This is a genomic window from Exiguobacterium sp., assembly GCF_020832205.1.
In the GTDB taxonomy this organism is placed as follows: domain Bacteria; phylum Bacillota; class Bacilli; order Exiguobacteriales; family Exiguobacteriaceae; genus Exiguobacterium.
This window is the reverse complement of sequence record NZ_JAFIFD010000013.1, coordinates 113,816-171,486: the sequence shown is the minus strand read 5'-3', so window position 1 is coordinate 171,486 and position 57,671 is coordinate 113,816. Positions and strand designations below refer to the sequence as shown.

At 54.1% G+C, this 57,671-nt stretch carries 52 protein-coding genes and 2 riboswitches (2 of these 54 running past the window's edge); of the genes, 36 read left to right on the top strand and 16 right to left on the bottom strand.

Going from position 1 to position 57,671, the window contains the following annotated elements:
• The 6 genes from pcrA to clpB form a co-directional block, all read left to right on the top strand.
• A protein-coding gene (pcrA, locus tag JJU47_RS03030; protein ID WP_228616071.1) for a DNA helicase PcrA crosses the window boundary here: on the top strand, nt 1-1,306 show its 3' portion. 911 nt of this gene lie to the left of the window's left edge; 1,306 of the gene's 2,217 nt are visible here — the last part of the coding sequence; the start codon falls outside the window, past its left edge; it ends in the stop codon at nt 1,304-1,306.
• Nucleotides 1,307-1,315: 9 nt separating this feature from the next.
• On the top strand, nt 1,316-3,310 hold the full coding sequence (gene ligA, locus JJU47_RS03025) for an NAD-dependent DNA ligase LigA (protein WP_228616069.1): 1,995 nt from the start codon (nt 1,316-1,318) through the stop codon (nt 3,308-3,310).
• 282 nt (nt 3,311-3,592) lie between these two features.
• Nucleotides 3,593-5,488, top strand: a complete 1,896-nt coding sequence (locus JJU47_RS03020) for a DUF7507 domain-containing protein (protein ID WP_228616067.1) — start codon at nt 3,593-3,595, stop codon at nt 5,486-5,488.
• A gap of 144 nt (nt 5,489-5,632) precedes the next feature.
• Entirely contained in the window at nt 5,633-6,811 is a 1,179-nt protein-coding gene (locus JJU47_RS03015; protein ID WP_228616064.1) for a CamS family sex pheromone protein, read from the top strand.
• Nucleotides 6,812-6,949: 138 nt separating this feature from the next.
• On the top strand, nt 6,950-7,816 hold the full coding sequence (locus JJU47_RS03010; protein WP_228616062.1) for a DnaJ C-terminal domain-containing protein: 867 nt from the start codon (nt 6,950-6,952) through the stop codon (nt 7,814-7,816).
• Nucleotides 7,817-7,834: 18 nt separating this feature from the next.
• A complete protein-coding gene (clpB, locus tag JJU47_RS03005; protein WP_228616060.1) occupies nt 7,835-10,426 on the top strand; it encodes an ATP-dependent chaperone ClpB in 2,592 nt (863 codons plus the stop codon).
• 37 nt (nt 10,427-10,463) lie between these two features.
• Here clpB and JJU47_RS03000 read toward each other — a convergent pair whose 3' ends face one another.
• The 3 genes from JJU47_RS03000 to hemG all read right to left on the bottom strand — a co-directional run bounded on the left by JJU47_RS03000 (nt 10,464) and on the right by hemG (nt 13,298).
• On the bottom strand, nt 10,464-10,781 hold the full coding sequence (locus JJU47_RS03000) for a hypothetical protein (protein ID WP_228616058.1): 318 nt from the start codon (nt 10,779-10,781) through the stop codon (nt 10,464-10,466).
• 88 nt (nt 10,782-10,869) lie between these two features.
• Nucleotides 10,870-11,937 carry a TIGR04053 family radical SAM/SPASM domain-containing protein gene (locus JJU47_RS02995; RefSeq protein ID WP_228616056.1) on the bottom strand — a complete coding sequence of 356 codons (1,068 nt, stop codon included), beginning with the start codon at nt 11,935-11,937 and terminating at the stop codon, nt 10,870-10,872.
• A complete protein-coding gene (hemG, locus tag JJU47_RS02990; RefSeq protein WP_228616054.1) occupies nt 11,934-13,298 on the bottom strand; it encodes a protoporphyrinogen oxidase in 1,365 nt (454 codons plus the stop codon). Before hemG ends, JJU47_RS02995 begins: the two co-directional genes overlap by 4 nt.
• 111 nt (nt 13,299-13,409) lie before the next feature.
• Between hemG and JJU47_RS02985 the strand changes: the two genes are divergently transcribed.
• Entirely contained in the window at nt 13,410-13,574 is a 165-nt protein-coding gene (locus tag JJU47_RS02985) for a hypothetical protein (protein ID WP_228616052.1), read from the top strand.
• 59 nt (nt 13,575-13,633) lie between these two features.
• A complete protein-coding gene (gene glsA / locus JJU47_RS02980) occupies nt 13,634-14,575 on the top strand; it encodes a glutaminase A (RefSeq protein WP_228616050.1) in 942 nt (313 codons plus the stop codon).
• Here the strand turns inward: glsA and JJU47_RS02975 are convergent.
• Nucleotides 14,572-15,345 (bottom strand): CHAD domain-containing protein, encoded by a 774-nt coding sequence (locus JJU47_RS02975; protein ID WP_228616049.1) that lies wholly within the window; start codon nt 15,343-15,345, stop codon nt 14,572-14,574. The genes glsA and JJU47_RS02975 overlap by 4 nt on opposite strands.
• Before the next feature lie 38 nt (nt 15,346-15,383).
• On the opposite strand from JJU47_RS02975, the gene JJU47_RS02970 reads away from it, so the two are divergent.
• The 4 genes from JJU47_RS02970 to JJU47_RS02955 all read left to right on the top strand — a co-directional run bounded on the left by JJU47_RS02970 (nt 15,384) and on the right by JJU47_RS02955 (nt 20,063).
• On the top strand, nt 15,384-16,748 hold the full coding sequence (locus JJU47_RS02970) for an MATE family efflux transporter (RefSeq protein WP_228616048.1): 1,365 nt from the start codon (nt 15,384-15,386) through the stop codon (nt 16,746-16,748).
• 152 nt (nt 16,749-16,900) lie between these two features.
• On the top strand, nt 16,901-18,046 hold the full coding sequence (gene nagA / locus JJU47_RS02965; protein WP_228616047.1) for an N-acetylglucosamine-6-phosphate deacetylase: 1,146 nt from the start codon (nt 16,901-16,903) through the stop codon (nt 18,044-18,046).
• Nucleotides 18,043-18,807 (top strand): glucosamine-6-phosphate deaminase, encoded by a 765-nt coding sequence (gene nagB / locus JJU47_RS02960; protein ID WP_228616046.1) that lies wholly within the window; start codon nt 18,043-18,045, stop codon nt 18,805-18,807. Before nagA ends, nagB begins: the two co-directional genes overlap by 4 nt.
• 152 nt (nt 18,808-18,959) lie before the next feature.
• Nucleotides 18,960-20,063, top strand: coding sequence for an LCP family protein (locus tag JJU47_RS02955; RefSeq protein WP_228616045.1), 1,104 nt, complete (start codon nt 18,960-18,962; stop codon nt 20,061-20,063).
• Between the two features lie 36 nt (nt 20,064-20,099).
• Here JJU47_RS02955 and JJU47_RS02950 read toward each other — a convergent pair whose 3' ends face one another.
• Nucleotides 20,100-20,828 (bottom strand): GntR family transcriptional regulator, encoded by a 729-nt coding sequence (locus JJU47_RS02950; RefSeq protein WP_228616044.1) that lies wholly within the window; start codon nt 20,826-20,828, stop codon nt 20,100-20,102.
• 93 nt (nt 20,829-20,921) lie between these two features.
• Here JJU47_RS02950 and JJU47_RS02945 point away from each other — a divergent pair, with 93 nt between their 5' ends.
• The 10 genes from JJU47_RS02945 (at nt 20,922) to lysA (ending at nt 30,745) form a co-directional block, all read left to right on the top strand.
• Nucleotides 20,922-22,082, top strand: coding sequence for an alanine--tRNA ligase-related protein (locus tag JJU47_RS02945; RefSeq protein ID WP_228616043.1), 1,161 nt, complete (start codon nt 20,922-20,924; stop codon nt 22,080-22,082).
• Nucleotides 22,076-22,504 (top strand): GNAT family N-acetyltransferase, encoded by a 429-nt coding sequence (locus JJU47_RS02940; protein WP_228616042.1) that lies wholly within the window; start codon nt 22,076-22,078, stop codon nt 22,502-22,504. The genes JJU47_RS02945 and JJU47_RS02940 overlap by 7 nt, the downstream gene beginning before the upstream one ends.
• 76 nt (nt 22,505-22,580) lie before the next feature.
• Nucleotides 22,581-22,761, top strand: a riboswitch (Lysine riboswitch).
• A gap of 114 nt (nt 22,762-22,875) precedes the next feature.
• Nucleotides 22,876-24,075 (top strand): aspartate kinase, encoded by a 1,200-nt coding sequence (locus tag JJU47_RS02935; protein WP_409629952.1) that lies wholly within the window; start codon nt 22,876-22,878, stop codon nt 24,073-24,075.
• Nucleotides 24,076-24,087: 12 nt separating this feature from the next.
• A complete protein-coding gene (locus JJU47_RS02930) occupies nt 24,088-25,083 on the top strand; it encodes an aspartate-semialdehyde dehydrogenase (protein ID WP_228616041.1) in 996 nt (331 codons plus the stop codon).
• 13 nt (nt 25,084-25,096) lie between these two features.
• On the top strand, nt 25,097-25,978 hold the full coding sequence (gene dapA, locus JJU47_RS02925; protein ID WP_228616040.1) for a 4-hydroxy-tetrahydrodipicolinate synthase: 882 nt from the start codon (nt 25,097-25,099) through the stop codon (nt 25,976-25,978).
• On the top strand, nt 25,975-26,724 hold the full coding sequence (gene dapB, locus JJU47_RS02920) for a 4-hydroxy-tetrahydrodipicolinate reductase (RefSeq protein ID WP_228616039.1): 750 nt from the start codon (nt 25,975-25,977) through the stop codon (nt 26,722-26,724). Before dapA ends, dapB begins: the two co-directional genes overlap by 4 nt.
• Nucleotides 26,702-27,409 carry a 2,3,4,5-tetrahydropyridine-2,6-dicarboxylate N-acetyltransferase gene (dapD, locus tag JJU47_RS02915; protein WP_228616038.1) on the top strand — a complete coding sequence of 236 codons (708 nt, stop codon included), beginning with the start codon at nt 26,702-26,704 and terminating at the stop codon, nt 27,407-27,409. Before dapB ends, dapD begins: the two co-directional genes overlap by 23 nt.
• 46 nt (nt 27,410-27,455) lie before the next feature.
• Nucleotides 27,456-28,382 (top strand): branched-chain amino acid transaminase, encoded by a 927-nt coding sequence (locus JJU47_RS02910; protein WP_228616037.1) that lies wholly within the window; start codon nt 27,456-27,458, stop codon nt 28,380-28,382.
• 12 nt (nt 28,383-28,394) lie between these two features.
• Nucleotides 28,395-29,483, top strand: coding sequence for an alanine racemase (alr, locus tag JJU47_RS02905; RefSeq protein ID WP_228616036.1), 1,089 nt, complete (start codon nt 28,395-28,397; stop codon nt 29,481-29,483).
• Nucleotides 29,453-30,745 (top strand): diaminopimelate decarboxylase, encoded by a 1,293-nt coding sequence (lysA, locus tag JJU47_RS02900; RefSeq protein ID WP_228616035.1) that lies wholly within the window; start codon nt 29,453-29,455, stop codon nt 30,743-30,745. The genes alr and lysA overlap by 31 nt, the downstream gene beginning before the upstream one ends.
• Before the next feature lie 78 nt (nt 30,746-30,823).
• On the opposite strand, the gene JJU47_RS02895 is transcribed toward lysA, so the two are convergent.
• Nucleotides 30,824-31,438 (bottom strand): hypothetical protein, encoded by a 615-nt coding sequence (locus tag JJU47_RS02895; protein WP_228616034.1) that lies wholly within the window; start codon nt 31,436-31,438, stop codon nt 30,824-30,826.
• A 188-nt stretch (nt 31,439-31,626) separates the two neighbouring features.
• Between JJU47_RS02895 and JJU47_RS02890 the strand changes: the two genes are divergently transcribed.
• Nucleotides 31,627-32,175 (top strand): nitroreductase family protein, encoded by a 549-nt coding sequence (locus JJU47_RS02890; protein WP_228616033.1) that lies wholly within the window; start codon nt 31,627-31,629, stop codon nt 32,173-32,175.
• Between the two features lie 113 nt (nt 32,176-32,288).
• Here JJU47_RS02890 and JJU47_RS02885 read toward each other — a convergent pair whose 3' ends face one another.
• Both JJU47_RS02885 and JJU47_RS02880 read right to left on the bottom strand, forming a co-directional pair.
• Nucleotides 32,289-32,468 (bottom strand): hypothetical protein, encoded by a 180-nt coding sequence (locus JJU47_RS02885; RefSeq protein ID WP_228616032.1) that lies wholly within the window; start codon nt 32,466-32,468, stop codon nt 32,289-32,291.
• Nucleotides 32,469-32,577: 109 nt separating this feature from the next.
• Nucleotides 32,578-33,114 carry a gamma carbonic anhydrase family protein gene (locus JJU47_RS02880; protein ID WP_228616031.1) on the bottom strand — a complete coding sequence of 179 codons (537 nt, stop codon included), beginning with the start codon at nt 33,112-33,114 and terminating at the stop codon, nt 32,578-32,580.
• A 122-nt stretch (nt 33,115-33,236) separates the two neighbouring features.
• Here JJU47_RS02880 and ade point away from each other — a divergent pair, with 122 nt between their 5' ends.
• The 3 genes from ade (at nt 33,237) to JJU47_RS02865 (ending at nt 37,288) form a co-directional block, all read left to right on the top strand.
• On the top strand, nt 33,237-34,946 hold the full coding sequence (gene ade / locus JJU47_RS02875; RefSeq protein ID WP_228616030.1) for an adenine deaminase: 1,710 nt from the start codon (nt 33,237-33,239) through the stop codon (nt 34,944-34,946).
• 117 nt (nt 34,947-35,063) lie between these two features.
• Nucleotides 35,064-35,342: a hypothetical protein gene (locus JJU47_RS02870; RefSeq protein ID WP_228616029.1), complete on the top strand. Its 279-nt coding sequence runs from the start codon at nt 35,064-35,066 to the stop codon at nt 35,340-35,342.
• A 65-nt stretch (nt 35,343-35,407) separates the two neighbouring features.
• Nucleotides 35,408-35,582, top strand: a riboswitch (Lysine riboswitch).
• Nucleotides 35,583-35,695: 113 nt separating this feature from the next.
• Nucleotides 35,696-37,288, top strand: coding sequence for a Na+/H+ antiporter NhaC family protein (locus JJU47_RS02865; RefSeq protein WP_228616028.1), 1,593 nt, complete (start codon nt 35,696-35,698; stop codon nt 37,286-37,288).
• A 186-nt stretch (nt 37,289-37,474) separates the two neighbouring features.
• Here the strand turns inward: JJU47_RS02865 and JJU47_RS02860 are convergent, their stop codons facing one another.
• Complete coding sequence (locus JJU47_RS02860) at nt 37,475-39,103, bottom strand: peptide ABC transporter substrate-binding protein (RefSeq protein WP_228616027.1); 1,629 nt, start codon at nt 39,101-39,103, stop codon at nt 37,475-37,477.
• A gap of 225 nt (nt 39,104-39,328) precedes the next feature.
• On the opposite strand from JJU47_RS02860, the gene JJU47_RS02855 reads away from it, so the two are divergent.
• Nucleotides 39,329-40,732: a basic amino acid/polyamine antiporter gene (locus JJU47_RS02855; RefSeq protein WP_228616026.1), complete on the top strand. Its 1,404-nt coding sequence runs from the start codon at nt 39,329-39,331 to the stop codon at nt 40,730-40,732.
• A 25-nt stretch (nt 40,733-40,757) separates the two neighbouring features.
• Here JJU47_RS02855 and JJU47_RS02850 read toward each other — a convergent pair whose 3' ends face one another.
• Nucleotides 40,758-42,812 carry a sensor domain-containing protein gene (locus JJU47_RS02850; protein WP_228616025.1) on the bottom strand — a complete coding sequence of 685 codons (2,055 nt, stop codon included), beginning with the start codon at nt 42,810-42,812 and terminating at the stop codon, nt 40,758-40,760.
• Between the two features lie 159 nt (nt 42,813-42,971).
• Here JJU47_RS02850 and JJU47_RS02845 point away from each other — a divergent pair, with 159 nt between their 5' ends.
• From JJU47_RS02845 to JJU47_RS02835, 3 genes are all read left to right on the top strand, one after another.
• The gene (locus JJU47_RS02845; protein ID WP_228616024.1) at nt 42,972-44,174 is read left to right on the top strand and encodes an ornithine--oxo-acid transaminase; all 1,203 of its coding nucleotides are present in this window, start codon (nt 42,972-42,974) and stop codon (nt 44,172-44,174) included.
• 89 nt (nt 44,175-44,263) lie between these two features.
• Nucleotides 44,264-44,668, top strand: a complete 405-nt coding sequence (gene crcB / locus JJU47_RS02840; RefSeq protein WP_228616023.1) for a fluoride efflux transporter CrcB — start codon at nt 44,264-44,266, stop codon at nt 44,666-44,668.
• On the top strand, nt 44,668-45,012 hold the full coding sequence (locus JJU47_RS02835; RefSeq protein WP_228616022.1) for a fluoride efflux transporter FluC: 345 nt from the start codon (nt 44,668-44,670) through the stop codon (nt 45,010-45,012). Before crcB ends, JJU47_RS02835 begins: the two co-directional genes overlap by 1 nt.
• A 35-nt stretch (nt 45,013-45,047) precedes the next feature.
• On the opposite strand, the gene yhfH is transcribed toward JJU47_RS02835, so the two are convergent.
• Entirely contained in the window at nt 45,048-45,206 is a 159-nt protein-coding gene (gene yhfH, locus JJU47_RS02830; protein WP_228616021.1) for a protein YhfH, read from the bottom strand.
• Nucleotides 45,207-45,355: 149 nt separating this feature from the next.
• Here yhfH and JJU47_RS02825 point away from each other — a divergent pair, with 149 nt between their 5' ends.
• Nucleotides 45,356-45,724 carry an ArsR/SmtB family transcription factor gene (locus tag JJU47_RS02825; protein ID WP_409629977.1) on the top strand — a complete coding sequence of 123 codons (369 nt, stop codon included), beginning with the start codon at nt 45,356-45,358 and terminating at the stop codon, nt 45,722-45,724.
• A 102-nt stretch (nt 45,725-45,826) separates the two neighbouring features.
• Entirely contained in the window at nt 45,827-47,884 is a 2,058-nt protein-coding gene (locus JJU47_RS02820) for a heavy metal translocating P-type ATPase (protein WP_228616020.1), read from the top strand.
• Nucleotides 47,885-47,897: 13 nt separating this feature from the next.
• Here JJU47_RS02820 and JJU47_RS02815 read toward each other — a convergent pair whose 3' ends face one another.
• Nucleotides 47,898-48,518 (bottom strand): hypothetical protein, encoded by a 621-nt coding sequence (locus tag JJU47_RS02815; protein ID WP_228616019.1) that lies wholly within the window; start codon nt 48,516-48,518, stop codon nt 47,898-47,900.
• 171 nt (nt 48,519-48,689) lie between these two features.
• Here JJU47_RS02815 and JJU47_RS02810 point away from each other — a divergent pair, with 171 nt between their 5' ends.
• Nucleotides 48,690-50,765 (top strand): alpha-amylase family protein, encoded by a 2,076-nt coding sequence (locus tag JJU47_RS02810; RefSeq protein ID WP_228616018.1) that lies wholly within the window; start codon nt 48,690-48,692, stop codon nt 50,763-50,765.
• 35 nt (nt 50,766-50,800) lie between these two features.
• Here JJU47_RS02810 and JJU47_RS02805 read toward each other — a convergent pair whose 3' ends face one another.
• From JJU47_RS02805 to JJU47_RS02795, 3 genes are all read right to left on the bottom strand, one after another.
• Entirely contained in the window at nt 50,801-53,404 is a 2,604-nt protein-coding gene (locus tag JJU47_RS02805; protein WP_228616017.1) for a putative bifunctional diguanylate cyclase/phosphodiesterase, read from the bottom strand.
• Between the two features lie 99 nt (nt 53,405-53,503).
• Nucleotides 53,504-54,370: a YitT family protein gene (locus tag JJU47_RS02800; RefSeq protein ID WP_228616016.1), complete on the bottom strand. Its 867-nt coding sequence runs from the start codon at nt 54,368-54,370 to the stop codon at nt 53,504-53,506.
• Between the two features lie 87 nt (nt 54,371-54,457).
• Nucleotides 54,458-54,865: a YkvA family protein gene (locus tag JJU47_RS02795; protein WP_228616015.1), complete on the bottom strand. Its 408-nt coding sequence runs from the start codon at nt 54,863-54,865 to the stop codon at nt 54,458-54,460.
• Between the two features lie 114 nt (nt 54,866-54,979).
• Between JJU47_RS02795 and JJU47_RS02790 the strand changes: the two genes are divergently transcribed.
• Complete coding sequence (locus tag JJU47_RS02790; RefSeq protein WP_228616014.1) at nt 54,980-56,218, top strand: aminopeptidase; 1,239 nt, start codon at nt 54,980-54,982, stop codon at nt 56,216-56,218.
• A 111-nt stretch (nt 56,219-56,329) separates the two neighbouring features.
• Complete coding sequence (locus JJU47_RS02785; RefSeq protein WP_228616013.1) at nt 56,330-56,635, top strand: hypothetical protein; 306 nt, start codon at nt 56,330-56,332, stop codon at nt 56,633-56,635.
• Nucleotides 56,636-56,668: 33 nt separating this feature from the next.
• Here JJU47_RS02785 and JJU47_RS02780 read toward each other — a convergent pair whose 3' ends face one another.
• Entirely contained in the window at nt 56,669-57,439 is a 771-nt protein-coding gene (locus tag JJU47_RS02780; protein ID WP_228616012.1) for an alpha/beta hydrolase, read from the bottom strand.
• A 127-nt stretch (nt 57,440-57,566) separates the two neighbouring features.
• Between JJU47_RS02780 and JJU47_RS02775 the strand changes: the two genes are divergently transcribed.
• A protein-coding gene (locus tag JJU47_RS02775) for a TetR/AcrR family transcriptional regulator (protein ID WP_228616011.1) crosses the window boundary here: on the top strand, nt 57,567-57,671 show its 5' end (the start). 474 nt of this gene lie beyond the right edge of the window; 105 of the gene's 579 nt are visible here — the first part of the coding sequence; its start codon is at nt 57,567-57,569; its stop codon lies beyond the right edge, outside the window.

Here is a 57,671-nt window from a genome sequence, read left to right as displayed (position 1 = left end):
CTCGTCGCGTAAAGACAAGAACTTGTGGACGGACAACGCTGAAGGTGAGAAATTGTTGCTCCATGTCGCTTCGGACGACCGCGACGAGGCGTTCTTCATCATCAATCAGATGAAAGAACTGCGTCAAGAAGGCATCGATTACGGCGAGATGGCCGTTTTGTACCGAACGAACGCCCAATCACGTGGTCTCGAGGAGATGCTTCTCAAGTCGAACATCCCGTACAAGATGGTCGGCGGGACGAAGTTCTATGAACGGAAAGAAATTAAAGACGTGTTAGCGTATTTGCGCTTGATCGCCAACCCGGATGAAGACATCTCGTTCGTCCGAGTCGTGAATGAACCGAAGCGTGGAATCGGTGCGGCGACGGTCGACAAGCTCGGTGATTTCGCATCGATGCAAGGCGTCTCGCTCATGGAAGCGATTCGCGATATCGAACTGTCCGGCATCGCACCGCGGACGGCGACGAAACTCGCCGAGTTCCGCAAACTCATGATCGATCTTCGTCAAATGGCGGATTACTTATCGATTTCAGAGTTGATTGAAGAAGTGTTGAAGAAGTCAGGCTATGAAGAGATGCTCAAAATCGAGAAGACGCTCGAAGCGGAGAGCCGACTCGAGAACTTGCAAGAATTCTTATCGGTCGCTCAGAACTTCGAGAAAGAAAGCGACGAACAGACGCTCGTCGCCTTCCTCACGGACTTGACGCTCGTCTCGGACCTCGATTCGCTCGAGGAAGTCGACGAATTGCACCAAGTGACGCTCATGACGCTCCACTCGGCGAAAGGACTCGAATTCCCGGTCGTCTTCTTGATTGGGATGGAAGAAGGATTGTTCCCGCATAGCCGGTCTTTGAACGACCCGGAAGAGATGGAAGAAGAGCGCCGTCTCGCCTACGTCGGTATTACCCGCGCAGAGAAGCGGCTCTATTTGACGCGGGCCCAGTCGCGCATGCTGTACGGTCGCTTCCAAAACAACCCGGAATCCCGCTTCTTGCACGAACTGCCGGAGACGCTCCTCGAGCGCTCAGGAAAAGCGAAGAAGGCGATGCCGTGGAACCCGGTCGAATCACCGGGTAAACTGCCGGTGAACGGTTTCAGCTCGAAACCGAAACCGAAGCTCGCCCAGTCGTCAGGCGCTGAATCGATCGGCTGGAACGTCGGCGATAAAGCGAACCATAAAAAATGGGGTCAAGGAACGGTCGTGCAGACACGCGGCGAAGGGGACCAGCTCGAACTCGACATCGCTTTCCCATCGGTCGGAATCAAACGTCTGCTCGCCAAGTTCGCCCCGATTGAAAAAGCGTGAGGTGATGGTATGGAGATGACAGAACGAGTAGAGACGTTACGGAAACAATTGAATCAGTACGGCTATGAGTATTACGTGCTCGACCGGCCGAGCGTGCCGGACGCTGAATACGACCGGCTCATGAACGAGCTCATCCAAATCGAGACCGATTATCCGGAGCTGCGAAGCCCGGACTCACCGACGCAACGGGTCGGCGCCCCTCCGCTCGACGCGTTCGTCAAGGTGACGCACGACACGCCGATGCTCTCGCTCGGAAACGTCTTCACGAAAGAAGAACTCGTCGAATGGGTCGACCGCATCGAGAAAGATCTCGGCTATCGTCCGCTGTTCGTCGCCGAATTCAAGTTTGACGGGCTCGCCGTCTCCCTTAAATACGAAGACGGCCGTCTCGTTCGCGGGGCGACGCGGGGCGATGGGACGACGGGTGAGGACATCACTCAAAACTTGAAGACGATCCGCTCGATTCCGCTCCGGCTGAACGAAGACGTCACGCTCGAAGTGCGCGGTGAGGCGTATATGCCGAAGCGTTCGTTCCAACATTTAAACGATGAGCGCGAACGGATGGGCGAGGCGTTGTTCGCCAACCCGCGCAATGCAGCCGCCGGCTCGCTCCGGCAACTCGACTCAAAGATCGCGGCTTCGCGCAACTTGGCGTTCTTCGCATACGGACTCGTCTCGACCGACGACCTCGTCGCGTCGCATGACGAGGCGCTCGCCTACTTGAAACAACTCGGCATCGCTGTCAACAGCGAGTATACGACGTCGCAAACGGCCGATGCGCTATGGGACTACATTGAGACGTACGTGACGAAACGTAGCGAACTGCCGTATGAGATTGACGGCATCGTCATTAAAGTCGCGGCGTATGAAGAGCAAGAACAGCTCGGTTTCACGGCGAAAAGCCCGCGTTGGGCCGTCGCCTATAAGTTTCCGGCCGAGGAAGTCGTGACGACGATCGAAGCCGTCGACTTCAGCGTTGGACGGACCGGGAAAGTGACACCGCGTGCCCGGTTCGCACCGGTGCTTGTCGCCGGGTCGACCGTGACGTACGCGACGCTCCATAATGAGGACTTTATTAAAGAGAAAGATTTGCACTTGTTCGACCGTGTCGTCATCAAAAAGGCCGGGGACGTCATCCCGGCCGTCGTCTCGGCGATCGAGAGTGAGCGGACGGGGAACGAGACGGAAATCGTCTTCCCGACACACTGTCCCGCTTGTGATTCGGAACTTGTCCGGTTAGAAGGCGAGGCGGACCACCGTTGCGTCAATCCGGAATGTCCGGCCCAGCTGCTAGAAGGGCTCATCCATTTCGTGTCGCGTCCGGCGATGAACATCGACGGGCTCGGCGAAAAAGTGATTACCCAGCTCCACGAGGCGAAGCTCGTCCACAACGTCGCCGATTTGTATCGGCTTGACCGTGAGGCGCTCCTTGCGCTCGAGCGGATGGGGGAGACGTCGGTGTCGAACTTGCTCGCGGCGATCGACCAATCGAAACAAAACTCACTCGAGCGCGTCTTGTTCGCGCTCGGAATTCGTCTCGTCGGCCAGAAGGCGGCGACACTCATCGCCGAGCGGTTCGAGACGATGGAAGCAATCATGGCCGCAACGGTCGAAGCGTTGACGGCGATTGACGGCATCGGGACGAAGATGGCCGAGTCGATCACGCTTTACTTCGAGAAGCCGGAGGCGCGTGAGCTCGTCCGGGAACTCGATGAAGCGGGCGTCAACTTGACGTTCAAAGGAGCGAAGCGCCCCGTCGACACGGACGCTCCGCTCGCAGGCAAGACGGTCGTCTTGACCGGGAAGCTTCACGAAATGACCCGCGGCGAGGCCGGGAAGCGGCTCGAGCTGCTCGGGGCGAGCGTGACCGGTAGTGTCAGCAAGAACACAGACTTGCTCGTCGCCGGCGAGAAGGCCGGGTCGAAGCTTGCGAAAGCGGAGTCGCTCGGCATCGAAGTATGGGATGAAGCGGCGCTGCTCGCCTTTTTGGCGAATCATGCGTGATGCGTTTGTCCTCGATTGGAATGGACCAAATGGTGGTCTGTGCCAATCGAGGGCTTTTTTTCATTGACCTAACGTTCAAAAGATTCGGGGTTTCGACGGGTTCGCTGAAACGTGGGAAGGGTAATGAATAGTATCCAAACCATTTGGAAAATATTCCTGAATTAGAGGACCCTTTGACACCACGACTCGCGCACAATCATCCTCTCTTCCCCCTCCGTGCCCGATGCTGTCATCGGATAGCTGTGTCGCAGACAGGCATTCATCTTAGAGGAGGGGACCACCATGGGAAGCGCCAAACGTCAAGTGACAGCACTCATCGCTTTATTCGTTTTACTCATCGGCATGCTCACACCGAACGTCCTGCACGCAGAGGAGACGAGCACGATCTTCGCGCAAGTCGAACTGACGGCAGAAGAGGCGAACAGTCTGTATGAGGCGAGCCTCGTCTATGAGGACGTGACGTACTACGGTGTCCGTGAAACGGCCGACAGCTGGCGTTTCATGATTGACGCCGCGCACGTCGATTCGGCGATGATCGAGACGATCACGCTATACAATGAAGACCGCGTCCCCTATTCGTTCACCGCTTTCACGATCACAACCGAACCGGCAGAAGAAGCGGTCGTCTTGCCGTCTGAAGCGGAACCGGTCGGAAATGAAGACGAATCCGAACCGGTGATTGATGTCGTTGAAGCTGAGGAAGCGGTCGAAGTGACGGCAGAACAAACCGTCGAGGCCGAAGAAGCAACGGAACAACCGGTTGCTGAAGTCGAGACGATGTTGGAAGAAGTGGCCGCGACGACGGTCGCTCCGACGGTCACGATTGAAAAACTCGCACTCGGTGCCGACGGAGAAATCATGGAAGTGCTCGCCGGCGACTTGTTGACGTATCGTCTCGTCATCAACGTGGACGGTGCTCCGATTGAGAATTTCTCGGTATCTGACACGGTCCCGGAAGCGTTGACGGTCGTCGCCGATTCCGTGGAAGTGCTCGGACCGGACGGGGTCGAAACACCTGTCCCGACCGTTGTGAGCGGACCGCCTGCTTTCTACTGGACGTTCCCCGTCATCCCGGTCGGCACGACGACGATCCAATTTGATACGTTCGCCCCGGACGTGGACATGGAGACGGACGTGACGAACACGTTTTGCACCGGTGTGGAAGGACCGGATGAAGCGATTCCGGCTGACTGTACCGATGTGACGGTGACGGTCGTTCCAGACAAGACGATTGGACTTGAAGTCGGCAAGGAAGCAAATATTGACCAAGCCGTCGTCGGCGGGATGATCCCGTATACGTTCGTGATCGAGAACACAGGAGAGACGACGCTCACCATCACGTCGATTGAAGACGAGTTCTTCAGCGGCGGGATCGGCACCGAAGCGGTGGCGGCTTTCAACGAGACGGTGAACACGAGATTGACGGACCTCATCGGGACGGACGGTCTCGCCCCGGGAGAACGAGTCGAAACGACGGTCAATCTTGAAGTCCCGAGCGACTATGATGATACCGTTCATCCCGAGATTGGGAACGTGTTCCGTGTCGCGGCGAGCGACGAGTTCGGACGCGTCATCGATGCCGAGAGTCAACAAATCGTCTTGTTGAACCGCATCGACTTCACGGTGACGAAAGTGGCGAACCCAAACACGGTTCACCCGGGCGACACGATCGTCTACACGTATACGATTACGAATACGTCGAACGTCACTCTTTATTTCGTCGATGTGATGGAGCAGTGGACGAGCGGCGCGTTGACCGAGACCGAACAGCAAGAGACGACGGAGACGCTCCGTGACGGCATGCGGGCACTTGCCGAAGTGGAGAACGGACTCATACCGGGCGAAGAGATCGTGCTGGAGATGGAGAAAGTGTTGCTCCCGTCCTACGACGTACGGGCTGGCGGTACACTTACGAACCGTGTCACGTTCACGTTCGAAGTGAGCGGAAACCGTGTCTCCCGCTCGGCTGAAGCGACGGTCCACGTCAAACAAGCGATCCCGGAACGAGAAGATGATTCGGTGTACGTCCCGGAACCGACGACACCTGTCACGCCTGACCAAGGAACACTTCCATTGACCGGCTCAACCGGCACGTGGGTGACGGCGCTCGGACTCGTCTTGATCATCCTCGGATTGTTCGCGTTGACGCACTGGCGCCGCCCTTCTAGAAAAGCTTGACTCGACGCTCTTCGACTGTCATGTCGAAGGGCGTTTTCACATGTTGCTGGACTGATTCCGGTTCGACACTTTTTTCATCCGACGATTTTGTTATAATGGACGAAGTGTACGATGAATCGATTTATCAAAGGAGTTTAGACATAGATGAAATGGAAGCAACTCATCATTCCCGCTGTGGCCGCCAGTCTGTTGCTTAGCGGATGTTCAATGAAAATCCCGATGGGGGAGGAAGAAGTGACGCCGACCGGGAACGAGACGACGTCTGAAGGTGTCACGCCGGCAATCGAGGCGCGGGATTCTTACTATCAGATGGTCATCCCGTTTAAATCAGCCGCAGCGCGCGGTCTCGCCCAACGGCAAGTCAGTTCGTCGCTCGAACTCGAAGAAGTCGAGCTCGGATTGATGCGCCACTCGACAGGGGCGTTCAACCCGGACCAGTTCGCATATCAAGAAGGACAGCTGTTAAACAGCGGCGACATGTCACGCTTGCTCGGTCGAAAAGACAAGAGTCAAGAAGAAGGCGCGCTCGTCCCGCTCAACCCGTCGTATGCGAACGGGACGGCAGAAGTGTCAGACGCTGACTTCGTCGATGCCAATAAAGAATCACCGCTCTACTTGGCTTCGCTCGTCGAACAAAATTACATGCGAAAAGCCGACAACGGCTACGAGCTCGGCGGCGTGTCGTTCGCTCTCATCTTGAACCGTGAATACGTCTTCCAAGCCCCGAACTTCGGCCCGACGTATACGGAACGGTTGGATGAGAAAAAAGTCATCGCGGAGGGAGAACGGATGGCGAACGAACTCGTGACGCAACTGCGTGAACGGGAAGACTTCAAAGACCTCGACATCAACGTCGCGCTTTATATGAAATCGGCTCAAGGCTCGCCGACGCCGGGCAACTACATCAAGTCGGCGTTCGTCGGAAAAGGAGACGGCGTCGCCGCCGGGGACTGGAAAGCCATCGATGAGAAGTATTATTACTTCCCATCGGGCACGGCGACGAACGAAGTGCGGGACGATGCCCAGAAGTTCACGTTGTTCAGTGACCGGATCGCGGATGTGTTCCCGGACTTCAGCGGAATGATCGGCAAAGGGTTTTATCAAAATGGCGACTTGTCGCGCCTTGAGATTGATATCCCGATCCAATTCTACAGCCGAGCCGAACTCGTCGGCTTCACGCAACATATCGTCGGATTGCTTGAGAACCGGTGGGAGTACAACCGCAGCGTACCGGTCCGCATCAACGTCACATCGCTTGGCGGGAACCACGAAGTGACGATCGTGTTCGAAGAAGGCATGCCTGCGCCAAAAGTATATTTCTAATGGAAAGGACTTCGTGATGAAACGAAGTCCTTCTTTTTTTCGTACACATAATAGCGAGGGTATTCTTTGACCTTCTTTGACCAATTGGGTAGAATAGACTTATCAGAATCGGGAAAGGGATAGGTGAGGTGAAACGAGATGGCAAAAAATTATTATGACGTCCTCGGGGTGTCGAAACAGGCATCAGACCAGGACATTAAACGAGCTTATCGAAAGTTGGCCAAACAATACCATCCGGACGTCAATAAAGATCCGGGCGCGCAAGACAAGTTCAAAGCGATTCAAGAAGCGTTTGACGTGTTGAGCGACCCAGAGAAAAAAGCGAATTATGACCGATATGGAAGTGCCGAGGGCCCGACGTTCGGCGGCGGGACTTACAGCGGCGACGGGTACGGCGAAGGTTCGGCCCAGTTCGAGGACTTGTTCCGTCAATTTGGAGGCGGTTCGCGGACGACGTCGCGCACGTTCGGCTTCGAGGATATGTTTGGCAGCTTCTTCGATCAGGCGGTCGAAGAGGATTTAGATGAGACGGTCCGTGTCAACGTGCCGCTCAGTCAACTGACATCTGATTCGAAAGTGAGTTTGCGACTTCAGACGGGCACGGTCAACGTGAAGATTCCAAAAGGGGCGCACGAGGGCCAGAAGCTGCGTTTGAAAGGCAAGAGCAGCAAAGTCGGACAGGCCGGAGACCGGGGAGACGTCTACGTCGAACTTCATTTCACGGATGACGACACGTACCGTCGAGAAGGTGCGAACGTCATCACCGTCAAACGGTTGCGTCCGCTCGCGTTCCTCGACGGCACTGAAGTCGTCGTTGCGACGCTCGACGGCGGTCGTGTCAAATTGAAGGTCAAACCAGGATCGCGTCCCGGACAGCGGATGCGAATCCCCGGACGTGGCTTCATGACAGCGGCGAAAGTCCGCTCTGACTTGTTCGTCCAGCTTGAAGTCGATTTACCGCTCGATGCTGCCCACCGATCTGTTTATGAACAACTCGAACGCTGAGCATAAGGAGGAAACGTGATGGATTTCAATCGATTTACCGATAAAGCCCATGAAAGTATTGTCAGTTCACAAGCACTTGCCAAGCAGTATCATCATAGCGAGATGAACGAATGGCACGTGCTCGCCTCGATGATTTCACAAACGGATGGCATCATTCCGCTTTTGTTGCAGAAGATGGAATTGAATGTCGGGGAGATCGAGGCAGAAGTCGCGATGGCGCTCAAACAGGCACCGAAATTACAAAATCCGACGACACCGATGATTTCGGCGTCGCTCTTGAACGTATTGACGACGGCTGAACGTGAAGCGACCGGCATGAATGACGAGTACGTCTCGGTCGAGCACGTCTTGCTCGGAATTTTACTGAACAAGAGCCAAGCACAAAGCATGCTCGAACGTAAAGGTGTGACGGAAGAAAAGTTGCGGGAAGCGCTCATCGCCGTCCGCGGGAATCGGCGCATCACATCGAAATCACCAGAAGCGACGTATGACGTGTTGACGAAATACGGCCGCGACTTGATTCAAGAAGTGAAGACCGGAAAAATCGATCCTGTCATCGGTCGTGACAGTGAGATTCGCCGCGTCATCCGCATCTTGAGCCGAAAAACGAAAAACAATCCCGTCTTGATCGGAGAACCGGGGGTCGGGAAGACGGCGATCGTCGAAGGTCTCGCCCAACGGATCGTTCGGGGCGACGTACCGGAAAGCTTGAAAGACAAGACGATCTTCAGTCTCGACATGAGCTCGCTCGTCGCCGGGGCCAAATATCGCGGGGAGTTTGAAGAGCGGCTTCAAGCCGTGTTGAACGAAGTGAAAGAGGCGGAAGGGAAAATCATCCTCTTCATCGATGAGTTGCACACGATCGTCGGCGCCGGTAAATCGGAAGGGGCGATGGACGCCGGCAATATGTTGAAACCGATGCTCGCCCGCGGAGAGTTGCACTGTATCGGTGCGACGACTCTCGATGAGTATCGCCAATACATCGAGAAAGACCCGGCGCTCGAACGCCGGTTCCAACAAGTGCTCGTCGACGAACCAGACGTCGAAGACACGGTCTCGATCTTGCGCGGTTTGAAAGAGCGTTTCGAGATTCACCACGGTGTCCGCATTCACGACAACGCGCTCGTCGCGGCGGCCGTGTTGTCGAACCGCTACATCACCGACCGGTTCATGCCGGACAAGGCGATTGACCTCGTCGATGAGTCATGTGCGATGATTCGGACCGAGATGGAATCGATGCCGGCCGAACTCGATGAACTCGTCCGCCGCGTCATGCAGCTCGAAATCGAGGAAGCGGCGCTTAAAAAAGAGAGCGACGATGCTTCGAAGAAACGGTTAGAAGCGCTTCAACAAGAGCTCGCCTCGTCTCGGGAGCAGTCCGACGCGCTCCGCTTGCGCTGGGAGAACGAGAAAGAGTCGACACACCGCGTCCAGCACATCCGCGGAGACTTGGAGAAAGTGAAGCTTGAACTGCAAGAGGCCGAGAGCCGTTACGACTTGAACCGCGCTTCCGAGCTGAAATATGGGCGCATCCCGGAGCTCGAACGTGAACTTGCCGAGGCAGAGCGTCTCGCCGGTGCGGTGACGCGCGAACTCGTCCGGGAAGAAGTGACCGAAGAAGAAATCGCTGAAGTCGTCTCGAAATGGACCGGCATCCCGGTGACGAAGTTGACCGAAGGCGAGCGTGATAAGTTGCTGAATCTTGAGACGGTGCTGCACAAACGTGTCTTCGGGCAAGACGATGCGATCCGTCTCGTCAGCGATGCGGTCATCCGGGCTCGGGCCGGCATTAAAGACCCGAACCGCCCGATCGGCTCCTTCCTCTTCCTCGGACCGACCGGGGTCGGGAAAACCGAGCTTGGCAAAGCGCTCGCCGAGGCGATGTTCGATTCGGAAGACCATATCGTCCGTCTCGATATGAGCGAATATATGGAAAAACATGCCGTGTCACGTCTCGTCGGGGCGCCTCCAGGCTATATCGGATATGAAGAAGGCGGCCAGTTGACCGAAGCGGTGCGTCGCAACCCTTACTCGGTGCTGTTGTTGGATGAAGTCGAAAAAGCGCATGCCGATGTGTTCAACATCTTGCTGCAACTGCTCGATGACGGTCGTCTCACCGACTCGCACGGGCGGGTCGTCGACTTCAAGAACACGATTGTCATCATGACTTCAAACATCGGGGCCGACATCTTGCTCGAGGCCGCGAAAGACGGCGTCATCGATGAGGAAGAAGAGCGCCAAGTCATCGAACGGCTCCGTCGTCACTTCCGACCGGAGTTCTTGAACCGGGTCGATGAGACGATTTTGTTCCATCCGCTCACGCGCGCTCAAATCGGACAAATCGTCGAGAAGGCGGTCGCCCGGATGGGAAGCCGCTTGACGGCCCGTTCGATTCACATCGAGATTTCGGAAGCGGCGAAAACGTTCATCGCGGACGAGGCGTACGAACCACAGTTCGGGGCTCGTCCAATCAATCGCTACGTGCAACGGACGATCGAGACGAAGCTCGCCCGTAGCATCCTCGCCGGAGACGTCGAGGATGGTCAAACGGTCATGATCGACGTTGAGAACGGAGAATTGACGCTCCGTCCGACGACCGTGACTTATTAACAAAGAAGGAGCGCTAGCAGATGCTGGCGCTCCTTTTTTAGCGATTCACTTGTGTGCGTCTGTGGACGGCACGTAACACGAAATAACTGACTGCGAGAAACGCGGCATACAACAGGACGGCGAACGCAAAATTGAAGACGACCGGGATTGTCCCCATATCACGCTGTCGCGCTGCTTCGTCAAACCAAATCACAAGCCAAAAGAACAGACCGAGACTGACCGCGACGAGCGAGTAAAATGCGCCATTGACCGTCTTTCCGACCCGCATGACGAGATGGTCGATCGGATAGCTGATTAAAACGATAAGTGCGAAGCCGATATAAAACAAGCCGTCAATCGGGATGTACACGAACATGTCATCTCCACCTTCATCGTATGAAATGTGAATTCAATATATTTACATTTATCATACGATAAAACAAAAAAATGTAAAATGATTCTTTTTACGTGGATGGTTGATACACACAGTACGGTTCTTCCGCTTTATAATCGCCCGTTACGGCGTAAGCACGGGCACGGGACCCGCCGCATACGTAGCGATATTCGCAATAGCCACACTTGCCGCCGTGCGTGTCCGGGTCCCGAAGTGACTTGAACACGGGATGATGGCGATAGATTTCGGCGAGCGGGGTCTGTTTGACGTTGCCGCACTTGATAGGGAGGAAGCCCGACGGTTGGACGTCGCCTGTATGTGAGATAAAGACGAAACCGTTGCCGTCATTCGTGCCGCGCGGTGCTTTCGCGAGATCGTCGTGCGGGTGACCGATCGGCGGCCGTCCCTCGTCTTTCCGTCGCTGGTTCTCTTGTCTCGCGACACGCCGGTAGAACTGGGCCTCGGTCGTCGAGATGATGAACGGGACCTCTTCTTGAAGCGCGAACGCCCAGCGCAATACGTCCTCATGTCGTTCCGGAGAAATCGGCTGGAGGAGCGAACCGCGACCGGTCGGGACGAGAAAGAACAGCGTCCACACCGAGACACCGAGCTCCCCGACGAGTTTGGCGATCTCGGGCAAGCGGTCGACGTTGTACTCGGTGACGGTCGTATTGATTTGAAACGACATCCCTTCTTCGCGGAAATACGAGATACCTCGGATAGTCCGCTCGAAACTGCCGCGCGTCCCGCGGAAATAGTCGTGTGATTTGGCGTCCGGCCCATCGAGCGAGAACGCCCAGCGTGTCAATCCGGCTTCTTTCGCACGTCTCACGGCGTCATGCGTGACGCGCGGCGTCGCCGATGGCGTCATGGAGACGCGCATGCCGAGGGAAGAAGCGTAGCGGGTCAGTTCGAACAAGTCCTCACGCATGAGCGGGTCTCCGCCAGTGAAGACGAGGATCGGATTATTCATCGCGTAGATGTCCCGAATGAGTGCTTTTCCTTGCGACGTATCAAGCTCGTCCGGATATCGATGATACTGCGCTTCCGCCCGGCAATGGACACAGGACAAGGCGCAGGCCCGGGTCACTTCCCAAATGACGATGAACGGATTTTCATTGTAGTCGACTTGTCTCATACCGGCACCTCCTGCTTTTTCATCAGCCGTTCGACGGCACGCTTCGCGGAGTCGACACAGTCTGGGAGGCCGACTCCATGGAGAATCGCCCCGCACGCTTCGACGCCTTCGAGTCGAGAGACAGCGTCTTCAAACGACCGCACGTATTGTTTGTGACCGACTTCGTACTGCGGCATCGAGTCGATGTGTCGCTCGACTTTCGTGAAGAGCGGCGTCCCGACGTGTTGGATTTTCCGGAGTTCGTCCAACGCAAATGCGGCAACGGCATCATCCGACTCGAGGAGCAGGTCAGGGACGAAGTCAGACCCGACATATACGCGTAGAAGCGCCGTCCCTTTCGGTGCCATATGCGGCCACTTTTTATGCATCCAACTGCAAGCGGTCAAGGCGTTGCCTTCCGATTTAGCGATGACGTAGCCAGTGCCGTCGAGGGCGTCGACGTCTTCGTCTTTAAAAGCCGCAAGTACCGTCAATGAAGACGTCCGTTTGAGCGATGACAGTTGACGGGCTGCTTCGATGCCGAGCATCGGACCGAGGGCGTGCGGTGACGTGGCGAGGATGACACCGTCAAACCGCTCGACCGTGCCGTCTGCGAGCTCGACTTCGTGCGGTCGGATCGCCGTGACGGACGCATCTGTATAGAGCCGGTCAACCGACGGACGGAGTGCCTCGATCAACGTACCGAGTCCGTTTTGAAGGGACAGGAACTTCCCGGCCTCCTGCGGTTTCACTCCGGCCTGAACGGGCGGTGTGAGTGCTTTCATGCCGAGGATGAGGCTACGTCTTTTCTGTTCAATCGTGATAAACTGAGGGAAAGTAGACTCGATGCTCATATCTTCGAGCGTTCCGTTATAAATGCCCGACAAGAGTGGCTCGATCATCGACTCGACGACTTCAGAGCCGAGGCGGGTACGAAAGAACGTATCGAGTGAGATATCTTCGCCCGCGTAAACACGAGGGAGCACAAGGTCCATCCCGGCCCGGAACTTCCCGCGCCACGTGAACAGGTCGGTCTTCACCATCGGCCAGAATTTTGTCGGGATCCCCATGACCGACCCTGCCGGCATTTGACGCAACTTGTTGCGGACGAATATGTAAGACGTGCCGGTCTTCGAGCGGACGAGCTGTTCATCGAGACCGAGTTCTGTGATCAGTTCGGTGAGTGTGGGCTTGCGTGCCATATAGCCGTCTGGTCCACACTCTAGGACGAACCCATCCCGATAGATCGTCTTGATCTTCCCTCCGATTCGGTCACTTGCCTCATAAAGTGTGACGTGTGCCCCGGTTTGTTTGGCATAGTAGGCGGCCGCCATGCCGGTGATACCGCCGCCGATAATTGCGATGTTGTTCAATCGATTCACCCATTTCCGTTTAGTCTACTCTTAACGGTACCGAGAATTGGCAACGAGACATAGGATAAGTATCACGCCGTTGTTAGACAAAATTGTCACGATTGCAAAGGAGGGGCCGCGATGCTCTCGTTTTGGATGATGGCGTTCGTCGTCGTCGGCAGTGTCGTCACGTTCGTTTTGATCATGAATCGCCACGGGGAGAAGCTAGAAGGGGACGAGGAAAGCCCGCCGATCTTATGGGCTGATGACAAGTGGTATAAAGACGACGGGCCGCCGGATGGATAAGCGCGAGAAGATATGGTAAGATGACCCGGTTGTAAACTATCGGATATGAGGTGATGATGATGAACGTATTAGAACAACAGTTGGCGCATTTGGTCGACGAGTGTCGTCCGTATACGGCTCAAGGGAAAGTGGCCGATTACATCCCGGAGCTCGCTCATGTGAAAGACGATTTACTCGGTGTGGCGATTTGTCTGCCTGACGGTTCTTACATCCATGCGGGTGACGTCCATCATAAATTCACGATTCAAAGTGTATCCAAAGCGCTTGCGCTTTGCTACGTCTTGATGGAGTTCGGGGAAGACTACGTGTTCTCGAAAGTTGGGATGGAACCGACGGGGGACGCGTTCAACTCGATCGCGAAGCTCGAGGAGACGGTCCCTTCCAAACCGCTCAACCCGATGATCAACGCCGGGGCGCTCGCTGTCACGAGCATGATTTTAGGCGATACCGCCGAGTTGAAGATTTATCAGTTCCGTCAGTTTTTGGCGACGCTGTTAGGTGTACCGGTCGAAGAAGTACGCTACAACGAAAAAGTCGCCCGCTCGGAATACGAGACGACCGACTTGAATCGGGCCTTGCTGTACTTTATGCGTCACCACGGCATTGTCGAAGGCGACGTCGATGAGATCATCGATGTGTACACGAAACAGTGCGCCATCGAGATCGACTGTTTCGACTTGGCGCGCATCGGTCGGATCCTGTCCGGGAACGGAGAAGATCCGGTGACGGGGGACGAGTTGATCCCGCGGCGTGTCGTCCGAATCGTCAAGGCGATCATGACGACGTGCGGCATGTATGACGCATCCGGCGAATTTGCCGTTCGGGTCGGTCTTCCCGGTAAGAGTGGTGTGTCAGGCGCGATTCTCGCGACCGGCAAACATGAGCTCGGACTGAGCGATGTCGGATTTGGCATTTTCGGTCCCGCCCTCGATTCAAAAGGGAACTCGATTGCCGGGATGAAACTGCTTGAGCTGCTCGTCGAACGCTACACGTCGCGTTAAAGCGAGACGGCAGCGACCGCTTCGTCGAGTTCGGCCTCGAGCTGACGAAGTTTCGCCGCATAGGCTGTCTTGAGTTCGTCGGGCGGTGAAAAATCCGTCCATCGCAACAGCAACTGATGGTGATCGTTCATGTTGCCGAGCTCGGTCTGGAGCCGTTTCAATTTATGGACGTGATCTTTTGAAGCTGCGTCTTCGTAGTTCAATAAATACTCATGTAAATAGCGCTCGCGTTTGACGGCGAGCCGTATTTTGTGGAGCGTCTCGAGCCGGTCGGCCATATGTGACGCTTCTTTGTGAGTATCGATACGGCGCTTTCGTTCAGATTTGGCTTTCTCAATAAAAGTAGCCGCATCTCGTTTTTTGAACGCGCGCAACAATTGTCCGCCTAGGAAACGACGTACTTGCTGATCGAGCGACGGCGTCATCTTTTCGCTCACTCGCGTCGCGAGCACCGTCCGGTCGACGGCGCGTTTTTGTTCCATGTAATCAAGAAAAGCTTCGTCGAGCTCGGTGTCCGCCTCGAGCCCTTCGATGAGCACATCACCGTCGCGCACCGAACCGAGCGCTTCCATGAGCTGTTTCAGTTGTCGATATGTGGACGGTTTCGTCTCGTACAGCTGCATGAACGTCAACAGCTTTCGCAAATGGACGCGCGCCTGATGGACGTCTTCGCTATTTTGAAACGTGAGCGCTTCGGTTATATAATGGTTAAACGTGTTCCATGTTTCGAGCAATTCATATTTTAACTTTTCCGCATTCCGTTGATTCATGCTATTGTTTCCTTTCAGAAATGAGATGAGGGTTGTCCATGTACCAAACACATACGCTTCAAGAAAAAATCAAACTGTTCTTCACCATCTTCTTCCCGATTTTGGTGACACAAGTATCGTTTTACTTAATCAGCTTTTTTGACACGGTCATGTCGGGTCGCGCAGGAGCGGTCGACTTGGCCGGTGTCGGTGTCGGTTCGAGTTTGTGGATGCCGGTCTACACGGGACTGAGCGGGATTTTGCTCGCCGTCGCGCCGATTGTCGCACAAGCGCTCGGGGCGAGAAATATCCAGCAGATTCAACGGACGTTGTTTCAAGGGATTTACTTAGCGGTCGGGCTGAGCATCGCGACGCTCATCCTCGGGGCCATCCTCGTCCCGACCGCCGTCGATGGGATGGGGCTGAGCGAGGAAGGGAAACGCATCGCCAAAGGGTATTTGCTCGCCCTCGGTTTCGGCGTCTTACCGATGTTTTTGTTCAACGTGCTGCGCACGCTCATGGACTCGCTCGGTAAAACCCGCGTCTCGATGCTCCTTATACTGTTAGGGTTACCCATTAACGTCGGTTTAAACTACATCTTCATTTTTGGAAAACTCGGCGTGCCGGCCTACGGGGGCATCGGGGCAGGCATCGCCTCGGCCATCACGTACTGGCTCCTCTTTTTCATGGCGCTCGCCTTTGTCCGGAGCGGGAAGCCGTTCTTGGAGTATCGTTTCCTTCGCTCGTTTGAACGTCTGCTCTGGCCAAGACAGCGTGAGCTGTTGAAGCTCGGGACACCGATCGGCCTGGCCATCTTTGCCGAGGTCAGTATTTTTGCAGCTGTGACATTGCTTCTCAGCTCGTACGGGGACAATATCGTCGCCGCCCACCAAGCGGCCATCAACTTCGCCTCGTTCGTCTACATGCTTCCGCTGTCGGCATCGAGCGCCTTGACGATCGTCGTCGGTTATGAGCTCGGGGCACGCCGCTTAAAAGATGCGGTCCGCTACGCCAAAATCGGCCTTGCCCTTTGCTTGGCGGTATCGATGTTTTCCGGAGGCCTCCTCTTTTGGCAAAATGAGCGGGTGGCGGCCATCTATACGAACGATGCAGCTGTCGTTGAACTAGCGGCCCATTTCATGATCTTTGCGGTGTTCTTCCAACTGTCGGATGCCGTTGCGGCGCCGATCCAAGGAATATTGCGCGGCTTCAAAGATGTGAACGTGACGCTCGTCCTCTCACTCATCGCCTATTGGGTGATCGGGCTTCCGCTCGGTTATTTGCTCGCCGAGCCGTTCGGCTTCGGACCGGACGGTTATTGGATCGGGCTCATCGCCGGACTTGCTGCCGGGGCCGTGCTGTTGTTCGTCCGTCTCGTGTACATCGTGCGTCAATATAAACCGGAACCAAAACCGGCATCATAAAAAATAGCGAGGACGAGGGACGTGCCGAACGTTTCTCGTCCTCGTTTTTTTAGATGACGATTTACTTTAAAATTGGTATATACAACTATACTAGATATTTGTTATCATAATGGGGAAGAATAGGGATAGGGATAGAAAGGTGGAGACTGGTGATGGTGATCATTAACGCACGAATCGTCTCGGGAGATGAGACGTGGGAACACGGGTATATTCGATGGAACGGGCATACGATCGAGGCGGTCGGACCGATGGACGATTACGTCGCGCAGGATGAGGACGTGTTCGATGTGGCGGGAGCGCTCGTGACGCCAGGTATGATCGACATTCATGTGCATGGCGGTTACGACGTCGATACGATGGATGCGGACGAGACGCGTTTGCGTCATCTCGCCACATCCATGCTCGCTGAAGGGGTCACGTCATTTTTAGCGACAACGATTACGCAATCGAAATCAGAGATTACACGAGCGCTTGAAGCTGCCCGTCATGTCATCGAGTCAGGCGACACGACTGTCATCGGTATTCACTTAGAAGGCCCGTACGTCAACGTCGACAACGCCGGCGCTCAACCCGCTGAACACATCACGGACCCGGACGCCGACCAGTTCCGGCGTTTTCAGGAGGCGGCCGGAGGACACATTCGTCTCGTCACGTATGCCCCGGAACGTCCTGGGGCACGGGAACTTGAACGTGCCATGCGAGAGACGGGAGCAATCGGATCGACCGGGCATACGAATGCGACATACGCAGAAAACAAACAAGCCGCTGTCAAACATGGGACGCACTTGTACAACCAAATGCGCGGTCTGCATCATCGGGAGCCCGGGACGGTCGGATACTGCTTGCTCGAACGGGACGTCATGGTTGAAATCATTCCGGACGGGATTCATAGCCGCCGGGAAATGGTCGATTTTGCTTATCGCTTAAAAGGGGCTGACGGACTTGTCGTCATCACCGACGCGATGCGGGCGAAAGGATTGCCGGACGGACGCTATGAGCTCGGAGGCCAACCGGTCATTGTAGAGGACGGGGCAGCGCGTCTTGAAGCAGGCAATCTGGCCGGCAGCGTCTTGACGATGGATGCCGCGTTCCGAAACATTCTCGATTTCACGGGATGTACGTTAGAAGAAGCTGTGAAGATGACGTCAAGCAACCAAGCGCATGAGTTTGGGTTGATGCATAAAGGAAAAATTGCTGCCGGTTTTGATGCGGACCTCGTCGTGTGGGATGAGGCGTTATCGGTCGAACAGACGATTCATCGGGGGCAGGTCGCATTTAAGAAGGAGGATCTCGTATGAACATATTGGTAGCCAACACACCGCAAGAAGCAGAACAGATCGCATACACGCTCATTAAAGAACGACTCTCCGGAAAACACGACTTCGTCCTCGGACTCGCGACCGGCAGTACGCCTGTCGGGATGTATAAGATGTTCAAGGAAGATCGGCTTGACTGCCGTCACGTGACGAGCGTCAATTTAGACGAATATATCGGCCTCGCTCCGGACCATCCGCAAAGCTATCATCACTTCATGGAAGAGAAGTTGTTCGACGACGTCCCATTCAAAGAGAACCACTTGCCGCGAGGAGACGCTGCCGACCCGAAAGCGGAAGCGGAGAGGTACGAGGCGCTCGTCCGTTCGATCGGCGTCGATTTGCAGTTGCTCGGCATCGGGGAGAACGGGCACATCGCTTTCAATGAGCCGGGAACGGCGCTCGACGCCAAGACGCATGTGACCGAGTTGACGGAGTCGACGCGAGAAGCGAACCGACGTTTCTTCGATTCGATCGACGACGTTCCGACTGACGCCATCACAATGGGTCTCGATACGATCATGAACGCCCGTGAGATCGTACTCGTCGCCACAGGCACACGCAAAGCGGAGGCGGTCCATCACATGATTGAGAGCGTCCCGACGATCGAATGGCCGGCGACGATTTTACAAGCGCATCCGAGTGTGACGGTCGTCCTCGATCAGGAAGCCGCATCTCAGTGCGCCGATGCCTTACAAGCGCGAGGAAGTGAGGCCGCGGCCCGTTTCTTCTCCATCCGGTCCTAACTGCCTGCGGATTCATATCCGCAGGTTTTTTTAGTGAAGCTTTGTGGGAAATTGTATAGAAATGAATTTGTCATCAAAACGTTTTCGACAAACGTTATGGATTCCTCTATAATAAGTGAAGCTCGTATCATTCGACCGTGAAGGAGAAACAGATGAATTCTAGAACCCAGGCTCGTAGACGGCGAAAAGGCCCGTCTGCGTTTTATAAACTTTTCAGCGCTGTGTTGTTGATTGTGATTATCGCCGGCTCCAGCATGTATGGGACTGCTTTTTACAAAGCGCACAACATGTTGTCGGGAACGCAAGTGACGCTCGAAGACGACCCGACGGTTGAACCGACCCGGTTCGATAAAGAAGACACCGAAAGTTTCCTCGTCCTCGGAACCGATCTCTCTCCTCAAAAGAAAGCACGCGGGGAATACGGTCGCTCTGACGTCATGATCGTCGTCATCTTGAACAAGAAAGAGAAACAGACGACGATGCTCAGCATCCCACGTGATTCGTATGTCAATATCGACTATACAGGGTATAACATCCCGTACGGAAAAACAGGGCTCGACCAAGACAAAATCACGCACGCCTATTACTTCGGCTCGATGGATGAATCGAACCCGAACAACGGCATGCGGATGTCGACGAAAACGGTCGAAGACCTCGTCGGGATCGAAATCGATCACGTCGTCTCGCTCAACTTCCAAGGCTTTGTCGACTTTATCGATGCTGTCGGCGGAGTTGAAATCGACGTACCGTTCTCATCGAAGCAGAACAGTTATGACGCTTCTCGTGAAGTGGTCGAGGTCGAGGCTGGTTTGCAGCAGTTGACAGGTGAAGAAGCGCTTGCCTACGTCCGTAACCGTTACGACGATCCGCGTGGAGACATCGGCCGCGGCCAACGCCAAATGGAAGTCATCAACGCCGTGCTCGAGCAATCACTCGGCACGTCGCTTCTCAACAATTACGACAAAGTGTTGAAAGCGGTCGGTGACAACATGCAGACGACGCTCGGTCCGAACGACTACATGCGCTTGATTGAAGATGTCGGGGCGCTCAACAACACGGTACAATATCAGTTGACCGGAGAAGGGGCACGCGCAAGTGACGGCCATTTCTACTACTTCTTGAACGAACCGTTGCTCGATGAAGTCCGCTACCGCGTCCAACAGGCCGATGCCGGAAACGAAGTACAGGGGATGACCGAGTCGGAACTCGAGTCGTATATGTATGATCCTTCAGGCATCACCTATGAAGCACAATAAAAACGATTTGCCGACGCGGCAAATCGTTTTTTTTGATCACGTGCGCTCCATGGCGACCGTGAACGAGTACGAGTCACCACGGAACAGGGCACGGCTATATTCGAACATGTCACCGCTGTCGAGATACGTCCGCTGATCGATCAAGAGCACCGGTGCCCCTGCTTCGATTGTCAAAAGCTTCGCTTCTTCTGAACCAGCGCTTCGGGCCTCGAGCGTCTGGGTCGCGTTTTTTAAATGGAGTCCGGCCTGCTCGGCGTATTCGTAAATCGATCCCGTCGCATCTTCCTCGGTCAAATCGGGAAGTAACGAGACCGGGATGTAAGCCGTCTCGAGGGCGAGCACTTGCTCATCAGCGAGGCGGAGCCGCTTCATCTCGTACACCGGGGTATCTAAGGCAACGCTTAAACGGCGTGAGACTTTATACGGGGCGGGAATCGTTTGGAACGAGAGCAGGCGCGTGTACGGGCGCATGCCTCGATGTTTGATTTCCTCAGTAAAGCTCGTGAGGCCGGAGAGCGTCATCGAGATTTTATTCGTCGCGACGAACGTGCCCCGGCCTTTTTGACGATGCAAATACCCTTCATTGACCAGGTTCTTGATGGCTTGGCGGACGGTCATCCGGCTGACGTCGTATTGCTCAGAGAACTCGCGCTCTGAAGGAATCAAATCGCCGGGTTGAAGAAAGCCGGCATCTATTTGTTGCTTTAAATAAGATTCGATTTGATAATAAATAGGAAGCGGGGATTGTTTATCGATCTGTAGCATCTCAATCGCTCCTGACTAAAAAGGATTATGTCCTATTATAGACCAAATCGAACTAGTTGTCTGAACACATCATAGAGAAAAGAGGTTCCCCTTATGACCGGATGGCAATTTGAAACGACAGTGACGGCACAACGTCAAGATGAGCGCGGGCATTGGATCGCGCTTCAAGAAACGCAATTTTACGCGGAAGGCGGCGGGCAACCGGGCGACGCCGGGACGATCGCGGGCGAAACGGTACAGGACGTCCAACAAATCGACGGCGTCGTGTGGCATTTGCTCGAGCGACCGCTTGATGTCGGTATAGCAGTGACCGGACAAGTCGACGAAACGTCACGCCGCGACCATTCCATCCAACATACGGCACAACACGTGTTGACGGCTGTGCTCGAAGACCGGTATGGCATCGAGACGCTCAGTTTCGGCATCGGTCCGGAAGAGTCTTCGCTTGAGATTGGAACGACTGCATTCGACTGGTCTCGCGTTGAATCGCTCGAGCGCGATGTGCAGCACCTCATCTTTGAAAATCGTCCAATCACGGTGCGCACGTTATCGGACGGTGAAGTAGACGAGGCAAGACTAAGAAAACCGACGGACCGGACCGGATTGATTCGTATCGTTGAAATCGCAGGTCTCGACTATAACGCCTGCGGCGGGACACATGTCGCCTCGACCGGGCAACTCGGCACCGTCCATATCACCTCCGTCAAAAAAGTACGGGGCAACGTCCGCTTGACGTATGTGGCCGGGACAAGGGCGTTGCGAGCAGCTCAATCGTCACGCGACGCGCTCCGGCAAGTGCACCAGACGTTATCGACGACGAATGAGACGGTCGCCGCCCGCGTCGTCGAAGAACGAAACGCCCGGATCGAGCGTGAGAAGGAAGTGAAAGCGCTCGAAGCGAGAGTCGCTAAAGCGAAAGTGGCCGCCTTCTTACAAGAAGACAACTATGTCATCACTCACATCGGCAAGACCGAGGCGGAGACGCTCACAGTGATGATCATTGAGCGGATTGCTGCGACGGGACGAATCGCCGTCGGCGCCAACCATACAGCGCAAAAACTCGTGCTCATGCATGACGGCACCCACGACATCGCCATCGGCACGTTTTTAAAACGGACGCTCGACGATCTCGGCATCGGCCGGGGCGGCGGCAGCCATAAGCAGGCACAAGCTCGATTCGAGTCCGTTGCCGACTTGGAACGGGCGACAACGGAAGTCGTGAAACGGCTTCAGGAAGGGGTGGTCTCATGCTGACGATTGAACATGGGAACGAACCAATGCTGATTGAAAGAGCGCGTCAAGTTCGAGAACTCGTCTTCATTCAAGAGCAAGGCATCGATACGGCTCTTGAATATGATGACTTGGATCCAGAATGCCTCCATTTCGTCGGGATACTGAACGATGAACCCGTGGCGACGGCGCGACTGCGGCCGATCGGGGCAGGTGTCGCGAAAGTCGAACGAGTCGCGACGGTTCGAGACGCCCGGGGGAACGGGTATGGGCGTGACATCATGCTTGAAGTCGAGCAGGTCGCGAAACGAGAAGGGCTGACCGAGTTGAAGCTCGGAGCCCAGCTGACGGCACTCTCGTTTTATGAGCGACTCGGGTACGAGGCGTTCGGCGATGAATTTTTAGACGCCGATATCCCGCATCGGATGATGAAGAAGACGTGGTGAATGTTTTAGAAATTTTCCTTTTTTCTAAAAAAAGGTTGGCAAGCCGTTTTTCATTTGTTATAACTAAAACTAACAACTGACAGATAGAGGTTGCGAATGACATGAGTACGCTTGATCGAAACGGACGCATTCCGGATCGGGCCGAAAGGGGAAATTCGCCGAAGTCGACGTTCGCGTGCGTACGAACGAAGGCTGGGGTAGTCGTGAATAACGCCTACACTGCCATGGATGAAATGCCATGGAGCGCTATCTACGGAACGATTTTTCAATCGTTTTTCAACTGCGCGTACAAGCGGCAGGCCGTAGGGAGAGTGCTTCCTACCGGTCTGCCGCTTTTTCTGTTGGTGGACATCATGAAAGTGGGGAACTTGATGACAACCGTATTGAAATTTGGAGGCAGCTCCGTTGCCACAATCGAACAAATACAGGCAATTTCTGAATATTTACAAACGCGGGCCGAGGCGGGCGAAAAGCTCGTCGTCGTCGTCTCCGCGATGGGAAAGACGACCGACTCGCTCTTGTCGCTAGCTAAACAAATTACGGAACGACCGATGATTCGAGAACTCGACCGCTTGCTCGCCGTCGGGGAAGAACAGACGATCAGCCTGCTCAGCATCGCCTTGAACTCACGGGGCGTCGCCGCCATTTCGCTCACCGGACAACAAGCCGGGATCGACACGATGGGGATTCATACGAAAAGTAAAATTAAGGCGATTCGAAAAGAAGTATTGGAAGAGAAGCTGCGCACGTATGACGTCGTCATCGTCGCCGGTTTCCAAGGTGTCAACGAGTTCGGCGACGTGACGACGCTCGGCCGCGGCGGATCGGATACGACAGCCGTCGCTTTGGCGGCCGTCCTCAGCAAACGGTGCGAGATTTATACGGACGTCGCCGGTGTGTACACGGCCGACCCGCGGATTCACCCGACAGCGCGCCGCTTAGAGACGGTGTCGTACGACGAGATGATGGAGATGAGCGCGCTCGGTTCGAAAGTGATGGAGATGCGCAGCGTGGAACTCGCGAAAAAATATGACGTGAACATTTTTGTAGGAAAGACGCTTGCGAGCGAAGGAGGAACTTGGATCATGGATATGACACAGGCAATGGAACAAAAAGCGGTGACGAGCGTGAGCGTCGTGAAGAACGTGCTCAGCGTTTCAATCAAACATATTCCGCATTCGGTGGCAGGTGTGGCCGATATTTTCGAGAAGTTGTCACAGCGTCACGTCAATATCGATATGATCAGTCAAACGGCGTTTGACGGTGAAGTGTTCTTGTCGTTCACGTGTCCGCTTGACGAGGAAGCGTTCCTTGAAGAAGCGCTCGCCGAATTGACGGAGACGTTCCCGCAAATCAAAATCGATCGCCATACCGAGCATGCGAAAATCTCGGTCGTCGGCATCGGGATGCGTGATGCGACCGGTGTCGCGTCTGAACTGTTCGCGACGTTCCGTGAGAGCGGCATCCCGTTCTACCAAGTCACGACATCTGAAATCAGTATCTCGTACACGATCAACGAACAAGACGTCGAAGCAGCCGTCGCGGCAATCGCGACACGCTTCAAGTTATAAGGAGGACGCCACATGTATAACGTAGCCGTCGTCGGTGCGACCGGTGCCGTCGGCCAAAAGATGATTGAAGTGTTGACAGAATATGAGTTTCCGATCAACGAATTGATGTTGTACGCATCAGCCCGTTCAGCCGGAAAGACGGTCACTGTGAACGGCCAGGACGTCGTCATTCGAGAACTATCCGATGCGATTTACGCAGACCCGATCGACATCGCGCTCTTCTCGGCCGGAGGCAGCATCAGTGAACAGTATGCGCCGCGCCTGAGCGAACAAGGCGTCATCGTCATCGACAACTCGAGCGCGTTCCGGATGCAAGCGGATATCCCGCTCATCGTACCGGAAGTGAACCGGGTCGAGCTGAGCCCGGATAAGCCGCTCATCGCCAATCCGAACTGTTCGACGATCCAATCGGTCGTCGCGCTCGCCCCGCTTGCTGAAGTGTACGGATTGACTCGCGTCGCTTACACGTCTTATCAAGCCGTCTCAGGATCAGGACAAAAAGGGATTGAAGATTTGGAGCGCGGGGCCCGCGGCGAAGAACCGCAAAACTATCCGTATCCGATTTATGACAACGTGTTGCCGCACATCGACGTGTTCCTCGAGAACGGCTATACGAAAGAAGAACAGAAGATGATCGACGAGACACGCAAAATTTTGAACGCCCCAAACCTTGGCGTGACAGCGACATGTGTTCGTGTCCCGGTCCGAAACAGCCACGCCGTCTCGATCACGGTGACGCTCGACCGCGAGGCGACACTCGCTGAAGTGAAAGCCGTGCTCAGTGACGCGCCAGGCGTCGTCCTCATGGACAACCCGGGCGAACTCGTCTACCCGACGCCGCTCGATGCGAACGGGACGGATGACGTGTACATCGGCCGTGTCCGTGTCGATGAGTCACAACCGAACACGTTCCATCTCTGGTGTGTCGCCGACAACGTCAGAAAAGGCGCGGCCGCGAACGCCGTTCAAATCGCACAATGCATGATTGGACAGACCGCTACAAAATAAAGGGGGAAATCACATGTTCACAGGAGTCGCTACAGCACTTGCCACACCGTTCCAACAAGACGGATCGCTAAACCTTGCCGCATGGGAAGCGTTGGTTGAAGATCAAATTAAAGAAGGGGTGAACGGACTCGTCATCGGAGGGACGACCGGTGAAGGGATGACAATCACCGATGAAGAGTTCGAGACGCTCCTCACGAAAGCGATTGAGATCGCGGCCGGACGAGCCGTCATCATCGCCGGCACCGGCTCGAACAACACGGCGCTAAGCATCGAAAAGACGAAGCGTGCCGCTGAACTCGGGGCCGAGATGGCGATGGTCGTCACGCCGTACTACAACAAGTCGACACAAGCCGGTCTCATCGCTCACTTCACAGCGATTGCCGACGCGTCACCGATTCCGCTCATGCTTTACAACGTGCCGTCACGCACCGGTGTCGCGCTCGAACCGGCAACGGTCGGTGAACTCGCCGATCACCCGCGCATCGCAGCTTTGAAAGAGGCGAGCGGGGACATCTCGGTGATGGCTCAAATGATGGCCCATTTACCGGAAGGGTTCCCGGTCTATTGCGGGAACGACGATCAAATCTTACCGTACATGGCTTGGGGAGCTCAAGGCGTCGTCTCGGTATTGTCGAACGTCTATCCGAGTGCGACGGTCGCACTCGCTGAAGCGTTGCTCGCCGGGGATTTGGAGACGGCGCGCAAGTGGCAAATCCGCTTGCTCCCGGTCATCGATGAACTGTTCGCTGAAGTGAACCCGATCCCGGTCAAAGCGGCGCTAAACGCACGCGGATTCGAGTTCGGCGCACCACGTCTGCCGCTCGTCCCGATGAGCGCGACGGCCGAGGCCCGACTTTTGTCGGCAATGGAGCAATTCAATGAGGTGAGACAGTGAACTTACTCATTCATGGCTACGGGGCGATGGGACAAATTGTCGAGGAAGTCGCCCACACACAAAACTTGAACGTCGCAGCGATCGTCTCGCCGGCGGGAGGGGACCATCCGACGTCGCTGCGAGACGTAGAGGCAGACGTCGATGTCGTCATCGATTTCTCGAATCCGGCGCTCTTAGATGACGTGCTCGCCTACGGGAAAGCGAACCGAATCCCGCTCGTCATCGCGACGACCGGCTTTTCGGAGGCAGAGCTTGCGAAAATCGAGGAAGCGTCAAACGAGATCCCGATCTTCCAGTCGTATAACACGTCGTACGGGATCGCCCTTTTGAAACAATTGCTCGACCAGCTCGTGCCGCTCACGCTCGGGTATGATATCGAAGTGATCGAAGCGCATCACCGTAAGAAAGTCGATGCGCCGAGCGGAACAGCTGAACTGCTCGCCCGAGCCATCGAGGCGAAACGTGACGTGACTCCGGTGTACGACCGGACGCCGCGACGCGAAGCGCGCGAAGCGAACGAGCTCGGCATGCACTCCGTGCGCGGAGGAACGATTTTCGGCGAGCATACCGTGCTCTTTGCCGGTGATGACGAGATGCTAGAACTGAAACACACCGCCCTGTCAAAACGCGTCTTCGCGAACGGGGCACTCGCCGCGGCGGCGACGATTCTCGACCGCCCGGCCGGACTATATAATTTAACGAACTTATACGAGGAGGCCACTCATGTTACTCACAAACGCTTATGAAATCGCGCAATACATTAAAGATGCCAAGAAAGAAACACCAGTCAAATTGTACGTCAACGGTCAATTGGCCGGCCTTGAGATCGAAGAGGCGAAAGCGTTCGGAACGGACGAATCAAAACTGTTCTTGACGACAGCCGAGCGGGCCGCTGCTTTTCTTGAAGCGAACGCCGCGGTCATCACGGACTCACACGTCGAGTTTGACCGTCGCAACAGTGCCGTGCCGATGCTCGATACGACGAAGTTGAACGCACGGATCGAACCGGGCTCGTTCATCCGCGACCACGTTCAAATCGGGAACAACGCCGTCGTCATGATGGGAGCCGTCGTCAACATCGGTGCCGTCATCGGTGACGGGTCGATGGTCGACATGAACGCTGTGATCGGCGCCCGCGGCACACTCGGGAAAAACGTCCACCTCGGCGCCGGTGCAGTTGTCGCAGGTGTCCTTGAGCCACCTTCAAAAGATCCGGTCATCATCGAAGACGGTGTCATGATCGGTGCGAACGCCGTCATTTTAGAAGGCGTCCGTGTCGGGGAAAATGCAGTCGTCGCGGCAGGAAGCGTCGTCACGCAAGACGTACCGCCTGGTGTCGTCGTCGCTGGTACCCCAGCCCGTATCATCAAGCAAAAAGATGAAAAAACTGCAGAAAAAACACAACTTGTTGATGACTTACGCTCTCTCTAACGTATAATAGACAGAAAATATCAAAAATGAATGGGAGAGTTGAACTATGGAACAGTATGGACAATGGATGTGGAAAGACGGGGCTTGGATCGAGCCGACGGATGCGAACACGAGCATCATGACGCACGCGATTCATTACGGGAGCGGGTTCTTCGAAGGAATCCGGGCATACCACACAGAGGAAGGCCCGGCCATTTTCCGTCTCCGCGAACATTTGGAGCGCCTCGTACGCTCATGCGCCTACTATCACGTAGATTTGCCGTACACGGTCGACGAGCTCGAGCAAGCGACAATCGAATTGATTGAACGCAATGGGTTTGAAGCTTGTTACATCCGTCCATTCGTTTTCCTCGGCACACCTTGGCAGGCACTCATGCCGACTGCGGAAACAAAAGTACACGTCGCCATCTCATGTTGGCCGCTTGGTGAATATTTCAGCAAAACGGTCGGTATCCGGGCGAAAGTCGCGTCATATCGCCGCGTCTCTTCGACGATGATGCCGATGCAGGCAAAAGCGGCAGCGAACTACATGAACTCGCAATTGCTTAAAGGCGAAGCGGTGCGCGACGGATACGATGAAGCGATCGCCCTCGACATGAACGGAAACGTCAGCGAGGCGAGCGTCGCCAACATCTTCCTCGTCAAAGGTAAAAAAATCTTCACACCGTCACTCGATTGTTCGGTGCTTGATGGCATCACGCGGCAAACCGTGATCGAACTCGCTCGTGAAGAAGGGTTCGACGTGATTGAGCGTCATATCGGGCGTGACGAATTATATGTAGCAGATGAGATCTTCTTGACGGGTACGGCGGCTGAAGTGACAAGTGTCATCGAAGTCGACAACATCTCCATCGGCGGTGGGGTTCAGACGGTCGCAACGAACATGCTCACACGTTACCGTGAAGCCGTAACCGGAAAAATCGAAAACCATCGTGATTGGATCACGTTCGTCAAAGCAGCAGTCAAAGAATAAAGGAGTTTTTGTATGGGAGTCACAATTGACTTGAATGCGATTCGTGAGAACAAACGTCGGATCGAGACGCTCGGCCGACCGGTGTTCGCCGTCGTGAAAAACAACGCCTATAACCTAGGAATGGAGCCAGTTGTGACGACACTGTACGAAGAAGGGGTGCGTCATTTCATGGTGACGACGCTTGCGGAGGCAAGGGAGGTCCGGACGTATGCGACGGACGCCCGTGTACTCGTCATGAACCCTGTATATGAATGGCAGGATGTCCGGGAACAAAAGCTCGATGTCGCCATCGGGTCGTATGACTGGTTGGTCGCCGAGCGCGCTCAACTGGATGGGGTCCGGCTCCATTTGAAATTAGATGTCGGCATGAACCGTTTTGGCGCCAAGACGTTCGAAGAGGCACTTGCCATCGTCGCGTTTTGCCAGGATGAAGGGCTCGACCTCGTCGGTTTATGCACGCACTTCCCGCTCGCGGACGCGGATAACGCTGAAATCGAACATAGCATCCACGTTGAACGGTTTGCCGACTGGTCGACGCGGCTCATCGAACGCCATGCGTTCGAAGTCGTGCATGCGGCGAACAGTGCGGCGACGCTGCAGGCGGACCCCCGCCTTGCGCACTGCACGCACGTGCGAGTCGGGATTTTCTTGTACGGCTATTCGTCGGTTGAACCGGTCGATTGGCTCGTCCCGGCGTTTCGTTGGGAGACCGAAGTCATCGCGGTGCACGACATCGAAGCCGGGGCGCACGTCGGTTACGGCACCGGTTACACGGCAGCGGCGAAAGAACGGATTGCTGTACTGTCAGTCGGTTACGGTGATGGGTTGATGCGCGCACGTCGGCATTTGCCGGCCCACATTAACGGTCGAGCGTTCCCGTTCATCAGCAACATCTTCATGAGCCACAGCTTCCTCCGCGTCGATGCGACTGTTCAAGTCGGAGACGTGGTCGAGCTATATGGCAATACGACCAAAATTGATGACGTGACGCGTACCGGTCACGCCAACAACTCAGAACAACTATGCGCACGTTCATGGCGTGTCCCGCATCGCTTTGAAGGAGGAAATGTATGTACACCACCAACCAATCAGTTTGTATGATCGAGGGCGTGTCCGTCCGTGAACTTCAAGCGACGTATGGGACACCGCTCTATATTATGAGCGAGCCTGAGCTTGAGCGTCGTCTCGGACTCGTCCGAAGCGCCTTTTTAGACAAATATCCGAACACGTACGCGCTTTACGCGTCAAAAGCGATGTCGATCGCGGCCGTCTATGAGAAAGTCATGGCGTCTGGTCTCAGCATCGATGTCGTCTCGCGCGGGGAGATGTTCGTCGCCTTGCACGCCGGGGTACCGGCGGACCGGATTCACGTCCACGGATCGAACAAGACGGTACAAGATATCACGTTCGCGCTTGAGAACGGCATCACGCATTTCACGATTGACAACATGCGTGAAATCGGACTTTTATCCGGCCTCGCCGTCGAACACGGCGTCGATGTCGATGTCCTTCTCCGTATCGTCCCGCAAGTCGTCGGGGGTGCCCATGAGGCGATCCAGACGGGTGGGGTCGATACGAAGTTTGGTTTCCCGACGCACGACGAGACGTATCTCGAGGCGGTCCGCGCGACGCTTCAAGCGGAGCGGTTGAACTTGACGGGGATTCACTGTCATGTCGGCTCACAGATTCAAGAACCGACGCTGTTCATCAACACGGTCAAGACGATGGTCAACTTCATCGAGACGATTCGTCAAGAGACGGGCTTCACGGCCGACGTCTTGAACATCGGGGGCGGCTTCGGTGTCGCCTACCTCGAGTCGGACGACCCGCTCGACTTTGCCGACACGATGACGCAAGTGATGGACACGCTCGTCGCGGAAGTGAACCGCTTCGGCTTGCCGCTTCCGAAAATCGGCATTGAGCCGGGCCGTTGGCTCGTCGCAAACGCCGGCGCGACGCTGTATGAAGTCGGGACGGTGAAAGAAGTGAGCGGGGTCCGCACGTACGTCTCGGTCGACGGCGGAATGACGGATAACATCCGTCCCGCCCTCTATGACGCCGAGTACGACGTCATCGCAGCGACACGGATGGATGAAGAAAAAACGCTCGAGGCGAAAATCGTCGGCGCATGTTGCGAGTCGGGCGACATCATCTCGAACCGTTCGCTCATCCCGCAGGTCGAAGCAGGGGATTTGCTCCTCGTCAAAGCGACGGGTGCGTATAACTTCTCGATGGCGAGCAACTATAACCAGATGCTCCGCCCGGCCGTTGTCTTCGTGAAGAACGGGACACATCGTCTCGTCGTCCGCAGACAGACGCTCGAAGACTTGGTCGTTTGCGAAGTTGTCGGACAATCGTCTTGATGTCAGGCGAAAAAGGGATTCAGTCATGCGACTGAATCCCTTTTTGTATGAACGACTTCACCGGGTCAACCTGTCAGGTTAATCTAGCTCGGCGTTCACTTCCGCCTCATAGCGATCAACGAGCTCGTTGTTGTCGTCTGTCCGGTACTTCTTTTCCAACTCGAGTTTCAACTTTAACCAAATCGTATTCTTTTCATAAAGGTCTCGATCGAACTGGTGATTGAGTTGGTGAAGCGACAAGCCGAGGGCGCTCGCATAGGCGAGGTGATTTGGTAAATCACTCTGGTCCGGGCCTTGTTGAATGAATTGATCAACCTCTTCTGCCGATACGTGAATGTTGTACTGCTCTTTTGCGACCGTTTTCCATGCGGCATCTTGTCTCATCGCTTCCGTCGAGAGTGCGATGACTTGGGCATCTGTCAAGTCCGTTTCATAGTACAGCTTCTCTTCTGCCAATGTCCGAATCACCCACTTTCGTAACGGTTCCTCCACGTCGAGCCGGTTTGCTTCGATGACGACTTCATCAAATGCTTTCTTATAATCGTCGAACGTGTACTCGTCTACGATTTGGCGTTGTTCTTCTTCACTTTTCATTTGAATCGTTGCATGTGGCGATGCCGCAGAGTGACAAGCTGTTGTGAAGATGACGAGCGAGAGCGTACATAATAGAAATAAGTTGAAACGTGTGGGCACGATGATCCTCTCCTTATCCGCTTCGTCTTCAAACGTTGTACAAGTTTCATTCGAACGAACGTGACATCCGTTCATCTCTATATACTTGATGGGGAGCCATTAGGTTCCCGCTAGTATCGGTCAAATTGCTACACGTGAGAACTGTTTTCAATTATGATGAAAAAGAAAATAGAGGGGGAAGTGAGTAGATGGAAAAGACAGACGGACAACGATTGATTGAATCGCGGCGGACGATTCGCATGTTCACAGAAGGAACGATTGAGACGAAAGAGCTCTATGACTTGTTGGCATCGGCACACCAAGCGCCGTTCCATAACAAAATCGAGCCGTGGAACGTCTATTTGTTCAACGGTGACGGGAAAGAAGTATTGTTAGACGCACTTGAACCTGCTTTTACGGACGGTCCTGAGGCGAAACGGGAAAAGGTTGCCGGGCGGATTCGGAACGCGGCAGCGTGCCTATACGTGACGACAAAGTCGTTCGAGACGGAGAAAGACAAGAAGGATGCGTTGCTCGCGACAGCGACGTTCATTCAAAACTTCCACTTGCTTTGCAGCGAGCGAGACATCGGTCTCGTCTGGCGGACCGGAGGCATCTTTGAAGACGCTCGTCTGCAAGAAATGATCGGGGCGGACGGGGAGACGTTCGTCGGACTGCTCCAACTCGGGCGATTCGAGGACGTGCCACCGACAAAACGACGCCAGTCGATCGACAGTTGTCTCACGATTTTTGAATAATGAAAAGCTCGAGCGAGGACAAGTGCCTACGCTCGAGCTTTTGATTTATGTGATTTATTTCTTTAATTTATTTGCGAGCCAGTCTTGAATGACGTTAGTTGGAATCATTGTGATCACGTTCCCCCGTTTTGAATTTCTTCCTCTATATTATTATCCAATTGCATCCGTTCCCAAACCTCTCGATGTGTGCCTTGTAACGTCTCGTCGAATGAATCCTCGACATGAAGGCAATAGCTTGGGTTGATGGACGAAGCGTACAAGTCTAACATGAATTGCGCATGGTTGAGATGCATACAATTGGCCCCTTTCGACACGTCGGCTTGACTACATCCTCAGTATACAAGGGAAACATGAAGAAAAATCGGGATAATCGTTAACAATTTATGAATCTTGTAAACGCTTTCACAAACTTTCTGTGGCGGCGAGTGGTGTACACGTCGTTCGGTACTGTTCCGCCCGTTTGGCGTACTTGTTGACGGTCCGTTCCATGATGAAACGGTCTTCGTCATTGAGCGGACGGACGACTTTGGCCGGGACCCCCATCACCATGACCCCTTCAGGGATTTGCATGTTCGGCGTGACGAGCGCGCCGGCGGCGACGAACGAGCCTCTTCCGACTTTGGCTCCGTCGAGCACGGTCGCGTGCATCCCGATGAGACAGCCTTCTTCAATCTCACAACCGTGAATCATCGCCATATGACCGATCGAGACACGGTCATGGATGATCGTCGGTGATCCTTCGTATTGGTGAACCATCGACCCGTCCTGAATGTTCACGTAAGAACCGATTTGAATCGGGCCCTCATCTCCCCGAATGACCGTATTGAACCAAACCCCAGAGTGCTCGCCGATCGTCACGTCACCGATGACGTGTGCCCCTGGCGCGATGAACACGGTCTCGTCGACTTGTGGTATGAGTTCGCCTAATTGATATTGCATATGTGTAACCCCTTTCAACCAGATATGCTCTTATTGTCGCACAACTCGAAAAAGAAATTGCGTCAAAAAGATTATTCTTGTTAAGATAGATAAAATACGTTGAAAAAGGAGACACACCACAGATGGAAAAACAACATTTGATTGATATCGCCGCCAAGAAAAAGAAAGCGGCGGTCGTCTTTAAAGATGTGGCGGTCATCGATGTTTATAGTCGGGAGACGATTCGGACAGACGTCGCCATCGACGCAGGATATATCGTAGCCATCGGGGAAGGTTATGAAGGGGAGGTCGAGTATCACGATCCGTCGTGGACGCTCGCACCGACGTTCATCGACTCGCACGTCCATATCGAGTCGTCGATGGTCCCGCCGCACGAGTTTGCGAAAGCGGTCCTTCCACTCGGCGTGGCGACAGTCATTGCCGATCCGCACGAGATTGCCAACGTCAACGGAGCGCTCGGAATTGAATACATGCTCGCCGACGCGAAAGGGCTCCCGCTCGACGTACGGATGATGCTCCCGAGTTGTGTGCCGGCGACGCCGTTCGAGCATGCGGGCGCTAAACTATATGCGGAAGACTTGGCCCCGTTCTTAGGCGACCCGGGCGTGCATGGTCTCGGCGAAGTGATGGATTATCCATCTGTCGAAGCCGGGAGTGAAGATATGCTCCAAAAGATCGCCCAGACCGAGCATGTCGGTAAAGTCGTTGACGGTCACGCCTCAGGGCTTGGTCCAGACCAGTTGAACGTGTATCGGACGGCTGGCATCATGACCGATCACGAATGCACGACAGCGGAAGAGGCACTTGAACGAGTCCGTCGTGGTTTTTACGTTCAAATCCGGGAAGGGTCCGTGGCGCGAAACGTCGAACAAGTGAGCCGGGCCATCACGGAGAGCAATGCGCATCGCTTCTTGTTCTGTACCGATGACAAACACTTGGATGACCTTGTCGCCGAAGGCGGGATCGACTACAACATTCGCATGGCCATCAAGCAAGGGGTCAAACCGGAAACGGCGTACGCCATCGCCAGCCTTCATGCCGCTGAAGCGTATGGATTGAAAGATGTGGGGGCGATTGCGCCCGGCAAGAAAGCGAACTTTGTCATCTTGTCAGACGTCGAATCGGTAACGATCGATTCCGTTTACGTGAACGGCGAGCCTGTAGTGAAGGAAGGGAACGCCACGTTCGAAGCCGAAGGCATCGAAGTGCCGAAGCCGATGAAAGGGGAGCTTAAACTTCCAGATTTGACGGCAGACTCGTTCCGCTTGCCAGTGAAAGAAGAGCCCGTCGACGTGATTCAAGTGTTGCCGAACAGCCTGTTGACGAAGCGGGAACGACTCATCTTCAATCCGGACGAATCGGGTGCGGACATCGCCCAGGATATCGCGACGCTCGCTGTCATCGAACGGCACCACGGGACGGGTCATATGGCACTCGCACCAGTGACCGGTTTTGGCTTGAAGCGTGGCGCGCTCGCGGCGACAGTGGCGCACGACAGTCATAACCTCGTCGTCGCGGGAGTCAGCCCGGAAGACATGTTGCTCGCATCCGAGACGCTCGAAAGAGTCGGCGGCGGTGTCGTCGCGGTGTCGGAAGGGGAAGTGCTCGCCGTTTTGCCGCTCGAAATCGGTGGACTCATGACGAAACGTCCATACAGAGAAGTCGCCCACGTCCTCGAACAGTTAAATGACGCCCTCGACGTCGTCGGGGCCCATCGTCACTTCAACCCGTACTTGACGATGTCGTTCCTCGCCCTTCCTGTCATTCCGGATTTGAAGTTGACGGATATGGGACTGTTTGATGTGACGACGTTCTCATTCATCGAATCATGAGTCGGTCTAACGTATGATTTTTGTTAAGACCGACCCGAAACGATTGAACGGTCACTGGTAAGTTGGTATAGTTACAACAAGTTTCATCGGTATAAATTGAAAGGGGGGATATCACAGATGGAACAAGTTGCTTACAACCGGTCGTATGATGAACATGAGGATTTGATCAATTCTGTATATCGTGCCTTCCAAGACCGATGTGAAGAATTGCCGGACGAGACGCGGACGAAACGTCGTTTGCGCCGCCTCATCCTACTGACGATCAAAGACCACACGTCATCGCACGCTGAACGGTTCGTGCTGTATCATTTCTTTAGTGATTTCTTTAAAGCAGTCGAGGCGGACGACAAAGAGGCACTCGCTGTCTTGAAACAAATTGTCCGCGAGGAAAAATAAGTGTTGATAAGTCATTGTCACTTATGATAATTTAGACGTAACTTTTAAATGAATATTCGTGCTATCGATGAGGTAGAGGTGCGATGCTGATGAGTAAGTAGTCCGAGGATGACAACGGTGAAGACTACAGAAAGGCAAGATCGCCGAAGTGTGAAGTCATGTCTCTGACTTTATGCTGGGCTGACGGGAAATACCCGTCAGACTGCCATACATATTTACGTATGGAGCGCTCCAAGTCGGCTAAGAAAGACGGAACATCCAGCGAGGGTGTCGGCTTTGTTGCCGATGCCCTCGCTTTGCGTTTTTTTAAGCATAGGGGGGCCTCATCTCAAACAGAAGAGGAGGAAAACAGCATGGTAGATTATTCAACTTCGGTACTGTCACTCGTACCGGCATTGCTTGCCATCATTATGGCCATCACAACACGGAAAGTCATCCCGTCACTCGGCGTCGGGATTATCGCAGGGGTATTGCTCCTGCACAGCTTCAACCCGATCGACTCGATCTCATACTTATGGTCGAACATCGTCGCCTTGTTCTGGTCTGACGGTGAATTGAACGAATGGAACGTCCTGTTGATCGCGTTCTTGCTCTTACTCGGTATTTTGTCATCGATCATTCAAACGTCGGGCGGTGCTCGCGCGTTCGGTGAATGGGCAGCAGCAAACGTCAAGACGGCACGCGGCGCCCGCCTCGTCTCGTTCGGACTTGGGATTTTGATTTTCATTGATGACTATTTCAACAGTCTCGCTGTCGGGAACATCAGCCGTCCGCTCACGGACCGGAAAAAAGTCTCACGGGCGAAACTCGCTTATACGATTGACTCAACGGCCGCACCGGTCTGTGTCATCAGCCCGCTCTCGAGTTGGGGCGCCTACATCATCGCCATCATCGCTGGTATTTTAGCGAAATACTCGATTGACAGCTATTCGTCATTGTCGGCGTTCATTCAAATGATCCCGATGAACTTTTATGCCATCTTCGCGCTTCTGTTGACAGGATATGTCGCGTTCACCGGGCTCGCCATCGGACCGATGCGCACACATGAGCTTCGCGCCCTTAAAGGCGAGCTGTACGATGTGTCGAAAGGTGCGCCAATGGGAATGAGCGAAGATATTAAAGAGCATGACGGCGGGAAAGTCCGTGACTTGATCGTTCCGATCATCGTATTGATCGTCGCTACTGTCTCGGCCATGTTGTACACGGGTGGACTAGCGCTCGCGGCCGACGGACAAGCGTTCTCGCTCCTCGGTGCCTTTGAGGCGACAGATGTCACGCGTTCACTCGTTGCTGGTGCTGTCATCAGTTTGATCTCGGCGTTCTTGTTGCTCATCGGACGTAAAATCCCGTCTGCTGACTACGGTCGCGCCGCTTGGGCCGGTGTCCGTGCCATGTGGCCGGCAGTGCTCATCTTGTTGTTCGCGTGGACGATCATCGCGGTCATCGGTGACATGAGAACGGGTGATTACTTGGCAAGCTTCGTCACGGATCGCATTGCGGCGTCTTACTTGCCACTCATCTTGTTCGCGATCGCCGGCCTGATGGCGTTCTCGACAGGGACGAGCTGGGGGACGTTCGGTCTCATGCTTCCGATTGGAGCAGATTTGATCATGGCGGTCGAGCCGGAGCTGTTGCTTCCGACACTCGCAGCCGTGCTCGCAGGTGCCGTCTTCGGTGACCACTGTTCACCGATTTCGGATACGACGATCCTCAGTTCGACGGGTGCGGGTTCGCACCACATCGATCACGTGTTGACGCAGCTTCCGTACGCTTCGATTGCGGCGGGTGTCTCAGCGGTCGGTTACTTGGTACTCGGCATCACGACGTCGATGTGGATCGGTTTCTTCGCGGCGGCAGCGACGTTCGTCGTCTTGCTCTTCGTCGCACAAATCATCTCGAAACGCGGACGTGTCCCGGCAGAAATCCGGGCGGAACGCGAAGCGTAATCTAAAAAAGAAGCGGACCTCGGACCGCTTCGAACGGAAGACGAACTAGACCGCGAGAAGCGATCTAGTTCGTCTTTTTTTATGGGAAGAAGTCGATCTGTTCAAGGCGAGCAGTCGTCACTGGGCGGAAAGGGCCTGCCGACCATAAAAAAGCCCTTCCATCATGTGATGGAAGAGCTTGTCGGGTCAGTTCACGTCCAACCATTTGAAGCTAGCATCAGCTCCGAACGGGTGACGGTACATGTTTTCGATGTTTGAGCGTTCGAGGTACGCCTCACCTTTTTGATAGATCGGTGCGATTGCGAAGTCCTCTTCGAGCAAGATGCGCTCAGCTTCTTGCATCGTTTCCCAACGCTTCATTTCGTCGGCTTCTTTCTTGGCTGCTTGAACGAGCTTGTCGTACTCGTCGTTCGAGTAAGCCATCCGGTTGAACGGACCGTCCGTGACCCACATGTCGAGATACGTCATCGGATCTTGATAGTCAGGTCCCCAGCCGGCAGCGGAGACGTCATAGTCGCCCGCGCCTTCAAGCTCAAGGAAGTTTTTGAACGGTTGTTGTTTAATGTTAAGTGTGAGTCCTGGCAAGTTCTTTTCAAGCTCGCCTTTGATGAACTCGTTTACTTTCTTGAACGCTTCTTCGTCACGTGAGAGGAACTCAAGTTCGACCGTCTCGACGCCGAGTTCAGACAATCCTTTCTCCCACGCCGCTTTCGCTTCGTCTACGTTGTAGCTGAGGAGGTCTGGATATTTCTCACGGAAATCAGCACCGTCAGACGTGTACGTGAAGTCTTTGGCGACGATGAAGTTTGCCGGTTGCGAACCGTCCGTCAAGATGACGTCCGTGACGCCTTGTTTGTCAAAACCTTTCGCGAGTGCTTCACGGATGTGGACGTTTTGGAGTGCCTCGTTCTTTTGGTTGAAGCGAAGGAAGTTGATGCGGGCATCGGCGCGCGTCTTGAACTCTTCGCTGTCTTGGAACTGAGGGACAAATTCAGACGAGAGGAGCGTATAGTCCGCTTCGCCAGACTCAAACAAGTTGACGCCCGTCGATACGTCTTTTACGACTTTGACGTTGATCGTCTCCATCTTGACGTTGTCAGCATCCCAATATTCCGGGTTTTTCTTGTAGACCCAGCCTGTGTTGTCTTGCCAGCTCTCAAGCACGTAAGGACCGTTGTAGAGCGTCTTGTCGACAGCGCTTGCGAACGCTTCGCCTTGCTCTTCGACGAACTCTTGCTTTTGCGGCATGTACGTCGGGAAACCAGTCAATCCGAGGAAATAAGGAGCTGGCGCTTCAAGTTGAACTTCAAGCGTCTTCTCATCCACGGCTTTCACGCCGAGGTCGTCAATGGCAGCCTCACCCGCGAGGATGCTGTTGGCGTTCTTCAAGTCTTGAAGGATGTACGCGTATTCGGCACCCGTCTCTGGGTTCAATGCGCGTTTCCATGAATAGACGAAATCTTCAGCTGTGATTGGCGAGCCGTCCGACCAGTTGGCGTCACGTAGCTTGAACGTGTATGTAAGGCCATCTTCCGATACTTCGACGTCTTCCGCGATTCCCGGTGTCGGTTGGTTGTTCTCATCTAGACGATACAGTCCCTCGAAGACGTTGTTCGTCACGATGATCGATGTCGAGTCTGTCGTGAGTGTCGGGTCGAGCTGCGGCAAGTCGGTTGCCGATACGAACGTGACTTCTTTTTTCGCGTCACTCGACGAAGATCCTTCAGAAGAGCTTGACGATTCTTCATTTCCGCCACATGCTGCCGTTGCGAGCAAAGCGACTCCTGATAAAGCTAACCATTTCTTGTTACGCATTGTCATACCTCCCGAAAATTCTGATTCTTTCGAATATAATGTCATTAAACTACAAATAAAATGAATACGCAATTTATTTTTTGTAATTATTCGAAAATATAAACATTAGTGAAATACCTATCAAACTGCTCTTGAATTGAGTAGAATGAAAAAATCATCGGATGAATATACGTTATTTGTGTATAGTTATTCGTCAGACGTCAACGGAGTTCGGAGGTTTTTTTCATGAAGTCACAAACAGCCGGAATCGGCTTTTTTGGTCTTGCAGCGATGGTCGTCGGGACGATGATTGGCGGCGGGGCGTTCAATTTACCGGGAGCGATGGCACAAGGTGCCGGCGTCGGTTCCGTCTTGATCGGTTGGGCTATCACGGGGGTCGGCATGATCATGCTCGCGTTCGTGTTTCAATATTTGGCGGACTCCCGTCCCGAGCTAGAGGGCGGGATCTATGCGTACGCTAAGGAAGGGTTTGGCACGTTCGTCGGTTTCAATAGCGGTTGGGGCTATTGGATGTCGGCTTGGATCGGGACGGTGGCGAATATTACGCTCATCTTTAGCACGCTCAGTTACTTCTTTCCGATTTTCTCGGCCGAGCATCGGACGTTCCGTTTGCTCATGAGTGCGCTCCTCATCTGGGGATTGTTTTGGTTGATCTCACGAGGGATGAAAGAAGCGGCGCTCCTCAATATCGTCACGACGATCGCTAAGCTCGTGCCGATTTTCTTGTTCATACTCCTCATCTTGTTCGCATTTCGTATCGAGACGTTCCAAATTGATTTTTGGGGCGAAGAAGGATTTAAGTGGTCGCACGTGTTCCCGCAAGTGAAATCGACGATGCTCGTGACGTTATGGGCGTTCGTTGGAATCGAAGGGGCGGTCGTCTTGTCCTCCCGCGCCCGCAACAAACGGGACGTCGGACGAGCGACGGTCATCGGGCTCGTCGGTACACTCCTCATCTATATGATGATTTCGATTTTCTCGTTCGGTGTCATGACACAAGCGCAGCTCGCCGCGTTGCCGGAACCGTCGATGGCGTACGTGTTGGAGGCGGTCGTTGGACCGGTCGGGGCGAAGCTCATCAATATCGGGCTGCTCGTCTCACTCGCTGGCGCACTTCTCGGCTGGACGATTTTGGCGACGGAGATTTCCTATGTGGCGAGCCGGGATGGGGTCTTCCCGCGCCTGTTCAATCGTTTAAATGAAAACGAGACACCGGTGAACGCGCTGTTCGTCACCCAAGCGTTCACGCAAGTCGTCACGGTCATCGCCTTGTTCTCGGAGCAGACGTACTTGGTCCTCTCGAGCATCGCCGGGATCGCGGCGCTCGTCCCGTATCTTTTCTCGGCTTTGTTTGGATTGAAAGAGGCGAGACGGGTGAGCTCGTGGAAGATGCTCGTCATATCTAGCATCGCTTCGATTTACGCCGGGTGGTTGCTGTACGCTTCAGGGCTTGAATACATGCTCATTGCGATGATTTTATATGCGCCGGGCATTTTCGTGTTCATGTTAGCCGAGCGGGAGCAAGGGCGGCCGTTTCTCAGTCGACTTCAATATGCGATCGCAGTGCTGATTTTGCTCGCGGCGACATACGGGGTGTACGGACTCGCGACGGCATCGATCACACTATAATGAAAAAACACTGACCCGTCGGGGGTCAGTGTTTTTTGTTGTCCACTTGAGTCGTGAGCATGTGGACGATTCGGTGCGGCGGCATCGGTTTGGCGTATAAAAAGCCTTGGAACGAGTCGCAGTCTGTCGTTTTTAAGTGGTCAAGCATCTCCTTGTCCTCGACGCCTTCGGCAACGACGTGGAGGTTCAAACTCTTCCCGAGATGAACGATGACATCGAGCAAGTGTGACTTCGATGTGAGCCAGTCATCCAAAAAGACTTTATCAATCTTCAACTCGTCGACAGGGAACGATTTCAAGTATTGAAGTGACGAGAATCCTGTCCCGAAGTCATCGATCGACAACCGATAATCGAGACGCTTGATTTGATTCATCCGGGCGATAATTTCTTCTGTCTGTTGCATGACAAGACTTTCCGTGATTTCGAGAATCACGTCGCTCGGGTTCAGATTGAGCTGTTGTTTAATGTTTCGCAACGTGTTGATGAAGCTCTCGCTCCGGAACTGGTTCGGCGAGATGTTGACCGCCATCGACAGCGGTTGATCGACGAGCAGCTGCCAGGCTTTCAATTGTTTGGCTGCCTCGAGGATGACCCAGTTGTTGATCGGGACGATGAGCGCCATTTCTTCGGCGAGCGGGATGAACTCGGAAGGCGGGATTTGACCGAGCTCGTCGTGATGCCATCGCAGCAACGCCTCGAACCCGATAAGCCGATCCGTCTTCAACTCATATTTCGGTTGGTATTCGAGATAAAAGTGCTTCTCTTCGAGCGCTTTGTAAAGTGCCTTCTCGATATGGATTTGCCGCGAAAAGGCGTCGTCCATGTCTTTCGTGACGAATTGGATCGTCCCGACCCCGATCCGTTTTCCTTTGAACAAGGCACTTTCCGCCCGTGTATATAGTTCTTCTAACGAGTTCGTCGCGGACGGATAGAAGACGCAGCCGATTGAAATCGACAACATGATCGAATGGTGGTAAATCCGGAACGGCCGCTGCAACTCGTATTGCAATTGACGCAGCAACTGGAACACTTCTTCTTTTGACTGTTCTAAGAAGAGGACGCCGAACAAGCCGCCGGAAGGATGGAACATGACGCTTGATTCAGGCAAGTAACGGGCCGCCCGTTCCTTGATTTGGAGCAACAGTTCGTTGCCGACGCGTGAGCCGAACGACTCGTTGATGATCTTGAACCGGTCGATATCGAAGAGGGCGATATGGACGAGACCTTCTGTTTTGTCGGTCGACTGAAGGATGGCTTTGTATTCGCGTAACCAACCTTTTTTATTCAACAAACCGGTCAAATCGTTGTAGTACGCCAAGTATTCGACTTCACGTTCGAGCCGTTTTTTGTCAGAGACGTCAAAGCCGAACGCCGTATATTGAAGGACGTCGCCATCCTCGCTCAAAATCGGAACGACCGTCAAGTTGAGCCAACAGACGTTCGTCGCATGCCGTTTTGAAGAGATCGGCATCTCACCGTTCCAAATACGGTCGGATAAAAGAGAACCTCGCACCTTCTCGGCGATCGGATTATTTTCATACATCGGATGAATCAGTTCGAACCAGTTTTGACCGATGAAGCTGTGGTTCGGCGCACCAATCAGTTCACATAGCATCGGGTTGATTTCGTGAATGACGCCTTCAGCGTCCGCTGACAAATAGTACGTCGACTGCTCGATCATCGATTGAAAATGATGCAGCAGATTGAACTGTTCCGTGCTGATGAGCGGACCAAATCCTTTCGGTAAGAAAGCGAGAAAATAGCCGCTAAAATCGTGGATGGCGAACGATTGTAAATAGGCGGTCGCGTACACGAGCGAACCGTCTTTATGTTGGAATGGCGTCATCGCCGTCGTCGAGAACGGGTATTGAAGGAGCAACGGTGACCACGTCTCGAGCGCGCTTTCTAAATGTTGGACGACGGGGAGCCCGCGATGGAGCACCTCGTCACGCTCCCATCCGAACAGCGCTGTCGCATGTTCGTTCCATAAGAGGACGTCGCCGTCGAGGTCGATATAACAGCATGGGATTGATAAGGCGTCGATGAACGCGTCAATCGGCAAGTCACGCAATGATGCCACACGAATTCCTCCAATCTACGTCGAATAAGTCATAGTCTACGTTCAGTGTACCTTATTTTCCCAACCCGAGGAATGGTCAAGTTCGCCGTTGTCAAAAGAAAGACGGTCGTCATATACTGAAAGAGTAAGATCGACTTTTTAGAATAAGGGGGAAATCAAATGTCAAAGACACAAGATGTGATTGAATTGACAGAGAAGTTCGGGGCGCACAACTATCATCCACTTCCAATCGTGATCTCGGAGGCGAAAGGGATCTGGGTCACTGACCCTGAAGGGAATCGCTACATGGATATGTTGAGTGCATATTCGGCTGTCAACCAGGGGCATTGTCATCCGAAAATCATTCAAGCGTTAAAAGACCAAGCGGACAAGATTACGTTGACGTCACGCGCGTTTTACAATGATCAGCTCGGCCGTTTCTACAAAAAAGTGGCAACGCTTACAAACAAACAGATGGTGTTGCCGATGAACACGGGCGCAGAAGCGGTCGAGACGGCGGTGAAGGCGTCGCGTCGTTGGGCGTATGAAGTGAAGAACATTCCAGGACAAGCCGAGATCATCGTCTGCTCGGGCAACTTCCACGGACGGACGATGGCGGCTGTATCCATGTCGACGGAAGCAGAATATCAACGTGGCTTTGGACCGCTCTTGCCAGGATTTAAAGTCGTGCCGTACGGTGATATCGACGCGTTCGAAGCGGCCATCACGGAAAACACGGCGGCGTTCATCGTCGAACCGATTCAAGGGGAGGCGGGGATCATCATTCCGCCAACAGGTTATTTAAAACGGGCGAGCGAGTTATGCCGCGAGCATAACGTCTTGTTCGTCGCGGATGAGATTCAATCAGGGCTCGGACGTTCGGGGAAATGGTTCGCCATCGAATGGGAAAATGTCGAACCGGACATGTATATCCTCGGAAAAGCGCTCGGAGGCGGCGTCTTCCCGGTCTCTTGCGTAGCCGCCAACGAAGATGTGCTCAGTGTGTTCAATCCGGGATCGCACGGGTCGACGTTCGGCGGTAACCCGCTCGCGGCGGCCGTCTCGATCGCGGCGCTCGAAGTGCTTGAAGAAGAGAAACTCCCAGAGCGCTCCCTCGAGCTCGGGACGTACTTCATGGACCGGCTCAAATCAATCGATAACCCGCTCATCCAAGAAGTGCGCGGTCGCGGGCTGTTCATCGGGATCGAGTTGACGGAAGCCGCTCGTCCTTACTGTGAGGCGCTCAAGGAGCGAGGCTTGCTCTGTAAGGAGACGCACGAAACGGTCATCCGTCTCGCACCGCCGCTCGTCATCACGAAAGAGGAACTCGATTCGGCGTTCGAGGCGATTGCGGCTGTGTTCGCGCCAACCCCTATTTCATAACGGGAACCGATTTGTTATAATCTAAGAAGCAATCCGACACCTGCCGCATGTATTGCCCGGCAGGTGTTTTCGTTAGGGAGGAAACAGGCATGCTCTATATTTATGTCGGGCTAGCCGGCGCGTTCGGAGCGCTTCTCCGTTACGAAATCGGGGTCGGGGTCCATAACTTTTATGGGGGGACGTTCCCGTTCGAGACGCTTGCGGTCAATGTGATTGGGAGTTTTCTGCTCGGTTGGCTCACGCATTACTTGTTCCGGACCGGACGGCTCTCGCCGATGGTCGTCACGGCGCTCGGTACCGGGTTTATCGGGTCGTTCACGACGTTCTCGACGTTCAGTGTGGAGACGATCGTGATGATCGAGGCAGGGAACCTGGCAGGGGCGCTCACGTATGTGACGCTGAGTATCGTGCTCGGTCTGTTCAGCTCGTGGTTAGGGTATAAGCTCGGCACGAAACGATTCCTTCGTTTTGCGAAGCGAAAGGGGGAAGCGTGATGATGATCGTTACCGTGATGATCGGTGCCTTTTTTGGGGCGATGGCGCGTTTTGGGGTCGGTCAGCTCGTGAAGGTGTGGACGACGTCGGTCTTCCCTTGGGCGACATTGTTCGTCAACGTCACCGGGTCATTTTGGCTCGGATATTTATATGCAGCCCATGTGGACCACCAACTGTTACTCGGCATCGGCGTCGGATTCCTTGGATCGTTCACGACGTTCTCGACGTTCAAACTCGAAGTGATGCGGTTTGTGACGAAAGATTGGCTCCGCTTCGGCCTGTACTTATTGGTGACATATGTATTTGGTTTGATCGCTGCCTATATTGGATACCACATTGGATGAAACAACCCCCGCGGATATTTTCCGCGGGGGTTGTTTTATTCGGCGATTTGAAGCTTTTCCGCGCACGATGAGCACGTCGTCTCGTACGATTCGCATTGTTCATCCATATGTTTTCCGCATTCTTGACACGTCTTATCCGGTAATTTCCGATAAAATTCGACCGACGATTCAAGTCGGCTTGCCCATTCGTTCATGATGAGACTCCTCCTTCAAAAATGTGGATTCGTTATTAAGGTTGTATTGATTGTATTATAACAGTGGTTAACAAGTCAATAATAATATATAACAGATTTTTAAAGGGAGGTTTGATAAAATGTATGTAATGAGAAATGAGGTGAGACAGGTGAAGGCACCCCAATGTGAAACGATAGCGATTCAAAGTGAGGACGTAGCGGTTTTGCAAGCGGCCCTCGTTAAGTTGGATGCGGCTCGAGTCAGTCGTTTATTCAAAGCGTTTGCCGATCCGACACGTTTAAAAGTGCTGTACGTATTGACGCTTGAAGCAGAATTATGCGTTTGTGATGTGGCGGCCGTCATCGGTCACTCGAATGCGACGGCGTCCCATCATCTCCGGACGTTGCTTGAACAAGGGCTCGTCAAATATCGGAAAGAGGGGAAAGTCGTCTACTATTCGCTCGATGACGACCATGTCCGTCTCCTCGTCGAGATTGCGATGGCCCACAGTGCCGAACAACGACCGATCGAATCATGAGTGTCTGCCGCTGCGTAGCGGGAGGCGCTTTTTTTGTATTGCGGGATGAGCGCGGACGCGTTATCATATATTCAAATGGATGTTTGAATGAGGAGGGGTACGATGGAAAAACGAGATGTCTTGCCGGTCGAAGGGATCACTTGCACGAACTGTGCGGCGAAGATTGAGCGGCGCGTCACAGAGCAGGACGGTGTCGCATCTTGCCGGATCGACTTTGCCACGAGTCAAATGGTGATTGAGTGGGTCGGTCCGTCCGATCGTGAAGAAATGCTTCGTTCCATCGAGGCGACGATGGAGCGGATTGAACCGGGTGCCCACTTCGTCCGCAAAGACGAAGCGGACACGAAAGCAGACCGATTGCTTTGGCGTTTTGGGGTCGCGCTCGCCTTGCTCGGTTTCGGCTTGTTTACCGACTCGCTCCTCCTGTACGTGCTCGCCTACGTGATTGCCGGATACGACGTGGTTTACACGGCGGTCCGTAACATCTGGAACCGCGAGTGGTTTGATGAAAAGTTTCTTATGACCGTGGCGACGCTTGGGGCGTTCGCAATCGCGGAATATCCGGAAGCAGTAGCGGTCATGTTATTTTATCAACTCGGTGAATATGTCCAAGGTCGGGCCGTGAGAGCTTCACGCCGTTCGATCCAGTCGTTGTTGAACATGAAGCCGACGAAGGCACGGGTCTTTATCGAAGGGAAAGAAATCGAGCGTCATCCAGAAGACGTCGAGATCGGTACGGTCATCATCGTCCGGGCCGGGGAGCACGTGCCGATGGATGGAAGAATCGTGACGGGAGCAAGTTCACTCGACACGGCGTCCCTTACAGGTGAATCACTTCCCCGCCAAACAGGTCCCGGGGATATCGTGCTCGCTGGAATGTTGAACTTAGACGGGCGCCTTGAAATCGAGGTGGAACGTTCCGCGAAAGAGTCGAGCCTGCAAAAAATGATTGCGCTCGTGGAACAGGCGAGTGCGAACAAGGCGAAGACGGAGCAGATGATCACGCGTCTCGCCAAAGTGTATACACCGATCGTTGTCGGATTGGCTGCCGTCGTCGCGTTCGTACCGCCTCTTTTCGTCGGGAATTTAGAGGAATGGGTATACCGGGCCTTGATTTTCCTTGTGATCAGCTGTCCTTGTGCCCTCGTTATCTCGATTCCGCTCGGTTATTTCGGCGGCATCGGGGCGGGCTCAAGACGGGGGATTTTGGTGAAAGGCGGCGAGTATTTAGACACGCTCGCCGAGGTCGACACGATTGTGTTCGATAAGACCGGGACGCTTACGACCGGACGTTTTGACGTGACCGCAGTCGAGACAGACGGACAAATGTCAGAAGAAGCGTTATTAAAACTTGCGGCACGAGTTGAAATCGCTTCGACGCACCCGCTTGCCGCAGCGATTGTGGCGCGAGCAGGAGAGACGACAGCATTCGCCGATGTGCGAGAAGAGCCGGGGTATGGTCTCATGGCGCTTGACGGGACGGACCGAATCTACGTCGGGAGTGCCCGCTATATGGAAAAACTGGGACATGCAGTGACCGAGGCAAGAGTCGGGACGAACGTTCACGTAATGAGGAACGACCGTTGGCTCGGACGGATCGAGTTAATGGATACAGTGAAGCAGGACGCTGTCGAGGCGGTCGCTTCGTTGAAGCGCCGTGGATATCGAACCGTCATGTTGACGGGGGACCGGGCGGCTGTCGCCGACAAGGTCGGGCGAGAGCTCGCCATCGATGACGTGAAAAGCGAGCTTTTGCCGCATCAAAAAGTCGAGGCGGTCGAACGGTTGGTTCGGCATGGAAAAGTCGCTTTCGTCGGCGACGGGTTGAATGATGCGGCCGCGCTAGCGCGAGCCGACGTCGGACTCGTCATGGGAGGCATCGGCAGTGACGCGGCAGTCACAGCTGCAGACGTCGTCTTGATGAACGATGCGCCGAGCGACATCGTCGCCGCCATCGACCTTGGAAAACGGACGAAGCGCATCGTCTGGCAAAATATCGCGTTCGCGTTTGGGATGAAGGCATTGTTCCTCGTTCTCGGGGTCCTCGGTATCGCTTCGATGTGGGAGGCCGTTTTTGCGGACGTTGGCGTCGCCTTGCTCGCCATCGCGAACGCGACCCGCTTGATCCATGGTACGAAAAAAAGCCTCAAGCAAGCTTGAGGGGAAGGACCGGTCAGTCATGATCGGTCTTTTTTCGTATTTTGAATAGTAAAAACACGAGGATGATGAACGTGGCGGTGAGTAAAATTGCTAGCGATAACAGTGCCTGGATCGCGAGGTCGATTTCTCGTTGTGTCGCTGTCAATTGCTTCCGGATGTCATTGTATTGCATCTTTTTCAGTGAGCGCAAATCTTCGAGAATGGTCTGACGTTGATCGGTCATCGTTTCGGCCACGGCGGTCGCTTCGTCGATATTACCAGCTTCGTAAATGACGAGGACGCGATCGGCTTCTTGCTCCCAAATCCCATCCCGATATAACAAGTCGAGAAGCGAGCTTGGTGTGCTCGGGTCGCTGGCGATGGACGCTTTCAACTCTTTCGCTCGTTGGGACATGCTGTAATAGGCTTCTAAGAAGCGTCGGTCATCGTAGGCGAGAAGACCACGGATGGCGTTGGCCCGCTCGATGTTATAGTACATGATCTCTTCGATCGCTTGATACGAATCGAGCCGTTCACCGTGAATCACTTCAATCCGTTCGTTCGTGTTCCGTAACTGGATGATGAAACTGGTGATGACGAGCACGAGCAAGACGGCCAATGCGCCGAAGAGTGCGAGCCATTTACGCTGAGACATGATCGTTCCCTCCCTTCTGATGACCATCGTACAATATTTTGTCTCGTTCGGCACAAAATATTTTTTTGGAAAAGGAAAAAAACGGGTAAATGTATAAAAAGACAATAAGCCGTGCCTTGTTATCGTTTACAATTGGGAAGAGGTACGATTTCAATCATAAGGAGAATAACTATGCCAGAGAACTCGTCGTTAAAAAAGTTACATCAGGTCTTAAAAACAAAGCGGACCGATTTACATTACGAAATCCCCACCTTATGGAATCGGATGCGGTTTTCGTCCGAACCGGTCCGTGACGGTGTTGAACGGGTCAATCCGTACGACTTTTTAATTGAGACGATTGAGAAAGGCATCCTCCCGCACAAAGTGGACGGACGGGACTATCATCAGTCTGTCGCAAAGGCTGACGGCCATTTGCAGACAGGCGGCGATTGGATTAAACGCGCCTCGGTCTACTCGATGCAAGTCCGGACTTCGACGTCTTGGGACCATGATGGCTCCGGCTATGTCGAGATGGAAAACTCACAAGGGATGAAAGACACGGGCACGTTCGTGAAGACGCTCGCTTTGTTACCGCACTTGTTGTACATGGGCATCGATACGTTATTCTTGTTACCGATCTCGCAACATAGCCACAAGAACAAAAAAGGAGAGTTCGGCTCCCCATACGCCGTCCAAGATTTCTTTGCCATCGATGAAGAGTTAAAAGAGACGCTCACGGGAGACGGGTTGACGGTCGAAGAAGAGTTCGCCGCTTTCGTCGAAGCGTGTCACATGGTCGGGATCAGGGTCGTCATTGACGTCATCCCACGGACGTGTTCCCGGGACAACCGGTTGATCCTCGAGAACCCCGAGTGGTTTTATTGGATCCCGGTGACGGAACTCGATCATTACCATCCGCCGCACGTCCCAGGTATCGGAGAGAATGTGAAACCGGAGTACGCCTTCTTGCCGATGATTTACGGGTCAGAGGATGTGTGGCACCACTTGCGTCGCTTCTCGATGGCACCGAACCGTGTCGATGCGAAGAAATGGGAAGATGTGAAGCAGTATGTGACCGAGCACCCGGAAGAGAACTTACTTGCCGTCATTGAGCGCGAATTCGGATTGACGACGGCCCCGGCGTTCTCGGATTGCATCAACGACCCGCAACCTCCATGGTCGGACGTCACCTATTTCCGCTTGTTCCTCGATCATCCGACAGCGGCCGCGCCGTACGTGAACGAGGCGAACTTGGCGCCGTACATCTTGTTCGATTCGATCAAGTCGAACCAGTTCCGCGGCGAACAGATCAACGAACCGCTCTGGGCGATGCTTGCCGACATCATCCCGCATTATCAACGGGAATACGGGATCGATGGCGCTCGGATCGACATGGGCCACGCCTTGCCGGTCGACTTGGCACAACGCATTTTGACAGAGCCGCGTGAGCTCGACTCTAACTTCAGCTTCATCGCTGAAGAGTTGATTGAAGCAGGGGCATGGGCGGCACGCGATGCGGGTTACAACATGGTGATCGGTTACGGATTTTATAAAGAACCGCGCTTCGACACACACGAGACCCACCAATTCATCTATGATTCTCGCTTCTTGCCGCTCCCGGTATTTGCTGCCGGTGAGACAGCGGATACACGTCGTCTCGCGACGCGTGACGGGGGACGCCGAGCGAGTCGTCTGCTCACTGTCTTGAACGGTTTCATGCCGAACGGGGTGCCGATGACGAACTCGGGGCTTGAACTTTACGAGACGCAGCCGATGAACACCGGACTTGATTGCCGGCCTGAAGAAGCGTATCAATTGTTCCCGACGGACCCTTACTTCGGAAAACTTGCGTTCTTTGACGCCTATCAGTTCCATTGGGACCATCCGGAACGCAATGAAATGATCGAACTTATGCACCAAGTGGCCGGGATCCGGCGCCGGTGGCTCGACGTGCTCGTCAATCCGAGCCATTTCGAGCCGCTGACGATGCCGTACATGGACGCTCCGTTCATCGGTCTCGCCTGGCTACGGGCGGACACGAACGAGACGCTCATCATCGTCGCGAATACGGATATGCATCATTCGTTACAAGGGACGGTCCCGCTTGACGGCGTTCGTCGCCGCAACTGGAACGCGAGCCGTTTCGCCGAGATGGTGTACTCACCGAACTCGTGGCCGTATGCGGAGCATCGTTTCGATGAAAACTGGGACCTGTGGATCGATTTGAAACCAGGTGAAGTGAAAGTGTATGAGATGAAGTATTGTTAAAACGCCTCGGACCGGTTCTCGGTCCGAGGCGTTTTCTATTGTCGTTGTTTCATGTAAAAGATCACGAACTCGTCAAGCGGCATCGGTTTGGCATAACGATAGCCTTGCATCGAGTCACACCCGATGCGACGCAAAAACGTCTCTTGATACTCGGTTTCGACTCCTTCGGCGACGAGCGCCATCCCGAGTTGACGGGCCATCGCGACGATTGTCGCGGTGACGGTCTGATACTCTCGGTTCTCTTCAAGTTGCATCGTAAATTCACGCGGAATCTTCAACTCGTCAATCGGGTACCGGACGAGGTAGGCGAGCGAGCTATAACCGGTCCCGAAGTCATCGATGGACAGCTTGATACCGAGTGCTTTCAATTCGAGAATGCGGTTTAAGACGCGCTCGGAATGATGGGCCGCGACCGTTTCGGTCAACTCGAAGTTCAATCGGCTCGGTTCAATCGGGAACCGGTCGAACAACGTCGTCAAGTACTCGATCAAGTGCTCATCGAACAACTGGCGGACCGATAAGTTGACCGATAGTTTCGGCAGGTCGATCTCCCCTTGTTCAAACGCGTACATGAGTTGGAACGTCTCGTGAATCATCCAGCGACCAAGGTCTTGGATGTGTCCGGTCTCCTCGGCGATCGGGATGAACTCGCTCGGCGGGACGAACTTGCCGTCTCGTTGCCAGCGCATGAGCGCTTCAGCACCGATGATCGCTTTCGTCGAGGCGTCGACTTGTGGTTGAAGATATAACGAAATCTCGCCTTTTTCGAGAGCGGTGTCAAGCCCTTCCATCAACAGTTTCCGTTCTTCCTTGTCTTCGCGTAGCTCCGGGGAGAAGAGCACCGTCTCATCCCGTCCTTTGTCTTTCGCCTTGTACATGGCGAGGTCGGCGTTTGAGAGCAAATGTTTGAGTGTCGACCCGTGCTCGGGATAACGGACGATGCCGATGGAGGCGTGGATTTCGACGAGTGTCCCGGCCATAAAGTATGGGGGACGATAGACGAGACGGCGGAGCCGTTCAATGAGAATTTCGTCATCGCCGTGCTCAGCGACGACGATAAACTCGTCCCCGCCGAGGCGACCGGCGTACTCGTTAGGCAACAACGCGCTGCGCAGACGCTTGCCGATATGTTGCAACAGTTGATCGCCCATATGATGGCCGAACTGGTCGTTGATTTCCTTGAATCCATCGAGGTCGGAAAACATGAGCGTGAACGGTCGGCCGTCTTCGATGAGTCGTTCAATCTGTTCTTGGAGCGCATAGCGGTTATGTAGACCCGTCAAGCTATCATGGTTCGCTTGGTATAAGATTTGTTCTTGTTGGACGATCATTTGTGTGACGTCTTTGACGATAGCGTAAATCCCTTCGACTTCCCCGTCGATAATCATCGGGATGTTCATCAACTGCCAGACACGTTTCGTCCCGTCGTCTGTTATGACATCGACTTCGATTGTCTCGGGACGGCCGGTCGTTAAGTCGTGGAGCACGGTCGCGTAGGCAACGCGATCTTTCTGTTCGATGATGTCCAAAATGTTAGAACCGATCAACGTCTCGGCATCGTGTCCGAGGACCGAACTGCCTGCTTCATTGACGGATAGAACTTCTCCGTGCAAGTCGAACAGGAATATCGGTTCCGCGTGGTAAGCGAACAGGGACCGGTATTGTTGTTCCCGAATCTCCAGCTCGTGCGCTTTCGTCGTCACCGCGACTTCGAGATCCGTATTGACAGTATGTAGGCGGTGACTGATCAAAGCGTTTTGTTTGGCGACGACGAACTGACGGATGAGTAATAGCAAAACGGCGTTCGCAATCATCGAGTCGAAGACGGACGTGCCGAGCAGACGGTCTGATGAGAGCATGAACAACATGACGACCGAACTGTAGATGACGTAATCGAACACGGAGTCGTGGGCGAGGGCATCGTCCATCACTTCATCGAACAAGAAGCTGACGGAGATGAGGAAGACGCTACTCACTTGAAGCAAATGGACGAGGTCGTGGCCGATGCCAGCGAACCCGTTCAACTGATTCACGATCGAGGCGGTCGTGAAACCGAGTATGCCGATCAAAAGCATCACCCGGAACGTTTGGCCCGAAGTGACGATTCGGTTCAAATAGAGGAAACCGAGCACCATGTACAAGCTGACGAGCACCATTTGTTCTTCAAAACCGTTCAAGCTGTCGACGTATTGTTCGCCGCGGGCAGAATAGAAGAAGATGTGCAACGCGCCGATGAGCAGGAAGCTGAGCACGGCGAACACGTCGAACGTCCGCAGTTTCAGCGTACGGATCTCGATGGACTGGGTGATGACGATGAGCGCCATGATCAAATAGAAAAAGTTTTGAATGAACAGCATCATGTCACCGGATACGGTCGCATCAGAGCGATGTACGACAAAATAAGCGATGAAACAAAGGTTGCCGGCGCTGATCAACAAGTGAATGTAGCGTCGCATGCCCTGATGGCGGTAAACGGCGTAACCGCTAAATGCGGTCGCGACGAGCGTGATCGTCATGAAATAAATGAAGAGGCTCGTCTCACGTAGCGCATAAGGGCTGAAAAGAATCAATAATAGTCCGAGAGAAAATGTCCCGACGAGCAGGGCGGGGACCGATTGGCGCAAGGAGTGGCTAGACAACTCATGCACCTCCTTCTGTATATGTCTAATAGGCTCATTCGTATTATCGGAATGTTGAAGCGTTTATTACACAAAAAATCGACAGCAATTCGCTGTCGATTAAAGTGTGTAAGAATGTTCTTTGAAATTCCCGACGACCGAATCGATTTCTGACACGGTGACGAACGCTTCCGAATCGATATCGGAGACGATTTGACGAAGTTTTGGAATCTCGTTGTTTTGGACGACGACGTACAACATCTTTTTCGAGTCGTTCGAATAGCCGCCTGTCGCGTCCATGATCGTGACGCCGCGCTTCAAGTTCTGCTTGATGACCAAGTTGATCTCGTCGGCTTTTTTACAGATGATAAAACACTGCTTTTGAGCCGAGAAAAAGCGGTGAATCGTCAACAACGTGCGCGAACGAACGAAGCTGAGCACGAGTGCGTACATGACCGCTTTGATGTCGAACGTGATGAACACGAGAATGTAGACGATGATGTCTTGGGTCAAGAAAATTTTAGGGAGCGATAAATTTCGGTTCGTCGTATAGATGACTTTCCCGAGAATGTCGAGTCCGCCTGTCGAGGCGCCCGCGAACAATAGAAGCGCGAGGCCGAGGCCGGACACGATGCCGCTGAACACGGAAGCGACGAGCGGGTCGTCGAGCGGCGTAGGTGGTACGAGAACCGGTAACGTATCGATCAAGATGGAAGACAAGACGACGACGAGTCCGGTCATCAAGATGAACCGTTTCCCTAAAAATTTGATCCCGACGATGAAGAGCGGGATGTTTAACACCAACTGGGTGAAACCGATCGGCGTCCCGAACAGTTCATTGATAATAAGTGTGATCCCGACGATTCCTCCAGAGCCGATTTCGTTCGGCTTCAAGAGTAAACTGACGAAAATCGATTGAAGAATCGTTCCGGCGATGATGAACAGAACCGTTTCGACGGCGATTCGTTTTCGTGATTTTGCGTACATATAGATTGGCTAGGCGCCATACGCCCCCTTTGACATAGTTCTCAAGCAAGCGTACTCCGACCGGGGGCGAATTTCAAGGGCGATTGTTCACATTGTGTGATGAAAGCGGTCGATATCGCTGGCGAGTTGTTCGTGTACGTAGTCAATCACTTGGGCGTCATCGAACAATCCGAGCGGCGCATCATCAGGAATGGCGTCAAACGGCGAGACGAAGTAGAGGACAGCCGCGACGAGGGCGTCTTCTTTTTCTGGTTGCATCTCGAACTGGTCGTTATAGATGGCGCGCAACATGTTGAGCAACTGTTTCATTTGGAAGTAGAGCGTAAGTTCTTCCTCGCGCTCGATGTTGCTGATTTCTTTTGAAGCGACGTCGACCGTCACTTTAGCCAAGGCGAGTTCGCCTTGGACGAGCAGGTCACCGCGTTGTTCGTTGCCGGCATACTCTCCTTTTGCCGTATCTAAAAAATGGGTGTACGTCGTTTTCCAATCTGACATATGAATTCCTCCTTCTCTATACATCTACTAATATGCCCGTTTTTGCGATTTGGTTGCAACTTTTCCGAAAATTTAAGAAAATGATAAAGAACGAACAAAGGAGGAACTGTACATATGTCTACTCAAACGTTACCGACTGAGGCAGAGTTTGCCCGCTATGCGGAACTTGCCGTCAAAAAAGGTGTCAACATCCAACCGGGACAACAGCTCGAAGTCCGTGCGGACATCAGCCAAGCCCCGCTCGTCCGTCAAGTCGTGAAAGCGGCTTATGCGGCCGGCGCGAAACAAGTCTTCGTCAACTGGAGTGACGAGGAGTCGACGAAAATCCGTTATTTCGATGCACCGCATGACTCGTTTAAAGAGTTTCCAGAATGGTTGAAGGCGCGTTTCGAGCAGCTTGCCGAAGAAAAGACGGCGTTCTTATCGATCGTCAGCGACGACCCGGACGCGTTGAACGGTGTCGAGTCTTCACGGATCGCTGATTCGAACCGGGCAGCCGGGGTGGCGCTCGCGAAGTGGCGCAAGTACGTCATGAGCGACAACGTCAGCTGGTCGATCATTGCCGGTGCGTCTGACGCGTGGGCGAAAAAAGTGTTCCCGGACCGTGAAGATGCTGTTCCGGCGTTATGGCGGGCCATTTTTGCCGCAACACGGATGGATCAAGACGATGTCGTCGCCGCATGGGATGAACATGATCAGGCGCTACGGTCACGGGCGCAGCTGTTGACGGAGAAAAAATATACGAAGCTCCACTACAAAGCGCCAGGCACAGAGCTGACGATCGGTCTTCCGAAAAAGCACGTCTTCCTAGGGGGCGGAGGTCCGAACACGGACGGTGTTGACTTCATCGCCAACATGCCGACTGAGGAAGTGTTCACACTCGCCGATAAAGATGCGGTCGAAGGACATGTGTCGAGCACGAAACCGCTCAGTTATAGCGGAAACTTGATTGATGGGTTCACGCTTTGGTTCGAAGGCGGAAAAGTCGTGAAGGCGGAGGCGAAACAAGGACAAGCCGCGCTCGATGAACTGTTGAACCTGGACGAAGGGGCACGCCGGATCGGGGAAGTCGCGCTCGTTCCGGACGACTCGCCGATCTCGAACTCGGGTCTTCTCTTCTACAACACGCTCTTTGATGAGAATGCCTCATGCCACTTGGCGCTCGGTCGTGCCTACTCGACCTGCCTCGAAGGCGGTCCGTCGATGTCGGCCGAAGAGCTCGCCGAGAACGGGGCGAATGACTCAATGACGCACGTCGACTTCATGATCGGTTCAGCCGAGATGGATATCGATGGCGAACTTGAAGACGGCTCACGCGAAGCGATCATGCGTGCCGGAAACTGGGTCATTTAACAATCGAACAAGACGGATTCCGTTAAAGGGATCCGTCTTGTTTTCGTATGCAGGAAAAGTGGACTGTATAACAGAATAGGGTAAACAGAATTTTGAGCAGGAGGGGTGTTAATGAAGAAAGGATGGATCGCAGCCGGATTGACTTGTATTGTCTTGATGGCGCTACAAGCCACGCCGCACGGGGCACTGCGAACGTACGTCTGTTTAACGGGACATCCTGTCGCGGCATTCACTTCGCCGGTCACAGATGACGACCCGCGCAACGAGGAAAGCCGTGGGTACGTGGACTCGAACGACGGAACGATCTACACGCTGACGGAGCCGCCGATCGAACGCGAGACGCAAGGGCGACTTGAAAGCTACTTCGTTCGGAAAGTCGGTCCGTTCTATATCGCTGAACATTACGGAGGCGGATAACGAGACACAGCGCTGCTGTGTCTCGTTCACGTTTCAGGACAATTCGTATAAGAAAGCGAGCGCGTTCGGCAACCGCCGCCGCCACGCCGACTCGTGGTGGGTGGCATCCGGTTCGACTTCGTAACGGAATGAGACGCCGGTCCGGGCCAACGCCTCGACAAGTTTGGCGTTCGTATACAGATAGTCTTCCGGTGTGATCGGACCGCTCGTCTCGTTCGTCCCGATATCCATATACAGGCGAGCTGACAACTCGGCTCGTGTCAGTTCACGGACGAGCGGATCGAGGTTGGACCAAGCAGCCGTCGATAGCGATCCGACACGCCGGATCGATGGATAGGTCGCCATCATGTACAAGGAGATGACCCCGCCCATCGAACTGCCCATCACCCCGACATCGTCTGGGTCAGTCGCGTAATGATTGTCGACCCATGGCTTCAACTCGTGCATGAGCCAGTCCGTGTAGAGACGGCCGCGGCCGCCAAGCGTCGGTCTCGTCTTTGCGAGCTCAGGTCCGATGCGCCGGTAGAGCATGTCATCCTCATAAAAAGAATAGTCATCATAACGGTCGAGCCAATCCGGAGGGCTGGCGATGGCGACGACCATGAGCGGCACGTGCAGATCCTCAATCTGGCGGTCGATGCCCCAGCTCGACTTTGTCGTCGAGTCGAACACGTTTTGCCCGTCATGCATATAAAGGACGGGGAGCGGCTGGTGCGTCGGCACAAAGTCAGGACGATAGATAGAAACGATACGTTTTTGACCGCGGCGATCGGTCGGGATCGTGAAACTGAACTGTTCAATCATAGACAACCTTCCTTTCTCGTACACTTCCTATATTGTCGCGGTCTTCCATGAAAAGTTCAATCCTCATACTTGACTACCTACCGTTCGTTAGGTAAAGTGAGTGGCATAGGTAGGAGGCCGATACAAGATGAATACAAAACAACGAATCGAGCAAGCGGCAAAACGTCGCTTCGCCCTTGAAGGATATGAAGGACTGTCGCTTGCCGCGCTCGCCGAGGATGTCGGCATAAAA

Excerpts from the sequence above, each read along its gene's own strand:
- alr (WP_228616036.1), top strand. The coding sequence starts at position 28,395 with ATGGGAGTCACAATTGACTTGAATGCGATTCGTGAGAACAAACGTCGG.
- JJU47_RS02885 (WP_228616032.1), bottom strand. The coding sequence starts at position 32,468 with ATGCATCTCAACCATGCGCAATTCATGTTAGACTTGTACGCTTCGTCC.
- JJU47_RS02860 (WP_228616027.1), bottom strand. The coding sequence starts at position 39,103 with ATGCGTAACAAGAAATGGTTAGCTTTATCAGGAGTCGCTTTGCTCGCA.
- JJU47_RS02955 (WP_228616045.1), top strand. The coding sequence starts at position 18,960 with ATGAATTCTAGAACCCAGGCTCGTAGACGGCGAAAAGGCCCGTCTGCG.
- JJU47_RS02890 (WP_228616033.1), top strand. The coding sequence starts at position 31,627 with ATGGAAAAGACAGACGGACAACGATTGATTGAATCGCGGCGGACGATT.
- ade (WP_228616030.1), top strand. The coding sequence starts at position 33,237 with ATGGAAAAACAACATTTGATTGATATCGCCGCCAAGAAAAAGAAAGCG.
- JJU47_RS02995 (WP_228616056.1), bottom strand. The coding sequence starts at position 11,937 with ATGAGACAAGTCGACTACAATGAAAATCCGTTCATCGTCATTTGGGAA.
- JJU47_RS02800 (WP_228616016.1), bottom strand. The coding sequence starts at position 54,370 with ATGTACGCAAAATCACGAAAACGAATCGCCGTCGAAACGGTTCTGTTC.
- JJU47_RS03015 (WP_228616064.1), top strand. The coding sequence starts at position 5,633 with ATGAAATGGAAGCAACTCATCATTCCCGCTGTGGCCGCCAGTCTGTTG.
- JJU47_RS03010 (WP_228616062.1), top strand. The coding sequence starts at position 6,950 with ATGGCAAAAAATTATTATGACGTCCTCGGGGTGTCGAAACAGGCATCA.
- ligA (WP_228616069.1), top strand. The coding sequence starts at position 1,316 with ATGGAGATGACAGAACGAGTAGAGACGTTACGGAAACAATTGAATCAG.
- yhfH (WP_228616021.1), bottom strand. The coding sequence starts at position 45,206 with ATGAACGAATGGGCAAGCCGACTTGAATCGTCGGTCGAATTTTATCGG.
- dapA (WP_228616040.1), top strand. The coding sequence starts at position 25,097 with ATGTTCACAGGAGTCGCTACAGCACTTGCCACACCGTTCCAACAAGAC.
- JJU47_RS02865 (WP_228616028.1), top strand. The coding sequence starts at position 35,696 with ATGGTAGATTATTCAACTTCGGTACTGTCACTCGTACCGGCATTGCTT.
- JJU47_RS02780 (WP_228616012.1), bottom strand. The coding sequence starts at position 57,439 with ATGATTGAACAGTTCAGTTTCACGATCCCGACCGATCGCCGCGGTCAA.
- JJU47_RS03020 (WP_228616067.1), top strand. The coding sequence starts at position 3,593 with ATGGGAAGCGCCAAACGTCAAGTGACAGCACTCATCGCTTTATTCGTT.
- JJU47_RS02970 (WP_228616048.1), top strand. The coding sequence starts at position 15,384 with ATGTACCAAACACATACGCTTCAAGAAAAAATCAAACTGTTCTTCACC.
- JJU47_RS02880 (WP_228616031.1), bottom strand. The coding sequence starts at position 33,114 with ATGCAATATCAATTAGGCGAACTCATACCACAAGTCGACGAGACCGTG.
- JJU47_RS02795 (WP_228616015.1), bottom strand. The coding sequence starts at position 54,865 with ATGTCAGATTGGAAAACGACGTACACCCATTTTTTAGATACGGCAAAA.
- JJU47_RS02870 (WP_228616029.1), top strand. The coding sequence starts at position 35,064 with ATGGAACAAGTTGCTTACAACCGGTCGTATGATGAACATGAGGATTTG.
- JJU47_RS02785 (WP_228616013.1), top strand. The coding sequence starts at position 56,330 with ATGAAGAAAGGATGGATCGCAGCCGGATTGACTTGTATTGTCTTGATG.
- JJU47_RS02940 (WP_228616042.1), top strand. The coding sequence starts at position 22,076 with ATGCTGACGATTGAACATGGGAACGAACCAATGCTGATTGAAAGAGCG.
- JJU47_RS02910 (WP_228616037.1), top strand. The coding sequence starts at position 27,456 with ATGGAACAGTATGGACAATGGATGTGGAAAGACGGGGCTTGGATCGAG.
- JJU47_RS02820 (WP_228616020.1), top strand. The coding sequence starts at position 45,827 with ATGGAAAAACGAGATGTCTTGCCGGTCGAAGGGATCACTTGCACGAAC.
- nagA (WP_228616047.1), top strand. The coding sequence starts at position 16,901 with ATGGTGATCATTAACGCACGAATCGTCTCGGGAGATGAGACGTGGGAA.
- JJU47_RS02845 (WP_228616024.1), top strand. The coding sequence starts at position 42,972 with ATGTCAAAGACACAAGATGTGATTGAATTGACAGAGAAGTTCGGGGCG.
- JJU47_RS02935 (WP_409629952.1), top strand. The coding sequence starts at position 22,876 with ATGACAACCGTATTGAAATTTGGAGGCAGCTCCGTTGCCACAATCGAA.
- JJU47_RS02930 (WP_228616041.1), top strand. The coding sequence starts at position 24,088 with ATGTATAACGTAGCCGTCGTCGGTGCGACCGGTGCCGTCGGCCAAAAG.
- JJU47_RS02975 (WP_228616049.1), bottom strand. The coding sequence starts at position 15,345 with ATGAATCAACGGAATGCGGAAAAGTTAAAATATGAATTGCTCGAAACA.
- JJU47_RS02950 (WP_228616044.1), bottom strand. The coding sequence starts at position 20,828 with ATGCTACAGATCGATAAACAATCCCCGCTTCCTATTTATTATCAAATC.
- JJU47_RS02815 (WP_228616019.1), bottom strand. The coding sequence starts at position 48,518 with ATGTCTCAGCGTAAATGGCTCGCACTCTTCGGCGCATTGGCCGTCTTG.
- JJU47_RS02790 (WP_228616014.1), top strand. The coding sequence starts at position 54,980 with ATGTCTACTCAAACGTTACCGACTGAGGCAGAGTTTGCCCGCTATGCG.
- lysA (WP_228616035.1), top strand. The coding sequence starts at position 29,453 with ATGTACACCACCAACCAATCAGTTTGTATGATCGAGGGCGTGTCCGTC.
- JJU47_RS02855 (WP_228616026.1), top strand. The coding sequence starts at position 39,329 with ATGAAGTCACAAACAGCCGGAATCGGCTTTTTTGGTCTTGCAGCGATG.
- JJU47_RS02835 (WP_228616022.1), top strand. The coding sequence starts at position 44,668 with ATGATGATCGTTACCGTGATGATCGGTGCCTTTTTTGGGGCGATGGCG.
- JJU47_RS02810 (WP_228616018.1), top strand. The coding sequence starts at position 48,690 with ATGCCAGAGAACTCGTCGTTAAAAAAGTTACATCAGGTCTTAAAAACA.
- dapD (WP_228616038.1), top strand. The coding sequence starts at position 26,702 with ATGTTACTCACAAACGCTTATGAAATCGCGCAATACATTAAAGATGCC.
- JJU47_RS02945 (WP_228616043.1), top strand. The coding sequence starts at position 20,922 with ATGACCGGATGGCAATTTGAAACGACAGTGACGGCACAACGTCAAGAT.
- glsA (WP_228616050.1), top strand. The coding sequence starts at position 13,634 with ATGAACGTATTAGAACAACAGTTGGCGCATTTGGTCGACGAGTGTCGT.
- nagB (WP_228616046.1), top strand. The coding sequence starts at position 18,043 with ATGAACATATTGGTAGCCAACACACCGCAAGAAGCAGAACAGATCGCA.
- crcB (WP_228616023.1), top strand. The coding sequence starts at position 44,264 with ATGCTCTATATTTATGTCGGGCTAGCCGGCGCGTTCGGAGCGCTTCTC.
- JJU47_RS03000 (WP_228616058.1), bottom strand. The coding sequence starts at position 10,781 with ATGTTCGTGTACATCCCGATTGACGGCTTGTTTTATATCGGCTTCGCA.
- clpB (WP_228616060.1), top strand. The coding sequence starts at position 7,835 with ATGGATTTCAATCGATTTACCGATAAAGCCCATGAAAGTATTGTCAGT.
- JJU47_RS02985 (WP_228616052.1), top strand. The coding sequence starts at position 13,410 with ATGCTCTCGTTTTGGATGATGGCGTTCGTCGTCGTCGGCAGTGTCGTC.